Source organism: Apilactobacillus timberlakei (genome assembly GCF_002993965.1).
GTDB lineage: Bacteria > Bacillota > Bacilli > Lactobacillales > Lactobacillaceae > Apilactobacillus > Apilactobacillus timberlakei.
This window is the reverse complement of the sequence record NZ_POST01000001.1, coordinates 57,672-115,342: the sequence shown is the minus strand read 5'-3', so window position 1 is coordinate 115,342 and position 57,671 is coordinate 57,672. Positions and strand designations below refer to the sequence as shown.

Genomic DNA, 57,671 nt, shown 5'->3' with positions numbered 1-57,671 from the left:
GGCATTTGGCTCAGCTTTAATTCCATCCATGAATAATGTTTCTACTAATCCTAATTTAAATAATTTGCCTCCACGTATCCCTGGAATTGACATTCCTGGATTTAACGGAACTTTAGTTCAAGGTGGGCAAAGAGTTAATGCTTATACAGGTGCTGCTGCTAATCATTACTTCTGGTTTGGTAGTGACTATTTAGGTCGTGACTTATTAGCTAGAACATTGTATGGTACTAGAATTTCATTGATCATTGCAGTAGTAGCAACTTTCTTTGATTTAACCATTGGAGTTGCTTACGGAATTATTTCCGGCTGGAAAGGCGGAAAAGTTGATACTGTAATGCAAAGAATTATTGAAATTATGCTATCGATTCCTAATTTGGTTGTTATGATTCTACTATTATTAATCTTGCATCCAGGTATTCCTGCTATTATTATTGCGATTGCCTTTACTAGTTGGATTAATATGGCCCGTTTAGTTCGTGCTCAAACATTGGAATTAAAGAATCAAGAATTCGTATTAGCTGCTAGATCATTAGGTGAAAGCTCAGTTAAGATTGCTTTTAAGCATCTATTACCTAACTTAACTAGTGTTATTATCATTAATACTATGTTCACAATTCCAAGTGCTATCTTCTTCGAAGCATTCCTATCATTTATTGGAATTGGGGTTCCGGCTCCAGCTGCTTCATTAGGTACTTTAATTAGTAATGGTCAAAAATCATTCCAATTCTTACCATATCAAATGTGGGTTCCCGCTGTTGTGCTATCAGTATTAATGATTGCATTTAACATTTTAGGTGATGGATTGCGTGATGCATTTGATCCAAAATCAAGAGAGTAGGTGACATAGAATGGAAAACAAAGATGATATCCTAGAGGTTAGAAATTTAACGATTAATTTCAAAACTTATGCAGGTAAAGTTCAAGCCATTCGTGACATTAGTTTTGATTTAAAGAAAGGTGAAACCTTAGCAATCGTTGGTGAATCCGGTTCTGGTAAATCAGTTACTACTCGTAGCATTATGGGTTTGAATGCACCTAACGCTGAAATTGCTGGCGGTAGCATTAAGTTTAAAGATGAAGAAATTTTAGATAAAAACGAAAAACAATTAAGTAAACTTCGTGGTAAAAGCATTGCTGAAATTTTCCAAGATCCAATGACTTCATTGGATCCAACAATGAAAGTTGGTAAGCAAGTTGCTGAACCTTTACGTATTCATCAAGGAATGAGTAAAGAAAAAGCCATGGAAAAAGCTTTAGAAATTATGAAACTGGTTGGTATTACAAATGCCAAAGAAAGAATCAATGATTATCCATATCAATTTTCTGGTGGGATGAGACAAAGAATTGTTATCGCAATTGCTTTAGTTAACTATCCACAAGTATTGATTGCCGATGAACCAACCACTGCCTTGGATGTTACTATTCAAGCTAAGATTCTTCATTTAATGAAGGAGCTACAAACTAAGATTAATACTTCAATTATCTTTATCACTCATGATTTGGGTGTAGTTGCAGGGATGGCTGATCGTGTTGCAGTTATGTATGCTGGAAAAATTGTTGAATATGGGACTGTTGATGAAATCTTCTATAATGCAAAGCATCCATATACTTGGGGACTATTAGGTTCAATGCCTACCCTTGATACTGATGCCGATGTATTACCATCAATTCCAGGAACACCTCCTGATTTGTTGGAACCACCGGTTGGGGATGCCTTTGCTGCTAGAAATAAGTATGCACTTAAGATTGATACATTAAAACAACCACCATTCTTTAAAGTTTCCAATACTCACTATGCAGCAACCTGGTTATTAGATGACCGTGCACCAAAGGTCACACCACCAGCTGACATTGTTAAGCGTCAAGAACACTTTAAAGCAACACATAATAACTAATAATTAGGTGGTGAAATCATGTTAGAAGAAAATGCTCCTAAAATTCTAGAAGTTGAAGGATTAAAACAATACTTTAATGTTGGTAAAGCAGATGAAGTAAAAGCGGTTGATGATATTTCATTCGATGTTTATAAGGGTGAAACTTTTGGTTTAGTTGGTGAATCTGGTTCTGGTAAAACCACTACTGGTCGTGCCATTAGTCATTTGTATGAACCAACTGCTGGAAAAATTATTTTTGATGGCAAAGATGTTTCCAAGCTAAGACATAAGGCACAAAAACAACAATTTAGAAGTGATATTCAAACTATCTTCCAAGATCCATATGCTTCTTTAAACCCTCGTATGAAAGTTGAAGATATTGTAGCTGAAGGAATTGATATTAATCATTTAGCTAAGGATAAAGAAGATCGTAAGCATCAAGTTGAAGATTTACTTGAAACTGTTGGTTTAAATAAAGAACATGCTAATCGTTATCCACATGAATTTTCAGGTGGACAAAGACAACGGATTGGAATTGCTCGTGCATTGGCAGTAAAGCCTAAATTTATCATTGCCGATGAACCAATCTCTGCATTAGATGTTTCAATTCAAGCCCAAGTTGTTAACTTATTAAAAGATTTACAAAAGAAACGTAAGTTAACTTACTTATTCATTGCCCATGATTTATCAATGGTTAAGTACATTAGTGATCGAATTGGTGTTATGCACTATGGTCGGATGTTGGAAATTGCGGATGCTGATGAATTGTATGCTAATCCATTACACGATTATACAAGAAGTCTATTATCAGCAGTTCCAGTTCCTGATCCAGAATACGAACGTAGTCGTCAAGCCTTTGATTATGATGCAAGTAAAGAAGATGATGGGAAGAATCGCAAGCTAGTTGAAATTGCTCCTCGTCATTATGTTCGTGCATCTGAAGATGAAATTGATATGTATAAACAACGTTTGAAAAAATAATTAGATATAAAAAGAACCGTTATCATTTGGATAACGGTTCTTTTTATTACTTTTATTATACGTTTTCGTCAGTACGATTGTAGTATTGGACTTTAATATTAGTACCATCTGGTTCAGCAGTTAACTTAGAAACACTACCATTTAAGATGGATTCAGAGACATCAATGCTACTATCAGCAAATTGGTCGATTGCCCATCTAATAATAGTACCATGAGCAGCAATTAACACGTTTTCGCCATCTTTAGCATTTTGAATTGCTTTCTTTAATCCAGGCATGAAACGAGCACGAATATCACTATCCGTTTCAGCATCACCATAAGGATCGGCTTCAGCAATTAAATCAGCAGTGCCTCCCATACCTAGTTTATCGATCATTTCACCGTAGCTACCCATACCTTTAGGGCCACCAATTTGGTGCCAAGCTTGTTCACTGTCGTTTCCTTCGAAGTAACCAAAGTTTTCTTCACGAAAGGCAGTATCCATAATAGGTTCTTCAAGTGATGAAGGATTTTGTTGCAAAATATATTTACCAGTATCATATGCACGTGGCATATCACTTGAGTAAGCATGGTCAAACTTAATTTTACTCAATCTTTTACCAGCATCCACAGCATCAGCAACCCCTTTAACAGTTAGTGGGGCGTTAGCCGATCCTTGAATACGGAAATATTTGTTTAAATAAGTTTGTCCATGACGTACTAGATAAATATTAATCATAAAAAAACCTCCTATTTTTCATAAGTCTCTATCAATATTAATTTTATCATACAAATTCTTTGTAATAAAAAGATGACCCTCAGGTTAAAAATTTTATTTTACCAATTATTTGTGCTAAAATTATTAATCAACTTTTGAATGGAGGAAATGTCTAGATGGCTGACTCAATTAGAAAATATGAAACTAAACATTTAAAAAACGTCTTAGGGAAAATAGGCGTTGCTAAAACTGAAGCGGCACAAAAAATTAATCGTGCTGAAAAAGATGAAAGTGCAATCAATAAAAATTTTTACAATGATGTCCGTCTAAAAACAAGTACTTATAGCGGGATGATGGAAACTTCGGTTTCTATCCGTCAACAACAACAAATGCTTGAAGAGCGTGAAAATAGTTGGAAACATGCAACTAGAGAATATGATAAATTAAATAAAATGGAGGAACGTCCTTACTTTGCACGTTTGGACTTTGAAGAAGCTGGAGAAAATCAACCTGAAACTATTTATATTGGATTAGGTTCTTTTGCCGATAGTCCTGATCATTATTTGATTTATGATTGGCGTGCCCCAATTTCAAGTATTTACTATGATAGTAAGATTGGTAAATTAACTTATAATACTCCTATGGGACCCCAAGAAGTTAATGTGACTTTAAAACGTCAATTCCAAATTAAAGATGGAGAAATTGATACCATTTTTGATACCGACCAAGTAGTTGGCGATCAAATGTTACTAGATAACTTAAATGGTAAGTCTAGTACCAAAATGAAGAGTATTGTTACTACCATTCAAGCTGAACAAAATAAGATTATCCGTGATACTGATTCAGACTTATTATTTGTACAAGGAGCTGCTGGTTCAGGTAAAACTGCTGCTGTTTTACAAAGAATTGCTTTCTTACTATATCAATACCGTGGAAAATTGCATTCTGGTCAAGTAATCTTATTTTCACCTAACCAATTGTTTAACGATTACATTAATCAAGTGTTACCTGAATTAGGGGAACAAAACATGGTGCAAATGACTTACTATCAATATAGTAGTTTGCGGGTTCCACATATGAATGTTGAAACCTTATCCGAACGTTTTGAAGAAGATAACTCGGCAGATGGTCAAGTTCGTAGAATTAATAATCTAAAGAACAGTTTAGATTACTTTAAAGCAGTCACAGCTTATGCTAATCATTTGAACACTGAAGATATGAAATTCAAGAATTTGAAATTCAATGGGGAAATTTTTATTTCTCGTGAGAAAATTGCTGAAATTTACTATAGTTTTAATAAAAATTATAATTTAAGAAATCGTCTTTCTGCTACTAAAGAAAAACTTATTAAGATGTTAAATCGTCGCGTTAAAGCTGAAATGAAAACTGATTGGGTAGAACAAGCAGTACAAGACTTAACGCGTGAACAAATTGAAGCTGTCCAAAGAACCCATCCCGATGAATTTGAAAATGCGGATAAAGAATTCAATTTCTTAGCTAAACATATTGTCATTGGGGCCTTTAGAAAAATTCGTAAACAAATCGTCCATGCTCGTTTCTTAAGAATTAATAATCAATTTGTCCACATGCTAAGAAACATTCCTAATTTAGTGAATTTGAATGATTATGATTTAACTAAAGATGATTGGGAAAAGAGTGTTGATCATTCCATCGAACAAATGAAGTCCGGCGATATTTCAATTTCAGATGTATCAGCTTACCTATATCTATTTGATAAGATTTCTGGTAAACGTGCTAAGACTGATATTAGATATCTATTCATTGATGAAGTTCAAGACTATACTGCCTTTCAAATGGCTTTCTTAAAATTCACATTTCCACGTGCTCGTTTCACATTATTAGGGGATTTGAATCAAGCTATCTTTACCCATGAAAATAGTCATAAATTATTAAAAGAGTTGGGAACAATGTTTGATCCTGAAAAGACCAACGTTGTGCAATTGACTAAATCATATCGTTCAACTGAACAAATCACTGACTTTACTAAACATCTGTTAGGGAATGGTGTCGAAATTGAATCCTTCGCGCGTGAAGGTGATAAACCAATGATTAATGTTGTGGATGATCGAGAAGCTGCCCTTAATAAATTAAATGATAAAATCAACTCCGATAAGCAAAAACATGATACCACCGCTATTATTGTGAAAACTTTAGCGGATGCTGAATCATTATCCGAACAATTAAATCAATTGAACGTAAAAAATACACTTATTAGAACTGAAAATCAACGTTTGGCTACTGGAACCTTAATTATTCCTTCATACCTTGCTAAAGGACTAGAATTTGATTCTGTAGTGATGTGGGACGCCAGTGCTGAACAATATGGTGATGAAGCTGATCGTCAATTAGTTTATACAATCTGTACGCGTGCAATGCATGAACTAACCATTATTGCTGAAAAACAATTATCACCAATCTTCAATACTGTCCCTGCAAAATATTATGATTTACAATAATTAATATTAGTAACAAATAAAGAGAGCTTAACTAAGCAAGTTAGGCTCTTTTTTAATACATCTAAATATAGAAATGTTATGATTGAAAACAATTATTTATTTTAATGGAGGGACTGCTTTGGCAAATCCAATTAACTATTACACTTTTAAAAAAGATGAGTGGAAAAAATTTTATCATACTCAATCAGTGCCACTAACTAAAGAAAGTTTAAAACAAATCAAAGCGTTTAATGACCAGATTTCATTGCAAGATGTTAAAGATGTTTATATTCCAATTGTTCATTTATTAGATTTATGTACGAAAAATTTTAATGATTGGCAAAAAACTAAAACTCAATTTTTAGATAAAGAAAATCGTAAAGTCCCATTTATTATTGGAATTTCTGGAAGTGTAGCTGTTGGTAAATCCACCACTGCTCGTTTGTTAGAAGTGTTGCTAAGCCATTTCTTTCCTAAAAAGAAAGTGCAATTAATTACGACGGATGGCTTTTTATATAATACGAAAGAATTAGAACGTCGTGGCATTATGAATCAAAAGGGTTTCCCAGAAAGTTATGATATGAAAGCTCTAATTAACTTTATGAATGAAGTTAAATCCGGTCAACCGAATGTGAAAGCACCAGTTTATTCACATGAAGTCTATGATATTATTCCTAATCGTTATGATATTATTGACCAACCCGATATCTTAATTATTGAAGGAATTAATACTCTTCAATTACCAAGTAATCAACAAATTTATGTGAGTGACTTTACTGATTTCTCAATTTATATTGATGCTGATGATGATTTAATTGAAAAATGGTATTTAGACCGCTTTAAGAAATTAATGGATACGGCTTTTCAGAATCCTTCGAATCATTATTATGAATTGGCACATTCTAATCGTGAGAAAGCAGTCCAAATGGCAAAAGACGTCTGGCAATCAATTAATTTACCAAATTTAGAAGAAAACATTAAACCCACTAAAACAAGAGCTGATTTAATTATTCATAAGGGTGAAGAACATTGGATTGACAACGTTTTATTAAGAAAATACTAATCAGTAAAATTTGACACAATCTTATCTTCTCGGTATGATTAAAAGCAATTTAGAAAAGGAGCGTGGATGGTTTGGCTGAAATGGACCTATCTTCATTTGACAAAATTTTGGTACTTGACTTTGGTAGTCAATACAACCAATTAATCACCCGTCGTATTCGTGATTTTGGTGTATATTCCGAATTGAAGTCTCACAATATGTCAATCGAAGAGATTAAAGCTTTTAACCCTAAGGGAATTATCTTCTCTGGTGGACCTAACAGTGTTTATGCTGATGACGCCTTGAAAGTTGACCCTAAAATTTTTGAAATGAATATTCCAATCCTAGGAATTTGCTATGGAATGCAATTGATGGCATATGATCTAGGCGGTGGAAAAGTTGATGGCGAAGATCATGGTCAATATGGACATGCTGATATCGACATTACGACTGACGATGCTGATTTATTTAAGGGCTTACCTAAAAATCAACCAGTTTGGATGAGTCATGGAGACCTTGTTAGAAAGGCTCCGGATGGCTTCGAAAATGTGGCTTCCGCGAAAGGGTGTCCCATTACTGCAATGCAAGATACCGCTAGAAAGTTCTATGGAATTCAATTCCATGCTGAAGTTAGAAATACCAAATATGGTACTGACATCTTAAAGAACTTCGTGTTTAACGTTTGTGGCGCAGAAGCAAACTGGTCAATGAATGATTTTGTTGACTTAAAGATTAAACAAATCAGAGAAGAAGTCGGCGACAAGAAAGTTATCCTTGGTCTATCCGGTGGGGTCGATTCAAGTGTAACTGGAGTTTTATTACACAAGGCAATTGGTGACCAATTAACTTGTATCTTCGTAGACCATGGTTTACTACGTAAGAACGAAGTTGAAGAAGTTATGGATAGTCTAAAAGGTAAATTCGGCTTGAATATCATCCAAGTGGATGCAAGTGATCGTTTCTTAGGTAAGTTGAAGGATGTTTCTGATCCGGAACAAAAACGTAAGATTATCGGTAAAGAATTTATCGAAGTGTTCAATGATGAAGCTCGTAAGCTAAAAGACATTGATTTCTTAGCGCAAGGAACTCTATATACCGATGTGATTGAAAGTGGTACTGATACTGCTCAAACCATTAAATCTCATCACAACGTGGGTGGACTTCCAGAAGACATGCATTTTGAATTAATTGAACCAGTGCGTTCATTATTCAAGGATGAAACTAGACACTTAGGTGAAGAAATGGGGATGCCAGCTAACTTGGTATGGCGTCAACCATTCCCAGGTCCTGGTCTAGGAATTCGTGTCATTGGTGAAATTACTCAAGAAAAATTACGTATCGTGCGTGATAGTGACTTTATTTTACGTAAAGAAATCGCTAAAGCAGGCCTTGATACGGAAATCTGGCAATACTTTACGGTCTTGCCTGGATTCAAGAGTGTGGGGGTCATGGGTGATGAAAGAACTTATGACTACACCATCGCAATTCGTGCAGTGAACTCAATCGATGGAATGACTGCTGACTTTGCACAAATTCCATGGGATGTTTTATCAAACATTTCAACTAAGATTGCAAATGAAGTTGATGGCATTAACCGAGTAGTGTATGACATTACGAGTAAGCCACCTTCGACAATTGAATGGGAGTAAGAAATAGTTTTTATTACTATTACATTAGAAACGTTATCCATTTTGGGTGACGTTTTTTATATAAATTCAAAAGTAAAATTACTTATGTTAATATTATTTATATAAATGATTATAAAATTAGTGTGCTGTGTTTCCGCAAAAATATTTTTATAAAAAAATATTAAATTAAAATAAAAAGTAATAATAAACAAATTAAACATTAATAAAATAATTTTTGGAGGAATTATTTGCAGAATAATATAGAATCAATAAATAATCAGTTAGATAAGTTATTGGAACATTCAATTTATGTTTTAGACAATGCAGATTTGAATATTGATGAAAAAAAAGTATTAAAAGAAGAATTTAATTCAAATATAAGCTTAATACAAGATGTTATTTTAAATATAAAAAATGAAATCTCAAGAATAAATATTTCTACAAATTATGATAGTAATTTGAAAGATTTTTTAAATAAAATAATTTCATCATTTCAGATAAATGATTTAAAAACAATAAAATTACAAATAAAGAAATTATTAAATGAATCCAATCGTTTGTATATTTTGTCCAAAATAGCCATTGTAAAAAGAACTGCAGTAATTGTAGGTGCTAATGGAAGCGGGAAATCAACTTTTGTTAATAGTTTGTATGGTAGTAATCTTTCGAATTTAACTGTTATTCCTGCTCAAAAGGTTTTATATTTTGAAGATTACAATAATAATATAAGTACTACAAGCATTAACGATTATAGAAACGATTATTTAAGACCTGTAAATAATGATTTTAAAACTAAAATCATGGGTCTAGATATTGATAGAAAATTAGTTGCTCCATTTACAGCTTTAATAACAGCTTTAATAAACGACTTATCACAAAATTCTAATAATCAACGTAATTTAAAATTAGAATGTAGGACTAAATCAAATTGGGATAAGTTATATGAAATATGGAAAAAACTTATTCCTGAAATAAGTTTTGATATCGATTCCTTTAAAAGAACTATTATTCCTGTTAGAAATGGTAATAGATACAGCCTTAATGAACTAAGTGATGGAGAAAAATGTATATTATTTTATATTGCAAATGTATTATTAGCTAACAAGAACTCTTATATAATTGTTGATGAACCAGAAACTTTTCTTAATCCGGCAATTTACAATAAATTATGGGATAAACTTTTGGATGTTAGGAGTGACTGTCAGTTTATATTTACATCACATAACATTGAATTTATATCCGCTAGATTAAACTCAACAATTATTTGGTGTAAAAAATTCACTCCTCCAAATAATGTAGAATTACATCCATTGGAAAATAATGAACTGCCAAATTCACTTTTAACTGAACTAATCGGAAGTAGGAAGAAGATTTTGTTTTGTGAAGGTTCATTATCAAGTTATGATTATAGAATTTTTTCAAAAATATTTATGGATGATTATACTATAAAGCCTGTAAAGGGACATGATCAGGTTATTGAATATACAAAAACCTTCAATAAATTACCTAGATGGGTTGAAAATTCTGCAATAGGAATAATTGATCAAGATGGATTAGAAGATAAGCAAATAAAAGAGTACAAGAATGATAATGTGTTTTGTTTACCCTATAATGAAATTGAAATGATACTTCTAGATGAGACAGTAATAAAAAAGGTATTGAATTGTTCTAAAGATATAAAAGAAACAAATGATTTATTCAATTGTTATAAAAATGATTTTTTTGAAAGAGTTAAGGAAAAAAGAAATGAAATTATATACAATATTGCAAAAAATAGATTAGATTCTTCTATTAAAAGATCTTTCATAGACTCTAAAAGGGAAAAAAGAAATCTAGATAATTTAATAAACAATGTAAATGATTTACCTAATAAATTAAATCCTAAAGAAGTAGTAGATAAAATATCAAAACAATTAAGAGATGTTATTAAAAATAAAGATTATAGAAAAATGTTAAAAATGTGTACTCTTAAAGGTGAGATATTAAAAGATATGGCCAATAAATTACTACAAGCTGACTATGCAAATTTTGCAATTGGTAGGATAAGCAAAGATGAATCTCTAAGAAAATATTTAAGAAAATTAATTAAGAAGTAATTAAATAATCTATTATTAAGTTAAATCGTACTTCAGCAGGGAATACTGCTTACTTAGAATCACGAAATGTTGCTAATGATAGTTTACGTTCCACACAAGATGTTAAACCAACGGGTTGGCATCAAAAGTTTATCAATCTTGAAGCAATTATTAATCGTGGCAATGAGATTGCTTATAGTTTATCTAAAGGTATTAGTGTAAATGGTAATTATGAACCTCGTTTACAATCAGGTGATCAAAATAATTTAAAGAACTTATTTACACAAACTGCTTTTAGTAATCAAAAAGTACAAACCATTTACGAAAGTAAGGTGCGCGATGCTTTACGTGCTGGTAAGAAAGTCATTTATCAAGTTACACCTGTCTTTAAAGGCAGCGACTTAATGGCACGTGGAGTGCATCTGCAAGCATTATCCACTGATAATACTTTAGATTTCAATGTATATTTATATAATGTGCAACCAGGAGTGCAATTTAACTATGCGGATGGAATTTCTAAGATTGATCATAATATGAATGTGAATGTACCAACTCCAGCAGGGGTACCTAGTTTTAGTGAACATCGTAATTATAATGGTGAACACTATCATCGCTATCATTATGTTAGGGATGCGGTGATTGCTGGAGCAGCTCATCACTATATTAAACGTCATTATCAAAGAAAATATGAACGTCATAATTATTATCATCCATATCATCGTCATTTTTATGGACATCATAGACGTCATCATTTATTCTAAATAGTAAAAGCAGTCCTTAAAAAAGCAGTCCTTTTTTAAGGACTGCTTTTTTATTATTTCTTATACCAATGATTATCAGTTTTTGGGACTAAGTAAAATGATTTATGAGTAACTTTATAGTGTTTGTTTTTTATTACATAGCCACCAGTAGACATAAAGTACATTGATACTTTTAAATGAGTTCCTTTTTTTATGTAACCAGCATATTTAAATTTATTAGCTGCCTCATATTTACCAGGGATTATTTTATATACTTTTACTCTTTTTGTAGTCCTTACATTGTTTTTAGCTGATGCCCCATATTCATATCCAGAAATTGCGTTAGCATTGACACTAAAAGTTAAAAACATTATAAATAATGATAAAAGAGCTATTGTTGATTTTTTTATCTTCATAATAATTCACCTCCATATATTAATATTACCATTTATTTATGATAACATTAGAATTGAACATTCTTAAATTAAGGAGTTTTATGCAATATACAAAGAAATTAATAATTCAATTTTTCGTTTTATTTTTACCAGTATATTCAATCATTGATGGTGCAATTGGATTAGCGCATGATGATTTGTTTCATCCTGACGCGCTAGTATTATTTGGAGTATTGGTAATTGGGATTATTAGCTTAATAAATATCATCATTTTTATTAATAAACTAATCTCATTAGGATGGCATAATATTCCAATCTATTACAAAATAATGTTTGTATTTCATTTAATCTTATTTATACCTAGCTTTATGTCTTGGTTATCATTTTTTGAAATTATCCCTTGGAATTGGAATGTAATTGAGCTAATTTATTACCTAGTTCATAGATAATTAAGTAGGGAGTTTATATGAATTATAAAGACAAATTATGGATACAAGGATTAATTTTATTCATTCCATTATTTATGATTATTGATGGAATGATAGAAATGAATAATAAAAGTATATATCACTCAGATACATTTGTATTATTTGGCTTGCTAATCATGGGGATCATTAGTTTGATCAATGTTTTAATAACTTTTATTAAAATTATGATTTATGGTTGGAAAAATCTATCTATATATGATAAATGTATGTTTGTCTTCTATTTGATTTGGTTTATTCCGACATTTGTTTTATGGTCATTTTTATTAGTTTCATTATTCAATTTTTAGATTAAGCATTGTCTCTTTAGACGATGCTTTTTTGTTGTTATATAATTAATGTAAATCTTTGATATGAGGAGATGAATTTAAGCATGACGCCAACAGAATTCCACAAAATTTATGATTCATTAAATCAATATGGCAAATCAGCATTAAATTCTATTACTGATGAAAAGTCCGATTATCGAACCCATTCACATGATATTATTTATAAACGCTTCTATATTAATGCTCACGATATTGGAGAAATTTACCATTACACTAGTATAGGAGCACTAAAAAATATTGTTAAAACTAAGTTATTCTATGTTGGATATATTCATTCAATGAATGATCCCTTGGAAGTTCGTTATACGTACCGTGTTGCGGTGGAATATTTAAAACAATTAAATGCAACAAAAGATGAAATTAATACTTTTATTAATGATTATAAGCATAATAATTTTGATAGTTATGTTTGGAGCTTTTCGCCTAATCGTAATTCACAAGCGCTAGGTAATTATGGGGATGTGGCATTAGGTTTTGATAGTCAAAAGATTCAACAAAAATTATCAGAACAATATACTTCACCTGATTTTAAACATATGGGTGAAGGCTATGGTTATGTGTTCCCACTAAAAGTTGAATATAATCGAAAAACACATAAAGAATTTATTATGCCCATTATCAAAGAATGGCTCGATGCCTATCGTGGCTTAAGAGGTGTCTGGAATTCAGTAGCAATTGATATCCGCAAAAAATGTTTAAGTTCATTGTTCTTACTATCATTATGTTTTAAACGGCAGATCTTATGGCAAGAAGAAGAGTTAAGGTATGTAATTGTTAAACCTAAGCATGATAATGTTGATTCATCAACTCTCATTAGTGATCGCCCCATTTCACTAGCGAAAATTAATCCCAATATCTTACGTGAAGTCGTGTTAAGTCGTCAATCCGAGTATCGTAAAGATGAATTAAAAAATGTATTAAGAGAAAATGGTTTTGCGAAAACCAAGGTAAAGATTACAGATTTACCATACTAAATAATATGATTTAGTATTTTTATTAATATTTATATATTATGATAATAATGATAATTTTATTTAAAAAAGGAGTATGTGAATATTAATAAGAATATCTATGAGTCACCATTAGTGGGTTTATTGTTGGCAATGAATTCTGGGGCTATTGATGCGTATACTTTTTTGCAACATGGACAAGTCTTTGTTGGTTTACAAACCGGAAATTTTATTTTACTAGGCATGAGTTTAAGTAAATTAGCAGGTTTCAAATCTTTGCGATACTTATTTTCAATTTTAATGTTTGCTTTAGGAGTCGTTTTTATTAAGCATTTACAGGCTAGTCGATATAAAGAACGTAATATTAAAAGGATTATTTTAATTATTGATGTAATTTTATTAATTATCGTAGGGATTTTAGCAAATATACTTTCTGACATTTTTATTGTAGGTTTACTAGCGATTGCAGCTGCAGCTCAATTTCAAGAATTTAAATTGATGAATGGCAATCCATTTAATCCATTGATGATGACTGGTAACTTAAGAAAGTTATTAGATAACTTTTATTCGTTTTTGCGATTTAAAAATGTTAAATCAAGACGGATTGCGATTGATACATGTTTAGTTCTATTTTGTTTTATCTTAGGTTCTTTAATTATGGGACTATTAACAAATGTTTTTGATAAATATGCTATTTTCTTGAACGTACTAATTATATTTAGTGTTTTATTGATTACTAATAAAAATTAATAGCTTAAGCATTGTTCTTTAGACAATGCTTTTTTTGTACTAAAATAAACATATTAATTTAAAGTTTGGAGTGTGAAAAATGGGTAAGTATGTATTTCAACCAACTAATGTTGATAAATTAAAAGCTGACTATGATGTAATAATCGTTGGTTCAGGTTCAACGGGATTAGTTACTGCGATTCAAGCCTATGAATTAGGCTTAAAACCAGTTATTTTAGAAAAAATGGATAAACTAGGTGGTAATTCAACTCGTGCATCTTCTGGGATGAATGCTGCTGAAACAGAAACACAATTAAAACATCATATTATTGATAGTTTTAAAGCGTTTTATAATGACACCTTTATTGGTGGTGATAAGCAGAACAATCCTGAGATGTTAGATTATTTTACTAGTCATTCATCATTGTCTGTCGATTGGTTAGCTGATCATGGAATCGATTTAGATGATTTAACAATTACTGGTGGCATGCATACTAAAAGGACTCATCGTCCTAGCTCTGGGGCACCCATTGGAGCATTTCTAGTTACTAATTTTCTTAAAATTATTGAAAAAGATGAGATTCCAGTTTTTAATAATATTGATGTGGATAAAATTTTAAAAGTTAATAATGAAGTAACTGGCGTTCACGTTAAGTTATCAGATGGCACTAGGAAAGATATTCATGCTAAGGCGATTGTTTTAGCAACTGGTGGTTTTGGCGCTAGTAAAGAAATCATTGGTAAATATCGTAGTGATTTAACTCATTATCGAACTACTAATCAGCCTGGAGCAACTGGCGATGGTTTAAAATTAGCTACTGATGCTGGAGCTGGATTAGTGGACATGGATAAAATTCAAGTTCATCCGACTGTTCAACAAGATAATGATCATGCTTTCTTAATTGGAGAGGCCGTTCGTGGCGAAGGCGCAATTTTAGTTGATCAAAAGGGTCATCGCTTTGTGAACGAATTAGATACTCGTAAGAATGTTACAGCTGCAATTAATCAATTACCTGAAAAATCAGCATATTTGATTTTAAATCAAGGTATTCGTAATCATGTTGGTGCGATTAATTTTTATGATTCCATCGGTTTAGTTATTCATGGTGATTCCATTAGTGATTTAGCTAAAAACGTTAATGTGGATGCTGATGAATTAATATCCACTTTGGATAAATGGAATCAAGCAGTGAATGTTAAACATGATGCTGAATTTAATCGTACAACTGGAATGGATCGCGATATCAGTGCAGGGCCTTATTTTGCTATTCATATTGCACCAGCGGTTCATTATACAATGGGTGGCATTAAAGTGAATGCTAAAACTCAAGTTCTAAATGCAGATAATCAACTAGTGCAGGGATTATTCGCTGGTGGTGAAGTTGCTGGTGGCTTACATGGCGATAATCGAATTGGTGGTAACTCTATTGCTGAAACCGTTATCTTTGGTCGTCAAGCAGGCCAACAAGTATTTAAATATATTGAAGATAAATAAAAGGAGCTTATTTTGAAAAATAATTTTATTAAATTACTTATAATAATTGGAGTAATAATACCTTTATTTAGTATTTCATATATTAATTCTGATGCTTCTAATACTCAGATATCACTTTTAAACAGTGTATCTATTAATCAAGATGTTAAGAAATATAAAAATCCAGCATCTAATATTAATGAACTATATGATTTCTTTTATGCTAATAACAAGAGTATTTATAATCAAGAAAAACAAGTTGTTAATAATAAACTAGATGAAGTTTTAAACTACCTGAATCATTTTAAATTTACGCAAAGTCGTTCCCAATCCATTTTAAATGAAATTGATTTTAATCATTCTGATGTTTTGAAACAAAAAGTAAATAATTATGCAGATTTAGTTAATCTTGTGATAAAAGATTTAACTGATCCATCACCAGTTAAATTAGAGCCAACTAACCAAGTTTCATCTGATAAATTTTCGACAAAAAAATGGGAAACTGGATACATTAATCCAGATTTTGCATATAAGTCATTACATGTTGAAGCTTATGATGATGGTGATTATGATTGGTATAATATGAATATTCCCGTTTATAAAAGTATATACAAATTAAATCATGATGATGCACGTTATAAAAATGCAGATAGCTATATCTATTCAAATAAAACCAAAAATAAAAAAAGCTTAGGATTTATTAATGCCAGTAAATGGAAAATCAAAAAATATAATTCGAATATTTTTATGATAAAGATTAATAATCATGTCTATTATGTTCCCAAGAAAGTAAAAGTATTATTTTTTAAGCGGACGGTTTTTGAAAAATATAATACACATATAGATAAAAATGGAAATGCTTTGTCATTATATTCTGCTTCTGAAAATAGCTTAGATAAAAAAGTTGTAATCAATCATGATGCTAAATTCCCTAAAAATAAAATATTACATTGGGTTGGAGCATTAGGATATAAGGACTATGGAAATAGGTATCATTCTATTAGTAAAAAAGACCAGTTTGATTGGCAAATTGATGGATATTAATTAACTTAATTAAAGCAATGTTTGATTAAAAGCATTGTCCTTTGGGCAATGCTTTTTGTCTGATACAATGTTTATAGGAGATGAGTTTACATATGCATAGTGGAGAATTAGCTGAATGGGTTGCCGCTATAGCTGAATCCCTATCAGTTATTGTGGCACTTCTTTTACCATATTATAATAGTCATAAAGAAAAGAAGTTAAAACGTCGTAATGTAAAAATCGTTATTAAGAAAATGACTGAAAGAGCCATTCAAGGCGATAAAGATGGGGTTTCACATTTACGTTCAATGTTGACTAATGTACTATTTAACAACTTGGATTCTCGTTTGGAAGATATTATTGATTCTGGTCAACAAATTTATGAAATTTTAGATGATCATGATCATCTTTCTAAAGAAGATATCAAACAAATTAATGATTTATTAGAACAAATCGATAAAAAATAGTTAAAGTGCTGACATATTAATCAGCACTTTTTTAGCATAAATCTAGTGAAAGGAAAAATTATAATGGATAATAAAAATTATTTACCTACCCAAATTGAAGTGCGTGGTGGCAATGTGCATAATTTAAAAAATATTAATGTTGATATTCCATTAAATCAATTTGTTGCCATCTCTGGTCCATCTGGTTCTGGAAAGAGTTCACTTGCAATGGGGATTTTATATGCTGAAGGTTCTAGAAGATATTTAGAAGCATTATCTACATATACAAGAAGACGAATTGGGCAAAGTGCACATACTAATGTTCGTGAAGTTCGCCATATTCCATCTGCAATTGCTTTAAAGCAGCGTCCCAATGTACCTTCAGAACGCTCAACAGTCGGATCAATGAGTGAAATTTTTAATATAGTAAGATTAATTTTTTCGCGTTTAGGCTCACCTGTTTGTCCTAATGGTCATCGGGTTAAACCTAGTTTAAAGATTGCACAATCAATGGATTTACCTAACGATGGTCAAAGTGGCATGGGGATGATTAAATGTCCTACTTGTGGGGTTCAATTTATGGCTAAATCAGCAGAAGATTTTGCATTTAATGCTGGTGGTGCTTGTCCTAAATGTGAAGGGACTGGTCAAGTTAGTGCATTAGATCCTGATACAATCATTGAAGATGAAAACGAATCGATTGATGATGGTGCGATTGCACCATGGCATTTACCGGGTCGTAACTTTATGTCCTCAATTGCTAAATCATTAGGGGTTCGTACAAATGTACCTTATAAAAATTTAACCGATAAAGAAAAGCAGATTGTGCTACATGGTGAAAAGAAACAATATCCAGTTGATTTTCATACATCAACTGGACGTGTATTTCACACTGATAATGCATTATATGAAAATGCATATGAATCAGTATATGAGTCAATGAAAAAGGCTAAAAGCTCACGAGCAGTTAATCGTATTAGTAAATTTTTTCATTTTTCAACTTGTCCAGTTTGTCATGGATCACGTTTGAATCCATCTTTATTAAATCAATTAGTTGCTGGTAAAAATATTGCTGAAGTTTCTGATTTAACACTGGGTGAATTAGAGCATTGGCAAAAATCAACTAAGCAATCATTACCGGATAATATGCAACATATGGCTGATATCTTATTTGAAAATTTAGATGATAATTTAAGTCCATTACTAGAACTAGGATTAGATTACTTAACCCTTTCTAGAAGTGGAAATACTTTATCAACTGGTGAATTACAAAGAATTCAATTAGCCAAAACTTTACGAACAGAAACAACTGGCGTTTTATATGTATTAGATGAACCTTCAGTGGGATTACATCCCGATAACATTAAGGGTTTGATTCATATTTTTCGTGTTTTAATTGCGCAAGGTAATTCATTAGTAGTCGTTGATCATGAAGTGAATATTATTAGTGCTGCTGACTGGGTGATTGAGATTGGTCCTGGATCAGGTGATGAAGGTGGAAATGTGATTGCACAAGGTACACCTAAACAGTTAACGCATAACCAAAAATCGCTGATTGGGCAATTTATTGATGGTAAAGCTGATATCATGCATGCTAAAGTACCAGCAAATGTTGATTGTGCAGATACAAGTATCCAAATAAATGATTATTATAATTTGCATAATGTAGAATCAACTATTCCGAGTGGTCAAATTACTGCAGTAACTGGTTTCTCTGGTGCTGGGAAAACTAGCTTGATTTTAAATAGTTTAGTGCCAGCCATTCGTGAATATCAGCATGCTAAATTACCTAAACAAGTAGCTAATTTAACGACTGGAATAAAAAATATCGTTAGTGTTGATGCCAAACCTGTTGGTAAAAACGAACGATCAACTTTAGCTACTTACACTACCATTATGGATCATTTGCGACACATGTTTGCCCGATTACCAGCGGCTAAAGATAAACATTATGGAATTGGTGCATTCTCTTATAACAATAAGCAAGGAGCTTGTCCCACTTGTGGTGGCTTAGGGAATATTCATTTGGATGTGCAATATTTACCAGACATTGAAGAAGTTTGTCCTACTTGTCATGGCAATCGTTTTAATCCTAATATTCAAGAAATAAAATGGCATGGATATAGTATTGTCGATTTATTAAAATTATCGGTTAAGGATGCGTTACCAATCTTCAAAAGTGTCCCATCAATCGAAAGGCAATTACAAATTCTTGATGAAATTGGTTTGAATTATTTACATTTAGGAGAAAGTACACCTAGTTTATCTGGTGGTGAAGCTCAACGTTTAAAATTGGTTAAACATTTAAGCAATAATCAAAGTGATACGATGTTTGTTTTTGATGAACCATCAGTAGGATTGCATCCAATTGATGTCCAAACCTTAATTGGTGTAGTTAATCAATTAAAACAAAAAGGTGCAACAATTATTCTAATTACGCATGATTTAGACTTAATGACAAATGCTGATTATATGATTGATTTAGGACCTAAAGGTGGTAACTTCGGTGGTAAAATTATGGCTTCAGGTAAACCTAATGAATTAATTAAAAAGCCGGATAGCCTAACTTTACAATATTTAGCTAAGCATTTTAAAAAGTTTAATTTATAAAAAATACATCCCTAATTCAAATAATTAGGGATGTATTTTTATTTGTTTTCATAGTATTCAACATTACGATTATTAATTGCTTGGCATTTACGATTATTATGACCGAATTTTTTAGCGAACCAATCAACTTGATTTTGACTAACTGTCATTTGACTATTGGTGATAACCACCCACTCTACATTTTCTGTTAGTGGCGGAGTAGTAAGTGATCCAGCATAATGAAACCCATTGGCTAAGTTAGGAATCCACTCGGTTAAATTAATTGAAACATCATTTTCTTTATTAGGGACAAAGCTATTAATAATTTCTTGTAATGATGCATCAGCGTTACCAATTTGTACTAATAATGCAATTACAACGGTTTGTCCAATATTATTTTTGTGAACTAAATGAATTTCAAAAGGTGCAACTTTACCATTCACAGTGTGTTCAGCAGGGGTATGAAAATGAATTTGTTGAAAGCTAAATTCACGATTGAAAACGGTAGCATTACCCATTCCGGTTAATCTAATAGTAGTCCCATCATCAATCTCATTATTTAATTGATAGAATTCATCTACACTGATTGGCAAGAATTCTTCATATTTATTTTGGTCATCAATTGATAAATTAATAGGTGATTGCATTTTGCCAAAATTATTTGGCCAATTTTCTTGATCGTTATAATTTAACATTATATGTCTTCTTTCTATAATTATGAAATTTAGCAGGTTCTCTAATTAATATGTTAATATAACATACATATAAAATAAAATGGAGGCACGTGACTTTGAAATTTACTTGGGCAAATAATGATAAAATTGAATATGGAATTAAGCAATTTTTAGTAAAAAAAGGTGTTAGTCATCGTATGTATAACGATTTGAAACATGATGGTGATATTTTATTGAATCGTGATGATACTACATTTGATGCTCAAGTTAAACCGGGTGACGAATTAACAGTTATTTTTCCTGATGAACGAAGTGATGACGAGGTTGCTTTTAGTGATCATCCAATTAATATTATATATGAAGATGATAATTGGTTAGTTGTGAATAAACCAGCGGGGTTAACTAGTGTCCCAGGGCCCTCAAATCGTGAAGATACATTAGTGAATCGTATTAAGGGTTACTTAAGAAAAATAGACAGTCACGATTTAAAACCACATTTAATCACACGGTTGGACCGTTTTACTTCTGGTTTAGTTTTAGTTGCCAAAAATCGTTTAGCAAATAGTTTGGCAAACCAACAAGTGGCTAAACATCAGATTGAAAAATATTATTACGCGATTGTTGATGGAGTATTGTCTAATTCGCATGCAATTATTAATCGACCAATTGGCAGAGTAGGCGACAATTTCCGGCGTGAAGTGATTGCTGATGGTAAAAATGCGGTTACTGAATATTGGGTTAAACAAAGCGTTTCAGATATTACTCTGTTAAAAATTAAATTGCATACAGGTAGGACACATCAAATTAGAGTTCACATGACTGCATTCGGTCATCCACTCCTAGGCGATCAATTATATAATGGACCCTTGGATAGAGGAATCAAACGCCAAGCACTACATGCTTATTATTTAAAATTCCATGATGATTTATCAAATGTCGACCGTGAATTTAAATTAGATTTACCAGCCGATATGAAAGCAATTTTATAGTGGAGGATGGAAAAATGAATAGAGATTCACAAGAACAAGTAAAATGTTTAGTTGATGGCAAAACATATCTAAGAGATGAGGGTGTAATCTTAAAAGAGTTAGCTCAACCTATTTCTAATGCAATTAAACAAGATTATCCTAAAGCCAAAATGAATAGCTTTATTTGCGCTAATCACTTATTAAAGTATCGAATGAATCGCGTAGATTCATTAATCAATTCAGATTTAAGACAAAGTCAAAAAATCAATCGTAAATTAACTAAAGCTTTAAAAGATGATAACTATGAAATCACGGATGTTAACGTTTCACTTAGCCAAAGTACTACTTTTGGGCAAAAAGTATCTGATGCAGTTGCTAAATTTGGTGGTAGTTGGACTTTTATTTTCATTTTTATAGCGATTCTGTTAGTATGGATGCTTATGAATGGTTTAGCAATCTTTGGAATTCATTTTGATCCTTATCCATATATTTTATTGAATCTGTTTTTAAGTTGTTTTTCAGCTATTCAAGCACCAATTATTATGATGAGTCAAAATCGTTCAGCACAACGTGATCGTTTAGATGCCGAAAATGATTTCCATGTTAACTTAAAATCCGAACATGAATTGCGTATTTTGCATGCGAAGTTAGATCATTTAACCCAAAATCAAATGCCCCATGATTTAGAAATTGAAAAACTACAGTTACAAATTTTAGGGGAAGTTCGTTCTGAACTAACTAATTTAAGAAACGAAAATATAAAATTGAAAGAACAATTAAAGCAACAAAAACAAAACTAGAGGTGAAAGATAATGGAAGACAATATTAAAATGGGAACTCCTGCTTTTAGTAAGATGATGTTTGTATTAAATGCACCAGTTACAGAAGCTAATCATAAGTACTATCGTTTCATGAATGAAGAAATGCAACAAATTGCGGAAGATATTTGGGCAATGCCTGCTTACATGAAAGAAAACGATGACTTTTCAATGTTCTTTATTATTACTAAGATTGAATCAGGTGAAACTGTTATTGCTTTTGCAGAAGGTCATTTACAAGAAAATGATTTTTCATTAGGGCAACCCATGTCATCTGGTAAAGGTTTAAACAAGTTAAATGAACACGATGAAGAGCGTGCTAGTTCAGTTCTTCATTTTATCAATCAAATTTCTAAAGCAGCTGAAGGAAATTGGCGTATGCTTGAAGATTAATGAATTAACATTCCATTTTGATGGAATGTTTTTTATTTATAAAAAAGTAAAAAATCCTTTGAATTTATTTAAAATGGTGATATCATCTTTAAATCGAGTTTTAAATAATTAAATTGATAAAGGGGGGCTTAATCATGTTAATGAGAAGAGCACACATCGAAGATTTTGCAGCAATCAAACAAATTGTTTTCGAAGGAAAGGACCTACTTGCCAAGCAAGGTGTTAACCAATGGCAAGATGGTTATCCTAATGCTGATTCATTAATGAATGATATTCTTAATCAATGGACTGTTGTATTAGAAGAAGACGGAGAAATTTTAGGCACCGCTGCCGTCATTCCTGGCAAAGATAACAGTTATGAACATTTAGATGGTAAATGGTTATCAAATGGCCCCTATGTATCAATTCATCGTGTGGCTGTTTCAAGCCATCACCATGGTCGTGGTTTATCACAAAAATTATTTGAAGCCATTTATGATGTCGTAAAAAATATAAATGGCATTAATAGTATTCGCGTGGACACTAATCCTGGTAATTTAGGGATGCAACATGTCATTAAAAAAGCTGGTTTTGTAGAAACAGGAAAGGTGATTCCAATTTCTGCAACTGCCAATACCGATGTTAGAAATTTTGCTTATGAACATTTAATTAAACAACCATTATTGGTTTAAAATATCAAAAGGTCGCTTTCTTTTAGAAAAGCGACCTTTTTTTGTTATATGTATTTATTGTATAATTAAAATATAGATAGGAGGGAGTTTAAATGCATTCACATGATGAAGAACAAAACCAGATGACTGGGAGTCGCTTTTTATTTGTGACGATTTTAAATTCGTTAATTACATTAGTTGAATTTCTAGGTGGAATTTTATCAGGTAGTTTGTCATTACTATCAGATGCTTTTCATAATTTAGGCGATTCAGCTTCAGTGGTGGGTAGCTATTATGCTCATCGTATTAGTGAGCGCCCACAAAATAAATTTAATACTTTTGGTTATAAGCGAGCCCAAATTATCTCAGCATTTTTAAATTCAATTTTCTTATTAATGATTTCAGCTGTATTAATTTTTGAGGCAATTCCAAAACTGTTTAAACCAGAACAAATTAATGGTAATTTAATGTTAATTGTTGCTGTGGTTTCAACAGTTGCTAATTTAATTTCAACTATAATGTTGAATCATGGTTCAAAAAATAATTTGAATGTTAGGGCTACATATTTACATTTGTTAAGTGATACATTAGCTTCAATTGGTATTATTATTGGTGGAATTTTAATCAGATTATTTGGTTGGAATATTATTGATCCATTGGTAACAATTATTGTGGCACTATATATTATTTCTGAAACTTTTCCCATTATTAGAAAAACCATTAAGATTTTGATGCAAGGGGCTCCACATATTGATTGTTATGCTATTCAAAAAGATTTATTAAGCATTGATGGAGTAACTGGAGTCCATCATGTTCATATTTGGTCAGTTGATGAAAATAGCATTATGTTTTCTGCTCATATTAATATGCAGGATATGATGATTAGCGATGCTGAAAAAATATATGATCCAATTACTAAATTATTACATGATAAGTACAATGTTGAGCATGTTACATTACAAGCTGAAGTTGAACGTGGTAAGAAAGAAGACTTGTTTTATGATAGCGGTACCGATATAAAATAAATCAATAAAAAAATCTCAACCCCATTTTTGAGGCTGAGATTTTTATTTTATAATCCAGCTGGTACGTTATCATATTTTGTTTGGTACCAATCTTCCCAAGAAATTTCAGGAGTACCATTAGCTAAAAAGTTAATATCTAAATCTTTTAATAATTCACGATAATTTGTACTACAATATTTAACCGTATCTTTAGCAGCATGTTCAATTGATTCAAAACGATTGCGATATACTTCGCGGTCGATATCCCATAAAAATGAGTTATCAATATCCTGACTAATTAGTTCCATATTGCGATCTCGATACATTTTGACAAAGAATTTACTGAAACCTTTGACACTATTTTCTTGAGATTGTTCGTTGAGTTGGTCGAACTTAAATGTTTGTTCACTCATATTTCCATCTCCAGTTTCTTATTACTTATGTAACCTACAATTTAATTATATATTTTTTATTAAAAAAAGTTAAATAAAAATGGTAAAATTATATTAAATGATGTATTATTAATCATTAAAAACTATGTATTAATTAGATTGATTTAGGAGACGCTGATAATAATGACCCCAAAGAAAGAGGACTATTTAAAAATTATATTTGAACTAGGTGGAACTAAAGATAAAGTTTCCAATAAAAGAATTGCAATCAGTTTAGATATAGCTGCAGCCTCTGTAACTGAAATGGTGAATAAATTGCTTGAAGAAGGTTTGGTGCACCATGAACCTTATTCCGGTGTTTACTTAACAGAAAAAGGGGTTAAGTTAGCTGAAGTATTAGTTAGAAAACACCGTATTTGGGAAAGTTTTTTAGTTAATGAGTTAAATTATCCGCTTCCTGATTTAGATAAAGAAGCTGAAGTCTTAGAACATGTTACAAGTGATCGCTTGTTAACAGCAATGTACGATAAACTGGGACATCCAACTCACTGTCCACATGGTGGAGTAATTCCTAGCATTGATGGACATTATAAAGAAGATAGCCATTTGTTGCTTAACGATGCTAAAGATGGTGATACAGTAATTGTTGATCGGTTCATTGATAATCATGATCTACTAACTTATTTAGGCGATATTCAACTGGATATTGGTGATAAGTTAAAAGTTGTTAAGCACTCACCATTCGAAGGCCCAGTTACTGTACAAAATTTAACTGACAAACAAGAAAATGCAATTAGTTATAAAGCATCACATTATATTTTTATTAAGAATTCGAACGAATAAAACGAGGATGAGTGGATAACGCTTAAACCTCGTTTTTTATTTAACTTAAAATAATCCAATCCGTGTTATAATTTGAAATAATATTATTGTTATGCAAAATGTAGGTGAATTCTTTGAACGAAAAAAGGAAAAGTAAATTAGTTGTGGAAACTTGTTTATTAGCGGGTAAAATTATGATTGAAAATGGTTCTGAAATGGTTAGAGTAAACGATACAATTGACCGTATTTGTCATAATGCAGGCTTTTCTGATAGTCGCTCTTATGTAACTTTAACGGGAATTATAATGACAGTCAGTCCTAACATGGGATCACAAGTTATTTCAATTGATAAACGTAGTTTTGATTTGGAAAAAGTTTCAGTGGTTAATGATTATTCAAGACAATTCCAAGCAGGATGGATTACCTTAGGACAGTTTTACCATTCTTTAAAGCATATTGATAAGCATGTAACTAGGTATCCCTTTTGGATTGAGTTACTAGGAGCTGCAGTTGTCAGTGGTACTTTGGAAATTGTTTTTAGGCATAATGCTTTTGATTTTTGGGCCGCTGCTTTTATTGGAGTTTTAGGGTGGCTTGTCTATAATGTTATCGACAAATATACATCCATTAAGTTTTTGAATGAATTTATATCGGCATTAACGATTGGATTTGCTTCTATTATTATGATTAGAATGCACTTAGCTAATAGTGCTGATGATTTGATTACAGGTGGATTAATGCCGCTGGTTCCCGGAGTTCCTATTACCAACGCGGTTCGTGATGTTTTATCAGGTAATTTAATTTCAGGACCTTCTCGTGGAGTTGAAGCCATTATGAGTGCGTGTGCTTTAGGGTTCGGCGTTGCGATGGCAATTAAAATCATGGGATGAGGTGTTTATTTGGGATTATTTATTAATATTGTTTGTGTTTATCTAGCAACCATTGGTTTTGGATTATTAGTTAATGTACCTAAAAGAGCACTTAATATGAGCGGAATTGTAAGTGTTTCTGGTTGGCTTGTTTATTTCTATATCAATACATATATAAGTGGTTATATTTTTGCCAATTTATTTGGAACTCTTATGGTAGGTATATTAAGTATTTTCGCATCGCGTTATAAAAAAATGCCGGTTATTATTTTTAACATTCCAGCTTTAGTACCACTTGTTCCTGGAGGACAGGCATATCAAGTTATGAAATCATTGGCGACTGGGAACTTTATTTTAGCTAAGTCGAATTTAATTCAAGTGGTTTTTATTGCAGGAGCAATCGCTTCTGGTTTCTTGTTTTCTGAATTTTTAAATCAATTGTATATACGTTGGCGTTTTAATTTAGCAAATAAAAAGAGCAATGAAAAATAATTTTCATTGCTCTTTTTATTATTGTCCTAAGAAGAAACTAAAGATTAAAACCATTAATACGAATGTGGTGATATAAACGTATAACATGTCATGTTCTTTATAGAATGAATATATTGAAACGACTACTCGTAAAACAGGTGTTAGTATTAAACAAAATATTCCTAACATCATAATGGCATATGACTTTAATTTTACAATACCATGAAAAATTTCTTTGAATGATGATGGATGGTAATTTCCAGCGTATCCAGAGTTACCAGTAATAAGGAACATTACCAGGCCAATTATCATGATTGCAGCCGATATAATAACGCCAATTCTTAAAATTTTGCCAATTACTAATTCAATTTCATTCATTTCTGCCTTAGTGGTTTGCTTAGAATTATTCATTTTTTAACCTCCTAGAAGCCTTTAATAACCATGCTAATTCCAATATATAATAAAATTGGTACGAAACAGATTCGAATCCATCTTGCTGGTAAGATTTGCATAATTCTTGATCCAATTGTAGCACCAACTAAAATACCTAATGCTAGTGGGACTGCAATATATGGCAAAATGGATCCATTAAAGAAATAAACAGTGGCTGATGCAGCAGCAGTAACTCCCATCATTAAATTACTAGTAGCACTAGAAGGCTTTAGTGGCATTTTCATGAATGTATCCATGGCAATAACTTTAAATGCTCCAGAACCAATCCCTAATAATCCAGAAGCTAATCCAGCACCGAACATTACTGATAAACCACCAGGAATGTTTTCCACTTTATAATCAATTTGTTTATGCTCAGCTTTATCATAATAGCTGCCATTTAATCGCATTTTTTGAGCAATTTTATCGTTCTTATTACTAAGATTAGATTTATTTTTATTCATTAATTTGCGTGCCATATTGAATGATGAAAATAATAATAGCAATCCAAACAGTATGTAAAGATATTTTGGTTCTAAAATACCAGTTAACAACGCTCCTGAAACGGCTCCGATAGTAGTAGCAATTTCTAAAAACATTGCTACTCGAAGGTTCAATACCTCATCCCTTAAATATGCGATAGTGGATCCAGAACTAGTAGCAATTACTACAATCACACTAGCTCCAATGGCATATTTAATATCTAAGTGACAAGCTAAAGTCAAAATAGGGGTGACAATAATTCCGCCACCTAATCCTAAGATAGCACCAGCAATTCCAGCGAATAAACCAATGACTATCATAAGTATCACTGTTCCAATCATGATGTTTCCTCCTAAAATATTTAATTATCTTTTATTATAACAATGATTGAATTATATACCCTTAAAAGTGATTTTTATAATTTTAATTAAAATATGAATGCATCTATATTAGCTATGTTATACTAAATTTAAAACTTTTTAGGAGGATTAAAGTTTCATGATAATTGATAAGGATAATAAAAGAGTTTTTAAAATCACTTTGGGATTGATATTATCATTATTTGTTTCCGTTTCAGTGATTATGAACTCTGGTTATTTGAAATTTATTGATTCAATTATTATCGGATCAATTCAAAAGTCACAAGGTGGACTTAAAGAAAAATTAATGCACTTGTCTACGACATTAGCCAGTCCTAAAATGGATATTGTGTGGATATTGATTATTGCATTCTTTCTTTGGGGATTTAGAAATAAAATTGTAGCATTATGGTCAATATTTACCATTATTGGTGGAGATGTTGTTGCTTTTATCGTTAAAAATCTTGTCAGAAGACCACGTCCGTCATTACATAGTGCAGCCGATACCGGATTTAGTTTCCCTAGTGGACATGTTTTTGGAATCTTTATTGTTATTAGTATTGTATGGATTGTTTTGGTACCAATGATTAAGGGATGGAAGAAGCAATTATTTATACAAATTATAACGTTCATTTTCTTATTGCTAGTTATGGCATCACGTATTTATTTGAACGCCCATTATCCTACTGATACTTTAGGAGCTGCTTTTATTGCTTATACATGGGTTCAAATTTCTGAAACATTTTATGTTAGATATGCTCTTCGTCTAAAAGAGCATTGGCGCCCAGTCCGCCGTTCATATTTATAATTTAAAAAGCTGATATCATTTTGATATCAGCTTTTTTTATAGAACTTTTTTTAGCCAATCGTTTGATAAATCAAACCATTTAGCAACGTGTGGATTATTAGAATCTTTATTCCAAGCAGTAACTGAATTAGCTAATGCCATTCCATGAGGACCATGGTGAAAAATGTGCAATTCATTATCTATATTATGTTGATTTAAACTCATTGAATATTTTAAAGAATTATTTACCGGCACAAATGGATCATCTGCGGTATGCCAAATAAATGTAGGAGCATTAGTATCTGTTATATGTTCTTCAGCAGCCAATTCTTTTTGATCGCTAACCCAGTTACTAATAGTTTCTTTATTACCTGGAAAACCGAGTGTTAAGTTTGTGACAGGATAATTTAGAATAACTGCATTGGGTTTTAATATTTTGGAATCTGATACACCAACTTTTTCCATTAACCATTTACTATCATAAAAGTCATTGTATAGACTAGTAATGTGACCACCAATTGAAAATCCAGAAATAACAATTTTATTAGGATCAATATTCCATGTACTAGCATTTTTACGAATCATTTTAATAGCGTTTGCTAATTCTACTAGTGGGTTAGGTAGTAATGGGCGTGCTTCTTGTTCAAAGGTATATCGAACAAAGAAGCTTTGATATCCCTTAGCTGAATAATTTAAGGCAATACTTTCCGCTTGGACCATTGGAATGTGGTTATAGGAACCGCCGGGAAGAATTATGATGGCGGGATGCTTAAAATTATTAGTTTCAACATCAGCCGGTCTAAGGTATCCTTGAATAAAAGCGTTTGAATTTTTACGAATTGATTCTTTTATTATTTTCATATTTACACCTCAAATATATAATATCTGTGATTATTTTAACGCAAGAATGGTGGTAATGTCTGTTGAAGAATATAAATATTAACTTAGGTGAAATTAAATTAGATACCTTAAATTCTAATGATTTTAAAGATTATTGGGAAATGATTGCTAATGATCAAGTAGCCAAAAAAACTGGCTTTGAACCAGTGAAAGATGAAATTAAAGCTAAAATGCTTTTTCAGTCAGAAAATGAAGATCATGTTACCTTTGTGATTCGATTAGTTGATTCTGGAAAAGTTATTGGTTTAATTAATTTGTTTCCCGAGATTGGAGAAAACTTTGAACCAGTTTATGATAATTTAGAATTAGGCTATTTCATGAATAATAACTATCAAAAAAGAGGCTACATGACTAAGGCCTTATCAGCAGTAATTAAAAATTTTGATGAAGCTTCTTTAATTGAAGCAACCGTTGATCAAAATAATGAGCCTTCAATGAAAGTTTTAAATAAGCTAGGCTTTCATCAAATTGATAAATATGATGGTTATAAGACATTCGAATTAAAATTATCATAGTTATTGTTTAATTAACTTATATGTTATATAATTACCTAGTAAATCTAAGAAGAGGCGCAAATGACATTAATAACCAATCTTTTTCAATAAAGTGATGTATATAGATTGGTGAAAGGGGATTTTGCCGAAACTAATAGCTGCTTTATCAACCATTAGTTGGGGCTCAGTTGAATAAGCTGAGGACTGTCGTAGTTTTTCTACGGAGTGCTTTCTAGGATCAATAATTAAAATTTGATTGATTACGGATCTCTTCTTATATACAGGGGAGATCCTTTTTAGTTATTTTTCTGATGGCACCTCTTAGAATCATAAGAGAGGATGACATATTATGAGTGAAAACTCACAGGATAAAGGGGTAAAGAGACGACTTAAGACAAGACATGTTTCGATGATTGCCCTAGGAGGTTCAATTGGAACTGGATTGTTTGTTGCTTCAGGTTCAGTTATTAGTCAAGCTGGACCAGGTGGAGCATTAATTGCTTACTTCTTAATGGGACTAATGGTTTACTTTTTAATGACTAGTTTGGGAGAAATGGCTACTAATACACCTGTTTCTGGTTCATTTTCCGTTTACGCAGCTAAGTATGTAGACCCTGCTTTAGGATTTGCCATGGGTTGGAATTATTGGTTTAACTGGGCAATTACCGTGGCAGTTGATATTAGTACGGCGGCCTTGGTAATGAAATTTTGGTTACCCAATATGCCGAGCTGGATATTTAGTGCTATTACTTTAGCATTAATATTATTAATTAATGCTTTATCAGTTAAAGCTTTTGGTGAAACTGAATTTTGGATGTCATTGATTAAAGTTATTACTATCTTCGTCTTTCTAGGCGTAGGAATTTTAACTATTTTTGGTATTATGGGTGGCCATACAATTGGTTTATCTAATTTCCACTATAAACAAGCACCATTTGTTGGTGGTATTCCAATGATTTTAGCAGTCTTTGTGGTTGCTGGGTTCTCATTTCAAGGAACTGAATTAGTTGGAATTACTGCTGGTGAAGCTGATAATCCTAGTAAGGCAGTTCCTCGTGCGATTAAAGATGTCTTTTGGCGCATTATTTTATTCTATATTTTAGCTATTTTTGTAATTGGTGCTATTATTCCATACACTAGTCCTGATTTATTAGGATCAAGTGCTAGTGATGTTGCAATTAGTCCATTTACAATTGTTTTCAAACGTGCAGGACTAGCAGCAGCGGCTTCAATTATGAATGCGGTAATCTTAACTTCAGTAATTTCATCAGCTAATTCCGGAATGTATGCTTCAACTAGAATGCTATATTCAATGTCACATGAAGGGTATGCACCTAAGATTATGGGACGCACTAATAAGCGTGGAATTCCTTATCTTGCTTTGGGTGCAACTACTTTAGTTTCATTGGCTACATTTATTAGTAGTATTGCTGGACCACAAATTTATGTTTGGTTAGTAGCTGCTTCTGGTTTAACTGGATTCATTGCTTGGGTTGGAATTGCACTTTCACACTTTAGATTTAGACGTGCATTTATCAAACAAGGTCATAGTTTAGATGAACTAAAATACCATGCAACATGGTTCCCAACCGGTCCAATTATTACTTTAATTATTTGTATTTTAGTTATTTGTGGTCAAGATATTTCTTCATTTGTAAACTTTAATTGGCAACAAATTGGAATTACTTATATTTCAGTACCATTAGTATTTATTTTATATTTTGCATATAAATTCAAAAATCATACTAAGATTATCCCATTAGATAAAGTAGATGTTTCACCTACTGATTTAAGAGATAAAGAATAAAAGTTAAAAGATGCCTCTCATTTTGAATAGGGCATCTTTTTTATTGATTTAAAATATTTAATGTAACTTTTTTAATTATGTATTAAAATATAAATATTATTGATTTATTTAAGGAGAATTACATGCTGGTACTAGCAGGAACTATTGGAGCAGGAAAGACTTCATTAACTAGATTATTGTCTGAACATTTGGATTCGACTGGCTATTATGAATCGGTTGATGATAATGAAATTTTGCCACTATTTTATAAAGATCCTAAACGTTATGCCTTTTTATTACAAATTTATTTTTTGAATACTAGATTTGAAAACCTTGAACAAGCACAAAGTGAAAAGTTAAGCGTGATGGATCGTTCAATCTATGAAGATTCATTGATGTTTAGATTGAATGCAGATATGAATCGTGCTACTGAAACTGAAGCTGATATTTATGATTCTTTATTGGAAAATATGATGGAGGAAATTCCCAATTCATCACTACAAAAGAACCCAGACTTATTAATTCATATTAATATTTCATTTGATACAATGTTAAAACGAATTAAAAAGCGTGGACGTAGTTTTGAACAAGTAGATAATGATCCAGGGTTATATGATTATTATCAGGATTTAAATGATCGTTATAATAATTTCTATAAAAATTATGACCAATCGCCAAAAATTCAAATTGATGGCGATAAATATGATTTTATTGAAAATGAGAATGATCGTAAAAAAGTTTTACAGCAGATTGATAATAAGTTAAAAGAATTGAATCTAAAATAGTTGATTATCCAAAATAGATGTAATATTATTATTTATAGATGCAAACGCGATGTATGTTTATTAGTAGACATCAAGAGATGTGATGGTTGGTGAGAATCACAAGTCGAAATTTCCGGCATACGAAAAGCGGGTAGGTAATGCTACACGGTAAGTGACCGTTATCACGATACGAGTGTTTAGTTATGACTAAGAACTTGGGTGGTACCGCGAAAAGAAGGCCTTCGTCCCAATTGGATGAGGCCTTCTTTTTTATTATCTATTACTAGGAGGTATTACTTATGTTAGACATGAAAATGATTAGACAAAATCCTAATTTTATTAAGGATAAATTAGCAACCAGAGGGATTAAAGCTGAAACTATTGATGAATTAATTGGATATGATGAAAAACGTCGTGAATTAATTCTTAAGAGTGAAACTTTAAAAGCTAATAAGAATAAAGCATCTAAGAAAATTGCTGAAGCAAAACGCAATAAAGAAGATGCAACAGATGCTATTAATGAAATGAAACAAGTTGGTGCTGATATTAAACAACTAGACGCTGATTTAGAAAAAACTGAAAAAAATCAACACGATTTAGCTGCGCATTTACCAAATATTCCAGCAGATGGGGTTCCTGAAAGTTTAACTGAAGAAGGTGCCGTAGAATTACGTAAGATTGGTAAACCACGTCATTTTAAATTTGAACCAAAACATCATTGGGATATTGGTGAAAAACTAGGAATCTTAAACTTTGATGCTAGTGCTAAAGTTGCTGGTAGTCGTTTTGTATATTATATGGGGGCAGGTGCCAAACTAGAACGTGCTGTATATAACTTCTATTTAGATCAAAATGATAAAGCTGGTTACACTGAAGTTTTACCACCATATATGGTAAATTCAGCTTCAATGTATGGAACTGGACAATTTCCTAAATTCTTAGAAAATAAGGCCGGTTTTGAAATTGCTGATAGTGATTTAACTATGATTCCAACTGCTGAAGTTCCATTGGTTAATTATTATCGTGATGATGTTATTCCAACTGAGAAATTACCAGTTAAATTTACTGCTTTAACACCTGCATTTAGATCAGAAGCAGGTAGTGCTGGTCGTGATACTCGTGGTTTGATTCGTTTACACCAATTTAACAAGGTTGAAATGGTACAATTTACTAAGCCTGAAGATTCATGGGATGCTTTAGAAAGCATTACCGAACATGCAGAATCACTACTGAAATTGTTGAAGATTCCATACCATGTTATTACTCTAACTACTAGTGATATGAGTTTCACTGCTGCAATGACTCATGATCTTGAAGTTTGGATGCCTGCTCAAGGTCGTTATCGTGAAATTTCAAGTTGTTCAAATACAACTGATTTCCAAGCTAGAAGAGCACACATTCAATACCGTGATGAAAATGGTAAATTACAATATGTTCATACATTAAATGGATCTGGACTCGCAGTTGGAAGAACAGTTGCAGCCATTTTAGAAAATTATCAAAACGAAGATGGTACTGTTGATATTCCAGAAGTATTACAACCATATATGCATGGAATGAAGAAAATTATTAAAGAAAACTAGTTTGATAATATATAAAGAGCAATCACTGATTGCTCTTTTTTTATAAAATTTAAAATTAAGGGTAGACAATTCATTGTATGTTAGATATAATATTTTTTGTTGAGTTTTTTGAAATAAACGATTTAATTAATTATTAAAAAAGTTGTTGACTTTATAAAAAACAAATGATACTATTAAATAGTTGTCTTGTTGAGATAACTTATCGGAATGACCTCATGGAGGATTAGCTCAGTTGGGAGAGCATCTGCCTTACAAGCAGGAGGTCACAGGTTCGAGCCCTGTATCCTCCATTGAGCCGTTAGCTCAGCTGGTAGAGCATCTGACTTTTAATCAGAGGGTCGGCAGTTCGAACCTGCCACGGCTCATTACAATTAAAAAAGCAACTTGCGGGCGTGGCGGAATTGGCAGACGCGCTAGATTTAGGTTCTAGTTTCTATATGGAAGTGGGGGTTCGAATCCCTTCGCCCGCATTATGCATAGCATATGTTGCCGACTTAGCTCAGTTGGCTAGAGCGCTTCACTAGTAATGAAGAGGTCGGGTGTTCGAATCATCTAGTCGGCATATGCGGAAGTAGTTCAGTGGTAGAACATCACCTTGCCATGGTGGGGGTCGCGAGTTCGAATCTCGTCTTCCGCTTTTTATATTGTAATATGCCTGCCGGGGTGGCGGAATTGGCAGACGCACAGGACTTAAAATCCTGCGGTTAGTAATAACCGTACCGGTTCGATCCCGGTCCTCGGCATTTAACTGAATATATTTTATTTTGCACCCATAGCGCAACTGGATAGAGTGTCTGACTACGAATCAGAAGGTTGTAGGTTCGAGTCCTACTGGGTGCATTTTTTATTTCCTCGGGAAGTAGCTCAGCTTGGTAGAGCACCTGGTTTGGGACCAGGGGGTCGCAGGTTCGAATCCTGTCTTCCCGATAATAATTTTATTTTGAGAAAATGATTTGACTATTAATTGCTTTTGTAAGAGAGTAATGACGTAGGAAAGTTGTTTTCTCATTTTTTGTCTATAAATAATTCAAAATACTTTTATTTTGTAGAATAACTCCGTATAATAAAAGTCAATATTAGTCAAAGATGGGACGGTTATTTATATGCAAGGTAAAAATCTGTCTGATGTTATTGAAGCGTATTTAAAGAAAATATTGGCTAATGACGAAAAAGTTGAAATTAGTCGATCTGATATTGCCAACCTTTTTGATGTAGTTCCATCTCAAATTAACTATGTTATAAAAACCAGATTTACCATTCAAAATGGTTACACTGTTGAAAGTAAACGTGGCGGTGGTGGATATATAAGAATTGAAAAGGTTAAGTTGCTTGATAATTTAGATATTTTGGATACACTGATTAATGCAATTGGTAATTCAATATCTCAACGTGAAGGTAAGGCAGTGATTGGAACATTGTTAGCAAATGAATTAGTTACTGTTAATGAAGCTGATTTGTTATCAGCTGCAAGTGACAAGCAAACTTTATCCATTGGCAATAAAGAATTAGAAAACGAAATTAGAGCTAAGATTATGGTCTCAATATTGAATCATTTGAGATACAAAAGCTAGAAAGTGGGGCTACTTTATGGATAATATTTTTACTCCAAGCGCAAAAAACGTTTTAATTTTAGCACAAGAACAAGCGAAAATTTTTGGTCACCAAGCTGTTGGAACTGAACATTTATTATTAGCTTTAACAATTGAAAAAAACGGAATTGCTTATTCAGCATTAAAACAAAGCGGTGTCTCTGAAGATGACGTCAAAGGTGAAATTGAACTTGTAATTGGTTATGGAAACTTTAAGGATCCTGATAAGAACACTTATTTACCATATTCTCCTAAGTCTCAAGGTGTACTTACACTTTCTGGACAATTAGCTAAAAGATATGGTTCTATCAAGATTGGAACTGAACATTTACTATTAGCATTGTTGGATACACCTGATATTTTATCTAATAGATTGTTAAATAACTTAGGGACTAATGAAACTTCAGTGCCAAATGTAAAAACAGTTTTATTACGTAAAATGGGTGTTTCTGCCAATGACAATACTAAACACATTCCATTCCCTGGTTCTAGAGAATCCAAAAATAAAGCAGGAACTCCTACATTAGATTCGTTAGCTACTGATTTAACTCAACAAGCTCGTGATGGCTTAATTGATCCTACTATTGGTCGTGATGGCGTCATTAAACGAGTAGTTCAAGTTCTAAGTCGTCGTACTAAAAATAATCCCGTTTTACTAGGTGAAGCAGGAGTCGGTAAAACAGCTGTTGTTGAAGGATTAGCTCGTAAAATGGTTAAAAAGGAAGTCCCAGAAGATATTTCTGGTAAACGTTTGATGATGCTTGAGATGGGCACTTTAGTTGCTGGAACTAAATATCGTGGAGAATTTGAAAAACGCTTAATGAAGATTATTCAAGAAATTAAAACTGATGGTCATGTAATTCTATTTATTGATGAATTGCATACACTAATGGGTGCTGGTGGTGCTGAAGGTGCAATTGATGCATCTAACATTCTAAAACCAGCATTAGCTCGTGGTGAAATTCAAACCATTGGTGCTACAACTTTGAATGAATATCAAAAACACATTGAAAAAGATGGTGCTTTAGCAAGACGTTTTGAAACTGTTGATGTTCCAGAACCTACTAAAGAAGAAACTAAACAAATTTTACAAGGAATTCGTCCTAAATATGAAGATCACCATCAAGTAAAAATTACAAATGATGCTATTGATAAAGCAGTTGAATTATCAACAAGATATATTAGTGATCGTTTCTTACCAGATAAAGCAATTGACTTAATTGATGAATCTGCTGCAATGGTTAGAATTAATAATTTAGATGATTCAGATAAATTATCTGAAAAAGAAGCTAAATTAGATGAATACAAGAACAAAATGGAAGAAGCCATTGAAAGTCAAAAATTTGAAGAGGCTGTTAAGATTCGTGAACAAGAACAAAGTCTTCGTTTAGAAATTGAAGCAGAAGCATCTAAGCTAGAAGATAAAAAAGCTCAAGCTAAACAAAATCGTAATTATAATCTAAAAGATACTGGCGAAGATGTTGCTAAAATTGTTTCTGAATGGACAGGAATTCCAGTTACTAAAATGAAGCAATCAGATGCTAACCGCTTAGTTAACTTAGAAAATATTCTACACAAAAAGATTATTGGCCAAGATGAAGCTGTATCTGCAGTGTCACGTGCTATTAGGAGAGCTCGTAGCGGATTGAAAAATCCAAATCGTCCAATTGGTTCATTTATCTTCTTAGGGCCTACTGGAGTTGGTAAAACTGAACTAGCTAAGGACTTAGCTGAAGAAATGTTTGGATCAAAAGATGATATTATCAGAATTGATATGTCCGAATATATGGAAAAAACTTCTACTAGTCGCATGGTTGGTTCAGCACCTGGATATGTTGGATATGACGAAGGAGGACAACTAACTGAAAAAGTTAGAAGACATCCTTACTCTGTTGTTTTATTTGATGAAGTTGAGAAAGCACATCCAGATGTATTTAATCTATTATTACAAGTCTTAGATGATGGATACTTGACTGATGCCAAGGGTCGTCGTGTTGACTTTAGAAATACAGTTTTGATTATGACATCAAACTTAGGTGCTACAACTTTACGTGATAAGAAGACAGTTGGTTTTGGTGCAGAGTCTGAAGATCAAGAAGAAAATCAATATAAAGAAATGTCAGCTACTATTAAGAGTCAAATGAGAAGATTCTTTAAACCTGAATTCTTAAATCGTATTGATGAAACTATTATTTTCCACGAACTTAATAAGAAACAAGTTCAACAAATTGTTAAATTAATGGCTAATGACTTGCTTGTTCGTGTAAAAGAACAAGGAATCAACATTAAAGTAACTCCTAGTGCTGTTGATTTAATCGCTGAAAAAGGATTTAATCCTGAGTTTGGTGCTCGTCCTATTAGAAGAACTATTCAAACTGAAGTTGAAGACAAACTTTCAGAAGCAATGTTATCTGGTGAAATCAAATCTGGTGACAATGTGAGTGTTGGTGCTTCAAAAGGGCAAATTAATATTGTTAAAAAAGAAAATGATAAAAAAGAAACTGTAAAATTATAGAATTTAAAAAGAGGAATTTTATTCCTCTTTTTTGTATAATTATTGACTTTATTTTTTGATACGTGTATTATACTAAATATGTAACTACGAAGTTAAATGTGTGCTGGCGATCTATTGTCCGTCAAGCATGCTTATAATTAACCAAAAATAAGTTTATTTAGTTTGCTTATTTTGGTTTTTTTTTGCTTATTTTTATTAAAAATAGGCAAAAAAAGTTAATTGTAATAAAAATGTAATATAATCCTTCGTAGAATATTTTGGAGAGGTGAAGAACTTGGCAGGACATTTAGTTAAATATGGTAAACACCGTATTAGAAGAAGTTACTCTCAAATCAAGGAAGTTCTTGATTTACCTAATTTAATTGAAATTCAAACTGACTCATACAAGTGGTTTTTAGATGAAGGTTTGCGTGAAATGTTTAACGGCATCATGCCAATCGATGATTTTCAAGGAAAGCTTTCATTAGAATTCGTTGATTATCAACTATTAGAACCTAAGTATACTGTTGATGAAGCGAGAGATCACGAAGCAAATTACTCTGCTCCGCTTCATATTACTTTAAAATTGACCAACCATGAAACTGGTGAAATTAAAACCCAAGATGTATTCTTTGGTGATTTCCCACTTATGACTGATCAAGGAACATTCATCATTAATGGTGCAGAACGTGTTATTGTTTCACAATTAGTACGTTCACCAGGTGTATTTTTCCATGAAGATAGAGCTAAAAATGGTCGTCTATCATACGGGACAACTGTTATTCCTAACCGTGGTGCATGGATGGAATTTGAAACAGATGCTAAAAATCTTTCATATGTACGAATCGATAGAACTAGAAAGTTACCTATTACTGAATTAGTACGTGCTTTAGGTTTTGGTTCTGATGATGAAATTACTCAAATTTTAGGTAGTAACGATAGTCTTTCACTTACTTTGGAAAAAGATGTTCATAAAGATACTGAAGATTCACGTGTTGAAGAATCATTAAAGGATATTTATGAGCGTCTACGTCCAGGTGAACCTAAGACAGCAGATTCTTCACGTAGTTTACTAACAACTAGATTCTTTGATCATAAGCGTTATGATATGGCACCAGTAGGTCGTTACAAGACTAACAATAAGTTAAGTTTGAAGACCCGTTTACTAGGACTAACTCTTGCTGAAACATTGGCAGATCCTGATACTGGTGAAATTATCGCTAATAAAGGTACTGTTGTTGACAAAAATGTTATGAAGACATTGGCACCATACCTAGATCGTGATGACTTTAAAGCTTATACATTCAATCCTTCAGAACAATCAGTTGTTCCTGAACCAATGACTGTACAAATTATTAAAGTTCAATCTGAAAATGATCCAGATCATGTTGTTAATGTTATTGGTAACGATAATATTCCATTAGATTACCAACACATTACTCCTGCTGATATTATTTCTTCAATTAATTACTTCTTCAATCTACAAGAAGGAATTGGTGAACCAGATGATATTGATCACTTGGGTAATCGTCGTATTCGTTCAGTTGGTGAATTATTACAAAATCAATTTAGAATTGGTTTGGCAAGAATGGAACGTGTTGTTCGTGAACGTATGTCAATTCAAGATACTAGTACCGTTACTCCACAACAATTAATTAATATTCGTCCAGTTGTTGCATCAATCAAAGAATTCTTTGGTTCATCACAACTATCACAATTCATGGATCAAACTAATCCATTGGGTGAATTAACTCATAAACGTCGTTTATCAGCCTTGGGACCTGGTGGTCTAACCAGAGATCGTGCTGGTTATGAAGTTCGTGATGTTCATTACACTCACTATGGTCGTATTTGTCCAATTGAAACTCCTGAAGGTCCTAACATTGGTTTAATCAGTTCACTTTCAAGTTATGCTAAAATCAATAAATATGGATTCATTGAAACACCATATCGTCGTGTTTCATGGGATAATCATAAAGTTACTGAAAAGATTGATTACTTATCAGCTGACGAAGAAGATAACTTTGTTGTAGCACAAGCTAACTCTCCATTAAATGAAGATGGTTCATTTGCTAATGACATTGTTATGGCTAGATACAAGTCTAAGAACATTGAAACTAAGATTGAAAATGTTGATTACATGGATGTTTCTCCTAAACAAGTTGTTTCTGTTGCAACTGCATGTATTCCTTTCTTAGAAAACGATGACTCTAACCGTGCTTTAATGGGTGCTAATATGCAACGCCAAGCGGTTCCTTTGGTTAATCCACATGCTCCATTAGTTGGAACTGGTATTGAATATAAAGCAGCCCATGATTCTGGTGTTGCTTTAATTTGTAAACATCCAGGAACTGTTGAATATGTTGACGCTGACGAAGTTCGCGTTCGTCGTGATGATGGATCATTAGATACTTACAAGCTAATGAAATTCCAACGCTCAAATGGTGGTAAGAACTATAATCAACGTCCAATTGTTCGTGCTAATGACCATGTTGATGCTGATGAAATTCTAGCTGATGGTCCTTCAATGGAAAATGGTGAATTAGCATTAGGACAAAATCCAGTTGTAGCATTTATGACTTGGCAAGGTTATAACTTCGAAGATGCCATTGGTATTTCAGAAAGATTAGTTCGTGATGATGTATATACTTCTATTCATATTGAAGAATACGAATCAGAAACTAGAGATACTAAACTTGGACCTGAAGAAATGACCAGAGAAATTCCTAACGTTGGGGAAGATGCRYTAAAAGACCTTAACGAAGAAGGAACTATTCGTRTTGGTGCTGAAGTTCATGATGGTGACATYTTAGTTGGTAAAGTTACTCCTAAGGGKGTTACTGAATTATCAGCTGAAGAAAGATTATTACATGCAATCTTTGGTGAAAAATCACGTGAAGTTCGTGATACATCTCTACGTGTACCTCACGGTGGTGGCGGTATCGTCCAAGATGTAAAAGTCTTTACTAGAAAAAATGGTGACGAACTATCTCCTGGTGTAAACAAGATGGTCCGTGTATATATTGCTCAAAAACGTAAGATTCAAGTAGGGGATAAAATGTCTGGTCGTCATGGTAACAAGGGGACTGTTTCCATTGTTATTCCTGAAGAAGATATGCCTTACTTACCAGATGGTACTCCAATTGATATTCTATTGAGTCCAATGGGTGTTCCTTCTCGTATGAATATTGGTCAAGTTCTTGAACTACATTTAGGTATGGCTGCAAGAAAACTTGGTATTCATGTAAGTACACCTGTCTTTGATGGTGCTCGTGATAAAGATATCTGGGGTACAGTTAAAGAAGCTGGAATGGCCTCAGATGGTAAATCTATCGTTTATGATGGACGTACAGGTGAACCATTTGATAAACGTGTTGCTGTTGGTGTAATGCACTACTTGAAACTTGCTCACATGGTTGATGATAAGATTCATGCTCGTGCTATTGGACCTTATTCACTTGTTACTCAACAACCACTTGGTGGTAAAGCACAATTTGGTGGACAACGTTTTGGTGAAATGGAAGTTTGGGCTCTTGAAGCATATGGAGCTGCTTACACATTGCAAGAAATTTTAACTTACAAATCCGATGATGTTGTTGGACGTGTTAAAACATATGAAGCAATTGTTAAAGGTGAACCAATTCCTAAACCAGGTGTTCCTGAATCATTCCGTGTTTTAGTTAAAGAACTACAAGCACTAGGTCTTGATATGAAAGTTCTTGATTCAGATAACCAAGAAATTGAACTTCGTGACTTAGATGGTGAAGATGATGAAGTGGTTAATGTTGATGCATTGAGTAAGCTGGCTGAAAAACAAAAGGCTGAAAAAGAAGAACAAGAAAACACTAAGTCTAATAAAACAAATACCAACACTAAGGAATAAAGAAAGGGGACTATCCATTGGTCGATGTAAATAAATTTTCAAGCATGCAAATCGGTTTAGCATCTTCTGACAAGATTCGTAGTTGGTCATTTGGTGAAGTTAAAAAACCAGAAACTATTAACTATAGAACTTTAAAGCCAGAAAAAGATGGTTTATTCGATGAAAGAATTTTCGGTCCTACAAAGGATTGGGAATGTGCTTGTGGTAAATATAAACGTATTAGATACAAAGGTATCGTTTGTGATCGCTGTGGAGTTGAAGTTACTCGTTCAAAAGTACGCCGTGAACGTATGGGACACATTGAATTAGCTGCCCCAGTTACTCATATTTGGTACTTTAAGGGTATTCCAAGTCGTATGGGACTTATCTTAGATATGAGTCCACGTGCATTGGAAGAAATTATTTACTTTGCATCATATGTTGTTACTGATCCTGGTGATACACCACTAGAAAATAAACAACTTATGTCAGAACAAGACTATCGTCAAAAGAAACAAGAATATGGCAATCGTTTTGAAGGTAAGATTGGTGCTGAAGCTATCAGAACCTTACTTAAAAACGTTGATGTTAAAAAAGAAGTTGCTGAATTAAAGGATCAATTAAAGAAAGCTACTGGTCAAAAACGTGTTCGTGCTGTTAGAAGACTAGATATTCTAGAATCATTTGTTAAATCTGGAAATGACTTAACATGGATGATTATGGAAGCTATTCCGGTTGTTCCACCTGATTTAAGACCAATGGTTCAACTTGAAGGTGGCCGTTTTGCTACTTCTGATTTGAATGATTTATACCGTCGTGTTATTAACCGTAATAATCGTTTGAAGAGATTATTAGATTTACATGCTCCTGGTATTATCGTTCAAAATGAAAAACGTATGTTACAAGAAGCTGTTGATGCTTTGATTGATAATGGTCGTCGTGGACGTCCAGTTGCTGGACCAGGTAACAGACCATTGAAGTCACTTTCACATATGCTTAAAGGTAAGCAAGGCCGTTTCAGACAAAACTTACTTGGTAAGCGTGTTGACTATTCTGGTCGTTCAGTTATTGATGTTGGACCATTCTTAAAATTCAACCAAATGGGACTACCGGTTCCAATGGCTCTTGAATTATTCAAGCCTTTCATTATGAAAGAATTGGTTAACCGTGAAATTGCTTCTAATATTAAATCAGCTAAACGTCAAATTGAACGTAAAGACGAAGAAGTCTTTGATGTCCTAGAAGATGTTATTAAAGAACATCCAGTTCTATTGAACCGTGCACCTACACTTCATAGATTAGGTATTCAAGCCTTTGAACCAGTGTTGGTTTCTGGGAAATCAATGCGTCTTCATCCATTAGCTTGTGAAGCTTATAATGCCGATTTTGATGGTGACCAAATGGCCATCCATGTTCCTTTATCTGATGAAGCTCAAGCTGAATCCAGACTGTTGATGTTAGCTGCTACGCATATTTTGGCACCTCGTGATGGAAATCCTATCGTTACTCCTTCCCAAGATATGGTTATTGGTAACTACTACCTAACTATGGAAGAAGCTGGACGTGAAGGTGAAGGTATGATCTTCAATAATCCTGAAGAGGCTAAATTATCATACCAAAGTGGCTTAACTCATTGGCACAGTCGTGTTKGAATTGCTGCTAGCTCAATGCCAGAAAAACCATTTACTGATGAACAAAGAAATAAAATTTTAGTAACTACAATTGGTAAGATTATTTTTAATGGTATTCTTCCTGATTCATTCACATATTTGAATGAACCAACTGATACTAACTTAAATGGTCATTTATCTGATAAATTCTTCTTAGAACCTGGGGAAGACATTCATGAACATCTAAAGGATGCACCAATTATTGGTTCATTTAAGAAAGGCTTCTTATCAGATATCATTGCCGAGGTTTACAAGCAATATAAAGTTACTGAAACTTCACACTTATTGGATAAAATTAAAGATTTAGGTTACAACGAATCTACTAAGTCTGGTTTAACTGTTGGTATTACCGATGTTACTGACTTAAAAGAAAAACCTGAAATTATTACTGAATCTCATAAGAAAGTTGAAAACATTACTAAACAATTCCGTCGTGGTTTGATTACTGATCATGAACGTTATGAAAGAGTTATTGGTGTTTGGAGTGATGCCAAGGATGAAATTCAAAATAAATTGATGGAAAGTTTTGATCCTCAAAACCCTATCTTTATGATGAGTGATTCTGGTGCTCGTGGTAATATCTCTAACTTTACTCAACTTGCTGGTATGCGTGGATTAATGGCTGCTCCTAATGGTGAAATCATGGAATTACCTATTACTGCTAATTTCCGTGAAGGATTATCTGTTTTGGAAATGTTTATTTCTACCCACGGTGCTCGTAAAGGTATGACTGATACTGCCTTGAAGACTGCCAACTCTGGTTACTTAACTCGTCGTTTAGTTGATGTTGCCCAAGATGTTATTATTCGTGAAGAAGATTGTGGTACTGATCGTGGTGTTATTGTTACTGCTTTGAAGCAAGGTAACGAAATGATTGAACCACTTTATGACAGAATTCTTGGTCGTTATGCTATGAAGACAGTTAAGAATCCTACTACTGGTGAAGTGATTGTTAAGCATAATCAAATTATCAATGAACCAGAAGCCCAAGCAATTAATGATGCAGGTATTAAAGAGGTTGAAATTCGTTCAGCATTTACTTGTAACACTGTTCATGGTGTTTGTGAAAAATGTTATGGACGTAATTTAGCTACTGGGTCTCCTGTTGAAGTTGGTGAAGCAGTTGGTACTGTTGCTGCTCAATCAATTGGTGAACCTGGTACTCAATTAACTATGAGAAACTTCCATACTGGTGGTGTTGCTGGTAACGCTGATATTACTCAAGGACTTCCTCGTGTTCAAGAAATCTTTGAAGCAAGAAATCCTAAAGGTAAAGCAGAAATTTCAGAAGTTACTGGTACCGTTGATTTAATTGAAGAAAATCCTGCTGAAAGAGTTAAGGAAGTTACAATTAAAGGTGATGCTGATACTAGAACTTACAAGGTTCCAATTAATGCACGTATGAATGTTGCTGAAGGTGACGTAATTCGTCGTGGTGGAGCTATTAATGAAGGTTCTGTAGATCCTAAAGAACTTATTAAAGTTCGTGACTCATTATCAACAGAAGTTTACTTGCTAAGTGAAGTTCAAAAGACTTACCGTATGCAAGGGGTTGAAGTTAGTGATAAGCATGCTGAAATTATGGTTCGTCAAATGTTACGTAAAGTAAGAATCATGGATGCAGGTGACACTGACGTTCTTCCTGGTACATTAATGGATATTGATGCTTTCAAGAAAGCTAATGCTGATGCAATTATTTCTGGAAAGATTCCAGCAACTGCACGTCCAGTTATCTTAGGAATTACCAAGGCTGCTCTAGAAACAAATAGTTTCTTATCAGCTGCATCATTCCAAGAAACTACTCGTGTATTAACTGATGCTGCTATTCGTGGTAAGAATGATCCATTAGTTGGGCTTAAAGAAAATGTTATTATTGGTAAATTAATTCCTGCAGGTACTGGTATGAAGACTTATGGTCGTATCGAACCAAAAACCGATGAAAAGGAAAACAACGATAAATCAAAAGATGTTTACTCAATTGATGAAATTGATAAGCGTATGAATGAAGAAAACGTTGACAATAAATAGCAAATAAAAAAATAGCAATTGCTAAAAAGCAATTGCTATTTTTTTATACATATAGATATTAATGTGCCAATAAATATAAATGGAATGAATGGAATCGTTTTTGTTTTTCTTTTTATCAAAAAGAAATAAATTAAACATGTTGATGATGATAAAAGTGTAATATATATTAATTGATTTATATTAAATATTAATGAGCATATACTTAATACATCAATATCAGCCATCCCTATAAAATTAAATTTATTATTAAAACAAAATATAAAAAGGTATATTACCATAACTATAAAAACTTTTTTTATGTTAAATGAAATAAGTAGCGTTGATAATAGTAATAATAATATTGAATATAAAGATACAAATTTGTTTTTAAAATCTTGTACTGATAAAAATATCAGAATAAATAGAAAGGGGATATACGTTACATTTAACGTAAAAATATAAATCATCGTTGTTGAAACAATGGTTAATAATTCTATTAAGAAAAATGAACTATTTATTTTAAATTTACATTTCCTACATTTTCCTAAAAGAAATATATAACTTATTATAGGAATTAAATCAAACCATTTTAAAATGTAACCACAATTATCGCAATGTGATCTAGGTAATACTATAGACTGATTGTTACTTATCCGGTATTCTACTAGTGCAATAAAAGATCCGATAACTCCACTAACTATTATTATTATAAAGAATTCATATTTTAAAATTTACATCACCTCTATATTATACTTACGAAAATAATAAATAATTATTTGAAATTACATTGACGAGATTTTGTGGTCATGTTAATATTATCAAGTACTTATTCATTCGGTGTGTTTTGCTGTAAAAAGAACCACCTGGATGTGTGGACTTAAAAATATAAAAAATTTTCGGAAGGAGGAATTTTTAGATGCCTACTATTAACCAATTAGTACGTAAAGGTCGTCATTCTAGAAGTTCTAAATCAAAAGCCCCAGCTTTAAACCATGGGTATAACAGTTACAAGAAGAAGCAAACTAACAACCCTGCTCCTCAAAAACGTGGGGTAGCTACTCGTGTTGGTACTATGACTCCAAAGAAGCCTAACTCAGCTTTACGTAAATACGCTCGTGTTAGATTATCAAACTTGATTGAAGTTACTGCCTACATTCCTGGTATTGGTCATAATCTTCAAGAACATAGTGTTGTTTTAATTCGTGGTGGTCGTGTTAAGGATTTACCTGGTGTTCGTTATCATATCGTTCGTGGTGCATTAGATACTGCTGGTGTTACTGATCGTCGCCAAGGTCGTTCAAAATACGGTACTAAGAAACCTAAAGAATAATTTTAATTAAAGCTATAATAACAAGGAGGATTTTTTAATGCCAAGAAAAGGAAATGTTCAACAACGTGAAGTTCTTCCTGATCCAATTTATAACTCAAAAATGGTTGCTAGCTTAATCAACCGTTTGATGTTAGATGGTAAAAAGGGAACTGCTACAGAAATTTTATATGGTGCATTTGACCTTATTAAGAAAGAAACTGGAAACGAAGCAGTTGATGTATTCGAAGAAGCTATGAAAAACGTTATGCCTGTACTAGAAGTTAAGGCTCGTCGTGTTGGTGGATCAAATTACCAAGTTCCTATCGAAGTACGTCCTGATCGTCGTGTTACTTTAGGTTTACGTTGGATCGTAAACTATGCACGTTTACGTGGTGAACACACTATGGTTGAACGTCTAGGACGTGAAATCATGGATGCTGCTAACAACACAGGTGCTTCAGTTAAAAAACGTGAAGACACTCATAAGATGGCAGAAGCTAACCGTGCATTTGCTCACTACCGTTGGTAATATAAACTTGTACAATTTTGTGCAATTGGATTAGTGGCTAATGGTATTAGCCACTTTTTTAAAAAGTGAATTATTGAGAGGAGAAACATTTTAATGGCTAACAACAAACGTGAATTCCCATTAGAAAAAACACGTAACATTGGTATTACTGCACATATTGATGCTGGTAAAACAACTGCTACTGAACGTATTTTGTACTATACTGGTAGAATCCACAAAATTGGTGAAACTCATGACGGTGCTTCACAAATGGACTGGATGGTACAAGAACAAGAACGTGGTATCACTATCACTTCTGCTGCTACTACTGCTCAATGGAAAGACTACCGTATCAATATTATTGATACTCCAGGACACGTTGACTTTACTGCCGAAGTTGAACGTTCATTACGTGTTCTAGATGGTTCTATTACTATTCTTGATGCTGCTGCTGGTGTTGAACCACAAACAGAAACTGTTTGGCGTCAAGCTTCAGAATATAATGTTCCTCGTATTGTTTTTGCTAATAAGATGGATAAATTGGGTGCCGATTTTGCTGCATCAGTTCAATCATTACATGATCGTTTAGATGCTAATGCACACGCTATTCAAATTCCTATTGGTAAAGAAGATACATTCCAAGGTGTTATCGATTTAATCGATATGAAAGCCGATATTTATGATGAAGATAAATTAGGTGCAAAATGGGATACTGTTGATGTTCCTGAAGAATACAAAGAAGAAGCTGAAAAAGCTCGTCAATCATTGATCGAAGCTGTTGCTGATATTGATGACAATGTTATGGATAAATACCTTGAAGGTGAAGAAATTTCAAATGATGAAATTAAGGCTGCTATCCGTAAGGGTACATTAAACCTTGAATTCTTCCCTGTTTTAGCTGGTTCAGCATTTAAGAACAAAGGTATTCAAATGTTAATGGATGCTGTTCTTGAATACTTACCATCACCATTAGATGTTCGTCCTTACAAGGCAACTGACCCAGAAACTGGTGATGATGTTGAATTAAAAGCTGACGACAGTAAACCATTTGCTTCATTAGCATTTAAGGTTGCAACTGATCCATATGTTGGTCGTTTAACTTATATTCGTGTATACCAAGGTACTCTTGAAGCCGGTTCATATGTTTTAAATGCTACTAAGGACAAACGTGAACGTGTTGGTCGTTTACTACAAATGCATTCAAATCATAGAAAAGAAATTCCTGAAGTATTCTCTGGTGATATTGCTGCTGCTATTGGTTTGAAGAATACTACTACTGGTGATTCTTTAACTGATCAAAAACATCCTTTACATCTTGAATCAATGGTCTTCCCAGACCCAGTTATTAGTGTTTCTGTTGAACCTAAGACTAAAGCTGACCAAGATAAAATGGATATTGCTTTACAAAAATTAGCTGAAGAAGATCCAACATTTAAGGCTGAAACTAACAATGAAACTGGTGAAACTATCATTGCTGGTATGGGTGAACTTCACTTGAACATCATTATTGATCGTTTGAAACGTGAATTTAACGTTGAAGCCAAAATTGGTGCTCCACAAGTTGCTTATAGAGAAGCATTTACTAAGCCAACTAAGGCTCAAGGTAAATTTATTCGTCAATCTGGTGGTAAAGGTCAATATGGTGATGTTTCTATTGAATTTACTCCAAACGAAACTGGTAAAGGTTTTGAATTCGAAGACGCAATTGTTGGTGGTGTTGTTCCTCGTGAATTCATTCCATCAGTTGAACAAGGTCTAAAAGAATCAATGGCTAACGGTGTTCTTGCTGGATATCCATTAATTGATGTTAAAGCTAAGTTATATGATGGTAGTTATCATGATGTCGATTCATCTGAAGCTGCATTTAAAGTTGCTGCATCAATTGCATTGAAGAATGCTGCTAAAACTGCTGGCCCAGTTATTTTGGAACCAATTATGAAAGTTGATATTGTTGTTCCTGAAGAATACATGGGTGATGTTATGGGACAAGTTACTTCACGTCGTGGTAGTGTTGAAGGTATGGAAGTTAGAAATAAAGCTCAACTTATTCATGCATTTGTTCCACTATCAGAAATGTTTGGTTATGCTACTACCTTACGTTCTGCTTCACAAGGTAGAGGTACTTTCACAATGACATTTGATCATTACTCAGCTGTTCCTAAGGCTATTCAAGAAGAAATCATTGAAAAAAATGGTGGAAATGAATAATTTTATAATAAAAAGTGTTGAATTTATTCAACACTTTTTTATTACATAATTTAATAATATTTATTCTCTATATTTCATAAAGAATTATGTAAAAGCCCTTGCGTTATTTGCATATTTTTTGTATTATATAGAGGTACCTGTTTGAGGGACATCTATGTTCCTGTACAGTTATCTAATTCAGGCTTTGATGTGGGAGGTTGCGACACACCCGGCCGCTTTGCCATGATAGGGCGTGGCGGTAATTTCCACGGAGCTAGTCTTATTTTTAAATAAAGGCGAGGAGGGAAAACAATGGCAAAACAAAAAATTCGTATTCGTTTAAAGGCATATGAACACCGCACTTTAGACCAATCAGCTGAAAAAATTGTGGCTACTGCGCAAAGAACTGGTGCCAACATTTCTGGTCCAATTCCATTGCCAACAGATAGAACTGTTTATACTGTTCTAGCTTCACCACATAAATTTAAGAAGTCACGTGAACAATTTGAAATGTTAACTCACAAACGTTTAATTGACATCTTAAACCCAACACCAAAAACTGTTGATTCATTAATGAAACTTGATTTACCAAGTGGTGTTGATATCGAAATCAAACTATAATTAAAAATTACAATATATCGGAGGTGTACTCATGACCAAAAAAGGAATCTTAGGTAAAAAGGTCGGAATGACTCAAGTTTTCACCGAAAATGGTGAATTAATTCCAGTTACTGCTGTTGATGTAACACCAAACATTGTGTTACAAACAAAGTCAACTGAAAGCGATGGATACAACGCTATCCAATTGGGTTACGATGACAAGCGTGATGTTTTAAGTAACAAACCAGAAAAAGGTCATGTAGCAAAAGCAAATACAAATCCTAAGCGCTTCATTAAAGAAATCAGAAATGTTGAGCTTAGCGATTACAATGTAGCAGACGAAGTTAAGGCAGACATTTTTGAAGCCGGTGACATCGTAGATGTCACAGGAATTACAAAAGGTCATGGTTACCAAGGTAACGTTCATAAAGACGGTCAAGGTAGAGGACCTGAAACCCATGGTTCAAGATACCATCGTCGTCCTGGTTCACTTGGTGTTATTATTAACCGAGTTACAAAGGGTATGAAATTACCTGGTAGAATGGGTAACAAACAAGTTACTATTCAAAATCTTGAAGTTGTTAAAGCTGATGTTGACAACAACGTAATCTTAATTAAAGGTAACGTTCCTGGTGCTAATAAATCATTCTTAACAATTAAATCTGCTGCTCGCGGATCACAAAAATAAGAAAGGAGGAACCATAAATGACAAGCGTAGCATTATATAAACAAGACGGTAGCAAAAACGGCAACGTTGATTTAAACGATGAAATTTTTGCTATTGAACAAAACGATAGCGTTGTATTTGACGTTGTAACTATGCAAAGAGCATCTTTACGTCAAGGTACACATGCTGTTAAAAATAGACATGCCGTTAGTGGTGGTGGTAAAAAGCCATGGCGTCAAAAGGGTACCGGACGTGCTCGTCAAGGTTCAATCCGTTCACCACAATTTCGTGGAGGTGGAATCGTTTTTGGACCTACTACACGTTCATACGGTTACCATTTACCAAAGAAAGTTAGTCGTTTAGCTATTAAATCTGTTTTATCAGAAAAAGTTGCTAATGATGACTTTGTTGTTGTTGATTCATTAAACTTTGATGCTCCTAAAACTAAGGACTTCTCAGAATCATTAAACAATTTAAACGCTTCAGCTAAGACATTAGTAGTCTTGGAAGAAGACAATAAAAACGCTGCTTTATCAGCTCGTAACATTGATAATGTTGAAGTAATTAGTGCAAAGAGCCTAAACACTTTAGCTGTTGTTAATAGTAGCAAGATTGTCATCACAAAGGCTGCTCTTTCTCAAGTAGAGGAGGTGCTCGCATAATGGAATCACGTGAGATTATTTTACGCCCAGTTGTTACTGAACAATCAACAGCAATGATGGACAACAAAAAATACACTTTTGACGTTGACGTACGAGCAACTAAAACACAAGTGAAAAATGCAATTGAAGACATCTTTGATGTTAAAGTTGTTAAAGTAAATATTATGAATCTTAAAGGTAAGCTAAAGCGTCAAGGACGTTACGAAGGATACACTAAGAAACGTCGTAAAGCTATTGCTACTTTATCAAACGATTCAAAAGAAATTAAATTATTTAGCGATAAATAAAATATAAACATAGGAGGGAAATACCGTGGCTATTAAAACATACAAAGCAACCACTAATGGTCGTCGTAATATGACTGGTCTTGATTATGATGTTATTACAACCTCAAAACCAGAAAAGTCATTATTGGCTTCCAAGTCACATACTGCTGGTCGTAATAATTATGGTCATATGACAGTTCGTCATCGCGGTGGTGGTAACAAAAACCAATACCGTATTATTGATTTTAAACGTAATCATGATGACATCGATGGAACTGTAAAGACTATTGAATACGATCCAAACCGTACTGCTAATATTGCATTAGTTGTATATTCTGATGGTATCAAGAAATATATTCTTGCACCTAAAGGATTAAAGGTTGGCGATAAAGTTCAATCTGGAGAAAATGCTGATATTAAGGTTGGTAATTCATTACCACTTAACAACATTCCAGTTGGTACAACTATTCACAACATTGAATTAAAACCAGGTAAGGGTGGACAATTAGTTCGTTCTGCTGGTGCTTCTGCTCAATTGTTAGGTAAAGAAGGAAAATACGCATTAGTTAGATTAGCTTCTGGTGAAGTTCGTATGATTCTTTCAGTTAACCGTGCAACTATTGGAAGCATGGGTAATGAAGAACACTCATTAGTAAATGTTGGTAAAGCTGGTCGTAACCGTTACAAGGGTCAACGTCCACATGTTCGTGGTTCTGTAATGAACCCTAACGATCACCCTCATGGTGGTGGTGAAGGTAAAGCTCCAGTTGGTTACCCATCACCATTATCACCATGGCATAAGAAAACTAATGGTAAGAAAACTCGTAAGAGACAAGCTCGTTCCAACAAGTTTATTGTACGTCGTCGTAAAGGATCAAAGATGTAATAAACTGATATATACTTTTAGGTATATATTTCTCTATAACGTTATTGAAGAGGAGGTTTCATAATGGGTCGTAGTTTAAAAAAGGGACCTTTTGCCGATAAGCATCTTTTAAAGAAAATTGATGCTCAAAAAGACCAAGATAAGAAAGACGTAATCAAAACATGGTCACGTCGTTCAACAATTTTCCCTAGTTTCATCGGTTACACTATTGCTGTATACGATGGAAGAAAGAATGTTCCTGTATATGTACAAGAAGACATGGTAGGACATAAATTAGGTGAATTTGTACCAACTCGTACTTTCCATGGACATGGAAATGGCGACGATAAGAAAACTGTCTAAGCAAGGAGGATAACAAATGGCTGAACAAGTTACATCAGCACAAGCTACTGCTAGAACTGTTCGTATTGCCGCTCGTAAGGTCCGCCTTGTAGTTGATCTTATTAGAGGTAAAAGCGTTTCTGAAGCTGCTGGTATTTTGAAGTTCACTCCAAGAAGTGCTTCACCAGTTGTTTCAAAAGTTTTAATGTCAGCTGTAGCTAATGCAGAAAACAATTTTGATTTAGATCGTGAAGACTTGGTAGTAAGCGAAGTTTTTGTTAACGAAGGACCAACTTTAAAACGTTTCCGTCCTCGTGCTAAAGGTTCTGCTTCTCCAATTAACAAACGTACAAGTCATATTACTGTGGTAGTTTCAGAAAAATAAGGAGGGATTAGCCGTGGGTCAAAAGATAAATCCTACCGGATTACGTGTCGGAGTTATTCGTGATTGGGACGCAAAATGGTATGCTGAAAAAGCTGATTTTGCTAGCGATTTGAATGAAGACTTGAAAATCCGTGAATATATTAGCAAAAGACTCGCTGACGCTTCCGTATCAAGAGTTGTAATTGAACGTGCTGCAAAGCGTGTTAACATTTCAATCAACACTGCAAAACCAGGAATGGTTATCGGTAAAGGCGGATCAGAAGTCGAAAATCTTCGTAAAGAATTAAATGCATTAACAGGTAAAAGAGTTCATATCAACATTATTGAAATTAAGAAACCTGATTTAGATGCTAAATTAGTTGGTGAAAACATTGCTCGTCAATTAGAAGGCCGTGTAGCTTTCCGTCGTGCAATGCGCCAAGGTATGCAACGTGCAAGTAGAGCAGGTGCTAAGGGTGTTAAAACTCAAGTATCTGGTCGTTTAAATGGTGCTGACATGTCACGTGTTGAATCATATGCTGAAGGTACTGTTCCATTGCATACATTAAGAGCAGACATTGACTACTCATGGGAAGAAGCTCACACTACTTATGGTTCAATTGGTGTTAAAACTTGGATCTACCGTGGTGAAGTTTTACCACAAGTAGCTGATGATAAGAAAGATAATAATAAAGGAGGGAAATAAACATGCTAGTACCAAAACGTGTTAAGTTCCGTCGTGAACACCGTGGTAAACTACGTGGACATTCAAAAGGTGGAAACACTGTTGCTTTTGGTAGTTACGGTTTAAAAGCTTTAGATTCACATTGGATTACCAATCGTCAAATTGAAGCTTGTCGTATTGCTATTACAAGATATATGAAGCGTGGTGGGAAAGTTTGGATTAAAATTTTCCCTCATAAATCTTACACTGAAAAAGGTGTAGGGGTTCGTATGGGTAACGGAAAAGGTTCTCCTGCTGGTTGGGTTGCTCCAGTTAAGCGTGGAAAAATCCTATTTGAAATTGGAGAAGTTTCTGATGAAGTTGCTAAAGAAGCTTTGCGTTTAGCTTCTACTAAACTTCCTGTTCGAACAAAGATTATTAAACGTGAGGAAGTAGGTGGCGAATCAAATGAAGGCTAAAGAAATTAATGAACTAACCACTGCTCAAATGCATGAAAAAGAACAAAGTTACAAAGAAGAACTATTCAACCTTCGTTTTCAATTAGCTACTGGTCAATTGGAAAACACTGCAAGATTGAAGAAGGTTCGTAAAAACATTGCACGTATTAAAACTGCATTGCGTCAACAAGAATTAAACAAATAAGAATACGATAAAGGAGGTTAATGTTAATGGAACGTAATATGCGTAAGGTCTACAGAGGCCGTGTTGTTTCAGACAAAATGGACAAGACAATTGCTGTTGTTGTTGAAACTTATAAGACACATTCTACTTACGGAAAACGTGTTAAGTACTCAAAGAAGTACAAAGCTCATGATGAAAACAATGAAGCTAAAACTGGTGATATCGTTGAAATTATGGAAACACGACCATTGTCAGCTACAAAACATTTCCGCTTAGTTAATATCATTAAAAAAGATGTTACTATTTAATATTTTAGAATGTTTTAATTTATCGTATTCTGAGTAAATACCGGAAGGAGGGTATTAGCTATGATTCAACAAGAAAGTCGTTTGAAAGTTGCTGATAACTCAGGTGCTCGTGAACTTTTAACTATTAAAGTTTTAGGTGGATCAAGCAGAAGATATGCAGGTATCGGTGATATTGTTGTTGCTACTGTAAAACAAGCAACACCAGGTGGCGTTGTCAAAAAAGGTGACGTTGTTAAAGCTGTTATTGTTAGAACTAAAGCTGTTGCACGTCGTTCAGATGGTTCATACATCCGTTTCGATGAAAATGCTGCTGTGTTAGTTCAAGACGATAAAAGTCCAAAAGGAACACGTATTTTTGGACCTGTTGCACGTGAACTACGTGACAACAAATTCATGAAGATTGTTTCTTTAGCGCCTGAAGTACTTTAATTAACTACTGTTAACCAAGGAGGTGCCAATAAATGTTTATTAAAACTGGTGACAAAGTTCGCGTAATTAGTGGTAAAGATAAAGGTAAAGAAGGAACTGTTACTAAAACTATCTCATCACAAGATCGCGTAATTGTTGAAGGTATTAACATTGTTAAAAAACATCAAAAAGCTTCTCAATCAAATCCACAAGGTGGAATCAATGATATTGAAGCACCTATTCATGTTTCTAACGTAATGTTAATTGACCCATCAACTAACGAACCAACAAAGGTTGGTTTCAAAATTGAAAATGGTAAGAAAGTTCGTATTTCCAAAAAATCTAACAAATCAATCGATTAATTTTAATTGAAAGGAGGATACCTTTCCATGTCAAACCGTTTACAAGACAAATACAAAGATGAAATTTCAAAATCATTAGTTGATAAGTTTAACTACTCATCAATTATGCAAGCACCTAAGCTTGATAAAATTGTTCTAAATATGGGTGTTGGTGACGCTGTTACTAATGCTAAGAATTTAGACGAAGCTGTTTCAGAATTAACTCAAATTTCTGGACAAAAACCTTTAGTAACTAAGGCTAAAAAATCAATTGCTGGTTTCCGTTTACGTGAAGGTATGTCAATTGGTGCTAAAGTTACTTTACGTGGTGAACGTATGTATGATTTCTTAGACAAATTAGTTAATGTTTCACTACCTCGTGTTCGTGATTTCCATGGTGTTAATAATCGTTCATTCGATGGCCGTGGTAATTACACATTAGGTGTTCGTGAACAATTAATTTTCCCTGAAATTAATTATGATAACGTTAATCGCGTTCGTGGTTTAGATATCGTTGTTGTAACTACTGCAAATACTGATGAAGAATCAAAAGAATTATTGACTCAATTCGGTATGCCATTTGCAAAATAATAGGAGGGTATAAATATGGCTAGAAAAGCACTTATTGTAAAGAGTGAACGTCCTGCTAAGTTTTCAACTAGAAATTACACTCGTTGTGAACGTTGCGGAAGACCTCATTCAGTTTACAAAAAATTTCATTTATGCCGTCTATGTATCAGAGATCTTGCTCATAAGGGCCAAATTCCTGGTATGAAGAAGGCAAGTTGGTAAAATTAACTTAGTAAAAAGGAGGTTACGTTAATGTCCATGACAGATCCAATCGCTGACTTTTTAACAAGAGTTCGTAACGCTAATATGGCTCGTCACGAATCTGTTGAAGTTCCAGCTTCAAAAATTAAAAAAAGCATTGCTGAAATTTTAAAACGTGAAGGTTTTGTTCGCGATGTTGAATATATGGATGATGACAAACAAGGTGTTATTCGTGTATTCCTTAAATATGGTAAAAACAATGAACATGTTATTTCTGGTTTGAAACGTATTTCAAAGCCAGGTCTACGTTCATATGTAAAATCTGATTCAATTCCTAAAGTATTAAATGGTTTAGGTGTTGCAGTTATTTCAACTTCTGAAGGTGTTATCACCGATAAAGAAGCTCGTGCTAAAAAAATTGGTGGAGAAGTATTAGCATACATTTGGTAATACTTTTCTCTTGAACTGGAGGTGTAATAAATGAGTCGTATTGGTTATAGAAAAATTGTTTTACCAGAAAGTGTTGAATTAACTACTGAAGGTAACAATGTAACTGTTAAGGGTGAAAAGGGTTCTTTAACTC

The 57,671-nt window shown here is 33.2% G+C and carries 60 protein-coding genes, 8 tRNA genes, 1 pseudogene and 1 riboswitch (2 of these 70 cut by a window edge); of the genes and pseudogenes, 61 read left to right on the top strand and 8 right to left on the bottom strand.

The window, feature by feature from the left end; genetic code table 11:
• The 3 genes in view from C7N71_RS00655 to C7N71_RS00645 are tightly spaced (at most 18 nt apart) and all read left to right on the top strand, a layout consistent with a single transcriptional unit that may run on beyond the window.
• A protein-coding gene (locus tag C7N71_RS00655; protein ID WP_105987265.1) for an ABC transporter permease crosses the window boundary here: on the top strand, positions 1-838 show its 3' portion. 182 nt of this gene lie to the left of the window's left edge; only the last 838 of its 1,020 coding nucleotides appear in the window; its start codon lies beyond the left edge, outside the window; its stop codon occupies positions 836-838.
• A 10-nt stretch (positions 839-848) separates the two neighbouring features.
• The gene (locus C7N71_RS00650; RefSeq protein WP_105987264.1) at positions 849-1,895 is read left to right on the top strand and encodes an ABC transporter ATP-binding protein; all 1,047 of its coding nucleotides are present in this window, start codon (positions 849-851) and stop codon (positions 1,893-1,895) included.
• 18 nt (positions 1,896-1,913) lie between these two features.
• Entirely contained in the window at positions 1,914-2,855 is a 942-nt protein-coding gene (locus C7N71_RS00645; protein WP_105987263.1) for an ABC transporter ATP-binding protein, read from the top strand.
• Positions 2,856-2,910: 55 nt separating this feature from the next.
• Here C7N71_RS00645 and C7N71_RS00640 read toward each other — a convergent pair whose 3' ends face one another.
• Positions 2,911-3,573, bottom strand: a complete 663-nt coding sequence (locus C7N71_RS00640; protein WP_105987262.1) for a histidine phosphatase family protein — start codon at positions 3,571-3,573, stop codon at positions 2,911-2,913.
• A gap of 155 nt (positions 3,574-3,728) precedes the next feature.
• On the opposite strand from C7N71_RS00640, the gene helD reads away from it, so the two are divergent.
• The 5 genes and pseudogenes from helD to C7N71_RS00615 all read left to right on the top strand — a co-directional run.
• Entirely contained in the window at positions 3,729-6,029 is a 2,301-nt protein-coding gene (gene helD / locus C7N71_RS00635; RefSeq protein WP_105987261.1) for an RNA polymerase recycling motor HelD, read from the top strand.
• A gap of 118 nt (positions 6,030-6,147) precedes the next feature.
• Entirely contained in the window at positions 6,148-7,071 is a 924-nt protein-coding gene (gene coaA / locus C7N71_RS00630; protein ID WP_105987260.1) for a type I pantothenate kinase, read from the top strand.
• 80 nt (positions 7,072-7,151) lie between these two features.
• Positions 7,152-8,699, top strand: a complete 1,548-nt coding sequence (gene guaA, locus C7N71_RS00625; protein ID WP_105987505.1) for a glutamine-hydrolyzing GMP synthase — start codon at positions 7,152-7,154, stop codon at positions 8,697-8,699.
• A 227-nt stretch (positions 8,700-8,926) separates the two neighbouring features.
• Complete coding sequence (locus tag C7N71_RS08295) at positions 8,927-10,774, top strand: AAA family ATPase (RefSeq protein WP_105987259.1); 1,848 nt, start codon at positions 8,927-8,929, stop codon at positions 10,772-10,774.
• Between the two features lie 20 nt (positions 10,775-10,794).
• Positions 10,795-11,298, top strand: a pseudogene (locus C7N71_RS00615) (DNA/RNA non-specific endonuclease); the annotation flags it as partial.
• A 269-nt stretch (positions 11,299-11,567) separates the two neighbouring features.
• On the opposite strand, the gene C7N71_RS00610 reads toward C7N71_RS00615, so the two are convergent.
• Entirely contained in the window at positions 11,568-11,909 is a 342-nt protein-coding gene (locus C7N71_RS00610) for a hypothetical protein (RefSeq protein WP_105987257.1), read from the bottom strand.
• A gap of 80 nt (positions 11,910-11,989) precedes the next feature.
• Here C7N71_RS00610 and C7N71_RS00605 point away from each other — a divergent pair, with 80 nt between their 5' ends.
• The 8 genes from C7N71_RS00605 (at position 11,990) to C7N71_RS00570 (ending at position 19,934) form a co-directional block, all read left to right on the top strand.
• On the top strand, positions 11,990-12,337 hold the full coding sequence (locus tag C7N71_RS00605; protein ID WP_105987256.1) for a hypothetical protein: 348 nt from the start codon (positions 11,990-11,992) through the stop codon (positions 12,335-12,337).
• Between the two features lie 17 nt (positions 12,338-12,354).
• Positions 12,355-12,663, top strand: coding sequence for a hypothetical protein (locus C7N71_RS00600; protein ID WP_105987255.1), 309 nt, complete (start codon positions 12,355-12,357; stop codon positions 12,661-12,663).
• Between the two features lie 83 nt (positions 12,664-12,746).
• The gene (locus C7N71_RS00595) at positions 12,747-13,676 is read left to right on the top strand and encodes a hypothetical protein (protein WP_105987254.1); all 930 of its coding nucleotides are present in this window, start codon (positions 12,747-12,749) and stop codon (positions 13,674-13,676) included.
• Between the two features lie 75 nt (positions 13,677-13,751).
• Entirely contained in the window at positions 13,752-14,402 is a 651-nt protein-coding gene (locus C7N71_RS00590) for a YoaK family protein (protein WP_105987253.1), read from the top strand.
• Between the two features lie 79 nt (positions 14,403-14,481).
• Positions 14,482-15,876, top strand: coding sequence for a flavocytochrome c (locus C7N71_RS00585; RefSeq protein WP_105987252.1), 1,395 nt, complete (start codon positions 14,482-14,484; stop codon positions 15,874-15,876).
• Positions 15,877-15,888: 12 nt separating this feature from the next.
• Positions 15,889-16,899, top strand: a complete 1,011-nt coding sequence (locus tag C7N71_RS00580) for a hypothetical protein (protein ID WP_105987251.1) — start codon at positions 15,889-15,891, stop codon at positions 16,897-16,899.
• A gap of 92 nt (positions 16,900-16,991) precedes the next feature.
• Positions 16,992-17,345, top strand: a complete 354-nt coding sequence (locus C7N71_RS00575; protein ID WP_105987250.1) for a hypothetical protein — start codon at positions 16,992-16,994, stop codon at positions 17,343-17,345.
• Positions 17,346-17,408: 63 nt separating this feature from the next.
• Complete coding sequence (locus tag C7N71_RS00570) at positions 17,409-19,934, top strand: excinuclease ABC subunit UvrA (protein ID WP_105987249.1); 2,526 nt, start codon at positions 17,409-17,411, stop codon at positions 19,932-19,934.
• A gap of 38 nt (positions 19,935-19,972) precedes the next feature.
• Here C7N71_RS00570 and C7N71_RS00565 read toward each other — a convergent pair whose 3' ends face one another.
• Positions 19,973-20,608 carry a carbonic anhydrase family protein gene (locus C7N71_RS00565; RefSeq protein ID WP_105987248.1) on the bottom strand — a complete coding sequence of 212 codons (636 nt, stop codon included), beginning with the start codon at positions 20,606-20,608 and terminating at the stop codon, positions 19,973-19,975.
• Positions 20,609-20,697: 89 nt separating this feature from the next.
• On the opposite strand from C7N71_RS00565, the gene C7N71_RS00560 reads away from it, so the two are divergent.
• The 5 genes from C7N71_RS00560 (at position 20,698) to C7N71_RS00540 (ending at position 24,441) form a co-directional block, all read left to right on the top strand.
• Positions 20,698-21,576 carry an RluA family pseudouridine synthase gene (locus tag C7N71_RS00560; protein WP_318530525.1) on the top strand — a complete coding sequence of 293 codons (879 nt, stop codon included), beginning with the start codon at positions 20,698-20,700 and terminating at the stop codon, positions 21,574-21,576.
• A 14-nt stretch (positions 21,577-21,590) separates the two neighbouring features.
• Entirely contained in the window at positions 21,591-22,355 is a 765-nt protein-coding gene (locus tag C7N71_RS00555) for a DUF1003 domain-containing protein (RefSeq protein WP_105987247.1), read from the top strand.
• A 12-nt stretch (positions 22,356-22,367) separates the two neighbouring features.
• Positions 22,368-22,766 (top strand): hypothetical protein, encoded by a 399-nt coding sequence (locus C7N71_RS00550; protein ID WP_105987246.1) that lies wholly within the window; start codon positions 22,368-22,370, stop codon positions 22,764-22,766.
• 134 nt (positions 22,767-22,900) lie between these two features.
• The gene (locus C7N71_RS00545) at positions 22,901-23,437 is read left to right on the top strand and encodes a GNAT family N-acetyltransferase (RefSeq protein ID WP_105987245.1); all 537 of its coding nucleotides are present in this window, start codon (positions 22,901-22,903) and stop codon (positions 23,435-23,437) included.
• 92 nt (positions 23,438-23,529) lie between these two features.
• A complete protein-coding gene (locus C7N71_RS00540) occupies positions 23,530-24,441 on the top strand; it encodes a cation diffusion facilitator family transporter (RefSeq protein ID WP_105987244.1) in 912 nt (303 codons plus the stop codon).
• 47 nt (positions 24,442-24,488) lie between these two features.
• On the opposite strand, the gene C7N71_RS00535 is transcribed toward C7N71_RS00540, so the two are convergent.
• Positions 24,489-24,833 (bottom strand): hypothetical protein, encoded by a 345-nt coding sequence (locus C7N71_RS00535; protein ID WP_105987243.1) that lies wholly within the window; start codon positions 24,831-24,833, stop codon positions 24,489-24,491.
• A 162-nt stretch (positions 24,834-24,995) separates the two neighbouring features.
• Between C7N71_RS00535 and C7N71_RS00530 the strand changes: the two genes are divergently transcribed.
• The 3 genes from C7N71_RS00530 (at position 24,996) to C7N71_RS00520 (ending at position 26,995) form a co-directional block, all read left to right on the top strand.
• Entirely contained in the window at positions 24,996-25,655 is a 660-nt protein-coding gene (locus C7N71_RS00530) for a metal-dependent transcriptional regulator (protein ID WP_105987242.1), read from the top strand.
• A gap of 113 nt (positions 25,656-25,768) precedes the next feature.
• Positions 25,769-26,524: a threonine/serine exporter family protein gene (locus C7N71_RS00525; RefSeq protein ID WP_105963795.1), complete on the top strand. Its 756-nt coding sequence runs from the start codon at positions 25,769-25,771 to the stop codon at positions 26,522-26,524.
• 9 nt (positions 26,525-26,533) lie between these two features.
• Positions 26,534-26,995, top strand: coding sequence for a threonine/serine exporter family protein (locus tag C7N71_RS00520; RefSeq protein ID WP_105987240.1), 462 nt, complete (start codon positions 26,534-26,536; stop codon positions 26,993-26,995).
• A gap of 18 nt (positions 26,996-27,013) precedes the next feature.
• Here C7N71_RS00520 and C7N71_RS00515 read toward each other — a convergent pair whose 3' ends face one another.
• Together C7N71_RS00515 and C7N71_RS00510 are read right to left on the bottom strand one after the other, a co-directional pair.
• Positions 27,014-27,385 (bottom strand): DUF1634 domain-containing protein, encoded by a 372-nt coding sequence (locus C7N71_RS00515; protein ID WP_105987239.1) that lies wholly within the window; start codon positions 27,383-27,385, stop codon positions 27,014-27,016.
• Between the two features lie 11 nt (positions 27,386-27,396).
• Positions 27,397-28,230: a sulfite exporter TauE/SafE family protein gene (locus tag C7N71_RS00510; RefSeq protein ID WP_105987238.1), complete on the bottom strand. Its 834-nt coding sequence runs from the start codon at positions 28,228-28,230 to the stop codon at positions 27,397-27,399.
• A gap of 157 nt (positions 28,231-28,387) precedes the next feature.
• Between C7N71_RS00510 and C7N71_RS00505 the strand changes: the two genes are divergently transcribed.
• Positions 28,388-29,056, top strand: a complete 669-nt coding sequence (locus tag C7N71_RS00505; protein WP_105987237.1) for a phosphatase PAP2 family protein — start codon at positions 28,388-28,390, stop codon at positions 29,054-29,056.
• Positions 29,057-29,092: 36 nt separating this feature from the next.
• Here C7N71_RS00505 and C7N71_RS00500 read toward each other — a convergent pair whose 3' ends face one another.
• On the bottom strand, positions 29,093-29,896 hold the full coding sequence (locus tag C7N71_RS00500) for an alpha/beta hydrolase (RefSeq protein ID WP_105987236.1): 804 nt from the start codon (positions 29,894-29,896) through the stop codon (positions 29,093-29,095).
• Between the two features lie 62 nt (positions 29,897-29,958).
• On the opposite strand from C7N71_RS00500, the gene C7N71_RS00495 reads away from it, so the two are divergent.
• The 16 genes from C7N71_RS00495 (at position 29,959) to rpoC (ending at position 46,205) form a co-directional block, all read left to right on the top strand.
• Positions 29,959-30,450, top strand: a complete 492-nt coding sequence (locus C7N71_RS00495; protein ID WP_105987235.1) for a GNAT family N-acetyltransferase — start codon at positions 29,959-29,961, stop codon at positions 30,448-30,450.
• A gap of 41 nt (positions 30,451-30,491) precedes the next feature.
• Positions 30,492-30,668, top strand: a riboswitch (Lysine riboswitch).
• Between the two features lie 110 nt (positions 30,669-30,778).
• A complete protein-coding gene (locus tag C7N71_RS00490) occupies positions 30,779-32,236 on the top strand; it encodes an amino acid permease (RefSeq protein WP_105987234.1) in 1,458 nt (485 codons plus the stop codon).
• Between the two features lie 122 nt (positions 32,237-32,358).
• A complete protein-coding gene (locus tag C7N71_RS00485) occupies positions 32,359-33,000 on the top strand; it encodes a deoxynucleoside kinase (protein ID WP_105963787.1) in 642 nt (213 codons plus the stop codon).
• A gap of 278 nt (positions 33,001-33,278) precedes the next feature.
• Positions 33,279-34,562, top strand: coding sequence for a serine--tRNA ligase (serS, locus tag C7N71_RS00480; RefSeq protein WP_105987233.1), 1,284 nt, complete (start codon positions 33,279-33,281; stop codon positions 34,560-34,562).
• Between the two features lie 217 nt (positions 34,563-34,779).
• A tRNA-Val gene (locus C7N71_RS00475) sits at positions 34,780-34,852 on the top strand.
• 2 nt (positions 34,853-34,854) lie between these two features.
• Positions 34,855-34,927, top strand: a tRNA-Lys gene (locus C7N71_RS00470).
• Between the two features lie 21 nt (positions 34,928-34,948).
• Positions 34,949-35,032 (top strand) — tRNA-Leu (locus C7N71_RS00465).
• An 18-nt stretch (positions 35,033-35,050) separates the two neighbouring features.
• Positions 35,051-35,124, top strand: a tRNA-Thr gene (locus tag C7N71_RS00460).
• Between the two features lie 3 nt (positions 35,125-35,127).
• Positions 35,128-35,199: transfer RNA gene (locus tag C7N71_RS00455), tRNA-Gly, on the top strand.
• A 20-nt stretch (positions 35,200-35,219) separates the two neighbouring features.
• Positions 35,220-35,305 (top strand) — tRNA-Leu (locus tag C7N71_RS00450).
• A gap of 23 nt (positions 35,306-35,328) precedes the next feature.
• Positions 35,329-35,402: transfer RNA gene (locus C7N71_RS00445), tRNA-Arg, on the top strand.
• Between the two features lie 13 nt (positions 35,403-35,415).
• Positions 35,416-35,489: transfer RNA gene (locus C7N71_RS00440), tRNA-Pro, on the top strand.
• Between the two features lie 176 nt (positions 35,490-35,665).
• A complete protein-coding gene (locus C7N71_RS00435; protein WP_105987232.1) occupies positions 35,666-36,133 on the top strand; it encodes a CtsR family transcriptional regulator in 468 nt (155 codons plus the stop codon).
• Positions 36,134-36,149: 16 nt separating this feature from the next.
• A complete protein-coding gene (locus tag C7N71_RS00430; protein ID WP_105987231.1) occupies positions 36,150-38,666 on the top strand; it encodes an ATP-dependent Clp protease ATP-binding subunit in 2,517 nt (838 codons plus the stop codon).
• 265 nt (positions 38,667-38,931) lie between these two features.
• Positions 38,932-42,528 carry a DNA-directed RNA polymerase subunit beta gene (gene rpoB / locus C7N71_RS00425; protein ID WP_167387707.1) on the top strand — a complete coding sequence of 1,199 codons (3,597 nt, stop codon included), beginning with the start codon at positions 38,932-38,934 and terminating at the stop codon, positions 42,526-42,528.
• 17 nt (positions 42,529-42,545) lie between these two features.
• Entirely contained in the window at positions 42,546-46,205 is a 3,660-nt protein-coding gene (gene rpoC, locus C7N71_RS00420; protein WP_105987229.1) for a DNA-directed RNA polymerase subunit beta', read from the top strand.
• A gap of 35 nt (positions 46,206-46,240) precedes the next feature.
• On the opposite strand, the gene C7N71_RS08290 is transcribed toward rpoC, so the two are convergent.
• Positions 46,241-46,870, bottom strand: a complete 630-nt coding sequence (locus C7N71_RS08290; RefSeq protein WP_225361862.1) for a prepilin peptidase — start codon at positions 46,868-46,870, stop codon at positions 46,241-46,243.
• 230 nt (positions 46,871-47,100) lie between these two features.
• On the opposite strand from C7N71_RS08290, the gene rpsL reads away from it, so the two are divergent.
• The 20 genes from rpsL to rplF all read left to right on the top strand — a co-directional run.
• Complete coding sequence (rpsL, locus tag C7N71_RS00410) at positions 47,101-47,514, top strand: 30S ribosomal protein S12 (RefSeq protein WP_105956384.1); 414 nt, start codon at positions 47,101-47,103, stop codon at positions 47,512-47,514.
• Positions 47,515-47,551: 37 nt separating this feature from the next.
• Positions 47,552-48,022, top strand: a complete 471-nt coding sequence (gene rpsG, locus C7N71_RS00405; RefSeq protein ID WP_105956383.1) for a 30S ribosomal protein S7 — start codon at positions 47,552-47,554, stop codon at positions 48,020-48,022.
• Positions 48,023-48,115: 93 nt separating this feature from the next.
• The gene (gene fusA, locus C7N71_RS00400; RefSeq protein ID WP_105987227.1) at positions 48,116-50,209 is read left to right on the top strand and encodes an elongation factor G; all 2,094 of its coding nucleotides are present in this window, start codon (positions 48,116-48,118) and stop codon (positions 50,207-50,209) included.
• Positions 50,210-50,500: 291 nt separating this feature from the next.
• Entirely contained in the window at positions 50,501-50,809 is a 309-nt protein-coding gene (rpsJ, locus tag C7N71_RS00395; protein WP_105956381.1) for a 30S ribosomal protein S10, read from the top strand.
• A 31-nt stretch (positions 50,810-50,840) separates the two neighbouring features.
• Positions 50,841-51,476 carry a 50S ribosomal protein L3 gene (gene rplC / locus C7N71_RS00390; RefSeq protein ID WP_105987226.1) on the top strand — a complete coding sequence of 212 codons (636 nt, stop codon included), beginning with the start codon at positions 50,841-50,843 and terminating at the stop codon, positions 51,474-51,476.
• A 17-nt stretch (positions 51,477-51,493) separates the two neighbouring features.
• Positions 51,494-52,117 carry a 50S ribosomal protein L4 gene (gene rplD, locus C7N71_RS00385; protein WP_105987225.1) on the top strand — a complete coding sequence of 208 codons (624 nt, stop codon included), beginning with the start codon at positions 51,494-51,496 and terminating at the stop codon, positions 52,115-52,117.
• Positions 52,117-52,404, top strand: coding sequence for a 50S ribosomal protein L23 (gene rplW / locus C7N71_RS00380; protein WP_105963778.1), 288 nt, complete (start codon positions 52,117-52,119; stop codon positions 52,402-52,404). The genes rplD and rplW overlap by 1 nt, the downstream gene beginning before the upstream one ends.
• Positions 52,405-52,429: 25 nt before the next feature.
• A complete protein-coding gene (gene rplB / locus C7N71_RS00375; RefSeq protein WP_105956377.1) occupies positions 52,430-53,269 on the top strand; it encodes a 50S ribosomal protein L2 in 840 nt (279 codons plus the stop codon).
• A gap of 63 nt (positions 53,270-53,332) precedes the next feature.
• Positions 53,333-53,611, top strand: a complete 279-nt coding sequence (rpsS, locus tag C7N71_RS00370; protein WP_105963776.1) for a 30S ribosomal protein S19 — start codon at positions 53,333-53,335, stop codon at positions 53,609-53,611.
• A gap of 16 nt (positions 53,612-53,627) precedes the next feature.
• Positions 53,628-53,975, top strand: coding sequence for a 50S ribosomal protein L22 (gene rplV / locus C7N71_RS00365; protein ID WP_105956375.1), 348 nt, complete (start codon positions 53,628-53,630; stop codon positions 53,973-53,975).
• Positions 53,976-53,988: 13 nt separating this feature from the next.
• Positions 53,989-54,660 (top strand): 30S ribosomal protein S3, encoded by a 672-nt coding sequence (gene rpsC / locus C7N71_RS00360; protein WP_105963775.1) that lies wholly within the window; start codon positions 53,989-53,991, stop codon positions 54,658-54,660.
• Between the two features lie 2 nt (positions 54,661-54,662).
• Complete coding sequence (gene rplP, locus C7N71_RS00355) at positions 54,663-55,097, top strand: 50S ribosomal protein L16 (protein WP_105963774.1); 435 nt, start codon at positions 54,663-54,665, stop codon at positions 55,095-55,097.
• Positions 55,087-55,281, top strand: a complete 195-nt coding sequence (gene rpmC / locus C7N71_RS00350) for a 50S ribosomal protein L29 (RefSeq protein WP_105956372.1) — start codon at positions 55,087-55,089, stop codon at positions 55,279-55,281. The genes rplP and rpmC overlap by 11 nt, the downstream gene beginning before the upstream one ends.
• Before the next feature lie 20 nt (positions 55,282-55,301).
• A complete protein-coding gene (rpsQ, locus tag C7N71_RS00345) occupies positions 55,302-55,568 on the top strand; it encodes a 30S ribosomal protein S17 (RefSeq protein WP_105987224.1) in 267 nt (88 codons plus the stop codon).
• A 60-nt stretch (positions 55,569-55,628) separates the two neighbouring features.
• Complete coding sequence (rplN, locus tag C7N71_RS00340) at positions 55,629-55,997, top strand: 50S ribosomal protein L14 (protein ID WP_105963772.1); 369 nt, start codon at positions 55,629-55,631, stop codon at positions 55,995-55,997.
• Between the two features lie 32 nt (positions 55,998-56,029).
• Complete coding sequence (rplX, locus tag C7N71_RS00335; RefSeq protein ID WP_105956369.1) at positions 56,030-56,338, top strand: 50S ribosomal protein L24; 309 nt, start codon at positions 56,030-56,032, stop codon at positions 56,336-56,338.
• 27 nt (positions 56,339-56,365) lie between these two features.
• Positions 56,366-56,908 (top strand): 50S ribosomal protein L5, encoded by a 543-nt coding sequence (rplE, locus tag C7N71_RS00330; RefSeq protein WP_105956368.1) that lies wholly within the window; start codon positions 56,366-56,368, stop codon positions 56,906-56,908.
• A 15-nt stretch (positions 56,909-56,923) separates the two neighbouring features.
• Positions 56,924-57,109, top strand: a complete 186-nt coding sequence (locus C7N71_RS00325) for a type Z 30S ribosomal protein S14 (RefSeq protein WP_105956367.1) — start codon at positions 56,924-56,926, stop codon at positions 57,107-57,109.
• 30 nt (positions 57,110-57,139) lie between these two features.
• Entirely contained in the window at positions 57,140-57,538 is a 399-nt protein-coding gene (rpsH, locus tag C7N71_RS00320; RefSeq protein ID WP_105963771.1) for a 30S ribosomal protein S8, read from the top strand.
• A gap of 30 nt (positions 57,539-57,568) precedes the next feature.
• On the top strand, positions 57,569-57,671 hold the 5' portion of the coding sequence (rplF, locus tag C7N71_RS00315; RefSeq protein ID WP_105956365.1) for a 50S ribosomal protein L6. Its footprint extends 437 nt past the window's final position; 103 of the gene's 540 nt are visible here — the first part of the coding sequence; its start codon is at positions 57,569-57,571; the stop codon falls past the right edge of the window.

Bases quoted from the DNA above. Each gene is read 5' to 3' on its own strand.
- C7N71_RS00650 (WP_105987264.1), top strand. From the start codon at position 849: ATGGAAAACAAAGATGATATCCTAGAGGTTAGAAATTTAACGATTAAT.
- C7N71_RS00645 (WP_105987263.1), top strand. From the start codon at position 1,914: ATGTTAGAAGAAAATGCTCCTAAAATTCTAGAAGTTGAAGGATTAAAA.
- C7N71_RS00640 (WP_105987262.1), bottom strand. From the start codon at position 3,573: ATGATTAATATTTATCTAGTACGTCATGGACAAACTTATTTAAACAAA.
- helD (WP_105987261.1), top strand. From the start codon at position 3,729: ATGGCTGACTCAATTAGAAAATATGAAACTAAACATTTAAAAAACGTC.
- guaA (WP_105987505.1), top strand. From the start codon at position 7,152: ATGGACCTATCTTCATTTGACAAAATTTTGGTACTTGACTTTGGTAGT.
- C7N71_RS00610 (WP_105987257.1), bottom strand. From the start codon at position 11,909: ATGAAGATAAAAAAATCAACAATAGCTCTTTTATCATTATTTATAATG.
- C7N71_RS00605 (WP_105987256.1), top strand. From the start codon at position 11,990: ATGCAATATACAAAGAAATTAATAATTCAATTTTTCGTTTTATTTTTA.
- C7N71_RS00600 (WP_105987255.1), top strand. From the start codon at position 12,355: ATGAATTATAAAGACAAATTATGGATACAAGGATTAATTTTATTCATT.
- C7N71_RS00595 (WP_105987254.1), top strand. From the start codon at position 12,747: ATGACGCCAACAGAATTCCACAAAATTTATGATTCATTAAATCAATAT.
- C7N71_RS00585 (WP_105987252.1), top strand. From the start codon at position 14,482: ATGGGTAAGTATGTATTTCAACCAACTAATGTTGATAAATTAAAAGCT.
- C7N71_RS00575 (WP_105987250.1), top strand. From the start codon at position 16,992: ATGCATAGTGGAGAATTAGCTGAATGGGTTGCCGCTATAGCTGAATCC.
- C7N71_RS00570 (WP_105987249.1), top strand. From the start codon at position 17,409: ATGGATAATAAAAATTATTTACCTACCCAAATTGAAGTGCGTGGTGGC.
- C7N71_RS00565 (WP_105987248.1), bottom strand. From the start codon at position 20,608: ATGTTAAATTATAACGATCAAGAAAATTGGCCAAATAATTTTGGCAAA.
- C7N71_RS00555 (WP_105987247.1), top strand. From the start codon at position 21,591: ATGAATAGAGATTCACAAGAACAAGTAAAATGTTTAGTTGATGGCAAA.
- C7N71_RS00550 (WP_105987246.1), top strand. From the start codon at position 22,368: ATGGAAGACAATATTAAAATGGGAACTCCTGCTTTTAGTAAGATGATG.
- C7N71_RS00545 (WP_105987245.1), top strand. From the start codon at position 22,901: ATGTTAATGAGAAGAGCACACATCGAAGATTTTGCAGCAATCAAACAA.
- C7N71_RS00540 (WP_105987244.1), top strand. From the start codon at position 23,530: ATGCATTCACATGATGAAGAACAAAACCAGATGACTGGGAGTCGCTTT.
- C7N71_RS00535 (WP_105987243.1), bottom strand. From the start codon at position 24,833: ATGAGTGAACAAACATTTAAGTTCGACCAACTCAACGAACAATCTCAA.
- C7N71_RS00530 (WP_105987242.1), top strand. From the start codon at position 24,996: ATGACCCCAAAGAAAGAGGACTATTTAAAAATTATATTTGAACTAGGT.
- C7N71_RS00515 (WP_105987239.1), bottom strand. From the start codon at position 27,385: ATGAATAATTCTAAGCAAACCACTAAGGCAGAAATGAATGAAATTGAA.
- C7N71_RS00510 (WP_105987238.1), bottom strand. From the start codon at position 28,230: ATGATTGGAACAGTGATACTTATGATAGTCATTGGTTTATTCGCTGGA.
- C7N71_RS00505 (WP_105987237.1), top strand. From the start codon at position 28,388: ATGATAATTGATAAGGATAATAAAAGAGTTTTTAAAATCACTTTGGGA.
- C7N71_RS00500 (WP_105987236.1), bottom strand. From the start codon at position 29,896: ATGAAAATAATAAAAGAATCAATTCGTAAAAATTCAAACGCTTTTATT.
- C7N71_RS00490 (WP_105987234.1), top strand. From the start codon at position 30,779: ATGAGTGAAAACTCACAGGATAAAGGGGTAAAGAGACGACTTAAGACA.
- C7N71_RS00485 (WP_105963787.1), top strand. From the start codon at position 32,359: ATGCTGGTACTAGCAGGAACTATTGGAGCAGGAAAGACTTCATTAACT.
- serS (WP_105987233.1), top strand. From the start codon at position 33,279: ATGTTAGACATGAAAATGATTAGACAAAATCCTAATTTTATTAAGGAT.
- C7N71_RS00435 (WP_105987232.1), top strand. From the start codon at position 35,666: ATGCAAGGTAAAAATCTGTCTGATGTTATTGAAGCGTATTTAAAGAAA.
- C7N71_RS00430 (WP_105987231.1), top strand. From the start codon at position 36,150: ATGGATAATATTTTTACTCCAAGCGCAAAAAACGTTTTAATTTTAGCA.
- rpsL (WP_105956384.1), top strand. From the start codon at position 47,101: ATGCCTACTATTAACCAATTAGTACGTAAAGGTCGTCATTCTAGAAGT.
- rpsG (WP_105956383.1), top strand. From the start codon at position 47,552: ATGCCAAGAAAAGGAAATGTTCAACAACGTGAAGTTCTTCCTGATCCA.
- fusA (WP_105987227.1), top strand. From the start codon at position 48,116: ATGGCTAACAACAAACGTGAATTCCCATTAGAAAAAACACGTAACATT.
- rpsJ (WP_105956381.1), top strand. From the start codon at position 50,501: ATGGCAAAACAAAAAATTCGTATTCGTTTAAAGGCATATGAACACCGC.
- rplC (WP_105987226.1), top strand. From the start codon at position 50,841: ATGACCAAAAAAGGAATCTTAGGTAAAAAGGTCGGAATGACTCAAGTT.
- rplD (WP_105987225.1), top strand. From the start codon at position 51,494: ATGACAAGCGTAGCATTATATAAACAAGACGGTAGCAAAAACGGCAAC.
- rplW (WP_105963778.1), top strand. From the start codon at position 52,117: ATGGAATCACGTGAGATTATTTTACGCCCAGTTGTTACTGAACAATCA.
- rpsS (WP_105963776.1), top strand. From the start codon at position 53,333: ATGGGTCGTAGTTTAAAAAAGGGACCTTTTGCCGATAAGCATCTTTTA.
- rplV (WP_105956375.1), top strand. From the start codon at position 53,628: ATGGCTGAACAAGTTACATCAGCACAAGCTACTGCTAGAACTGTTCGT.
- rplP (WP_105963774.1), top strand. From the start codon at position 54,663: ATGCTAGTACCAAAACGTGTTAAGTTCCGTCGTGAACACCGTGGTAAA.
- rpmC (WP_105956372.1), top strand. From the start codon at position 55,087: ATGAAGGCTAAAGAAATTAATGAACTAACCACTGCTCAAATGCATGAA.
- rpsQ (WP_105987224.1), top strand. From the start codon at position 55,302: ATGTTAATGGAACGTAATATGCGTAAGGTCTACAGAGGCCGTGTTGTT.
- rplN (WP_105963772.1), top strand. From the start codon at position 55,629: ATGATTCAACAAGAAAGTCGTTTGAAAGTTGCTGATAACTCAGGTGCT.
- rplX (WP_105956369.1), top strand. From the start codon at position 56,030: ATGTTTATTAAAACTGGTGACAAAGTTCGCGTAATTAGTGGTAAAGAT.
- rplE (WP_105956368.1), top strand. From the start codon at position 56,366: ATGTCAAACCGTTTACAAGACAAATACAAAGATGAAATTTCAAAATCA.
- C7N71_RS00325 (WP_105956367.1), top strand. From the start codon at position 56,924: ATGGCTAGAAAAGCACTTATTGTAAAGAGTGAACGTCCTGCTAAGTTT.
- rpsH (WP_105963771.1), top strand. From the start codon at position 57,140: ATGTCCATGACAGATCCAATCGCTGACTTTTTAACAAGAGTTCGTAAC.